The sequence below is a fragment of the Methylobacterium sp. AC832 genome, assembly GCF_979256025.1.
Map to the genome: position 1 here is coordinate 57,672 of NZ_CEEDMV010000008.1, position 56,450 is coordinate 114,121.

General features: G+C 68.1%; 51 protein-coding genes (1 of these 51 only partly in view). 29 read left to right on the forward strand and 22 right to left on the reverse strand.

All coding sequences use genetic code 11. From position 1 onward, the window contains the following. The first annotated feature begins 117 nt into the window (after positions 1-117). Positions 118-399, forward strand: a complete 282-nt coding sequence (locus AC0IXR_RS21280) for a hypothetical protein (protein WP_056426078.1) — start codon at positions 118-120, stop codon at positions 397-399. A gap of 40 nt (positions 400-439) precedes the next feature. Here AC0IXR_RS21280 and glgX read toward each other — a convergent pair whose 3' ends face one another. Continuing rightward, positions 440-2,539: a glycogen debranching protein GlgX gene (gene glgX / locus AC0IXR_RS21285; RefSeq protein ID WP_471762067.1), complete on the reverse strand. Its 2,100-nt coding sequence runs from the start codon at positions 2,537-2,539 to the stop codon at positions 440-442. 145 nt (positions 2,540-2,684) lie between these two features. After that, on the reverse strand, positions 2,685-4,106 hold the full coding sequence (locus AC0IXR_RS21290; RefSeq protein ID WP_056426081.1) for an alpha,alpha-trehalose-phosphate synthase (UDP-forming): 1,422 nt from the start codon (positions 4,104-4,106) through the stop codon (positions 2,685-2,687). Positions 4,107-4,511: 405 nt separating this feature from the next. Between AC0IXR_RS21290 and AC0IXR_RS21295 the strand changes: the two genes are divergently transcribed. From AC0IXR_RS21295 to AC0IXR_RS21325, 7 genes are all read left to right on the forward strand, one after another. Continuing rightward, positions 4,512-5,021 carry a hypothetical protein gene (locus tag AC0IXR_RS21295; protein ID WP_156467727.1) on the forward strand — a complete coding sequence of 170 codons (510 nt, stop codon included), beginning with the start codon at positions 4,512-4,514 and terminating at the stop codon, positions 5,019-5,021. A 9-nt stretch (positions 5,022-5,030) separates the two neighbouring features. Then, positions 5,031-5,426: a phage holin family protein gene (locus tag AC0IXR_RS21300; RefSeq protein WP_056426085.1), complete on the forward strand. Its 396-nt coding sequence runs from the start codon at positions 5,031-5,033 to the stop codon at positions 5,424-5,426. Further along, on the forward strand, positions 5,423-5,812 hold the full coding sequence (locus AC0IXR_RS21305) for a DUF3618 domain-containing protein (RefSeq protein WP_207411692.1): 390 nt from the start codon (positions 5,423-5,425) through the stop codon (positions 5,810-5,812). Before AC0IXR_RS21300 ends, AC0IXR_RS21305 begins: the two co-directional genes overlap by 4 nt. Before the next feature lie 79 nt (positions 5,813-5,891). Beyond that, positions 5,892-6,581: a hypothetical protein gene (locus AC0IXR_RS21310; RefSeq protein WP_471762070.1), complete on the forward strand. Its 690-nt coding sequence runs from the start codon at positions 5,892-5,894 to the stop codon at positions 6,579-6,581. A 146-nt stretch (positions 6,582-6,727) separates the two neighbouring features. Further along, positions 6,728-7,456: a 5-oxoprolinase subunit PxpB gene (gene pxpB, locus AC0IXR_RS21315; protein ID WP_471762071.1), complete on the forward strand. Its 729-nt coding sequence runs from the start codon at positions 6,728-6,730 to the stop codon at positions 7,454-7,456. Continuing rightward, a complete protein-coding gene (locus AC0IXR_RS21320) occupies positions 7,453-8,478 on the forward strand; it encodes a 5-oxoprolinase subunit C family protein (protein WP_471762073.1) in 1,026 nt (341 codons plus the stop codon). The genes pxpB and AC0IXR_RS21320 overlap by 4 nt, the downstream gene beginning before the upstream one ends. 95 nt (positions 8,479-8,573) lie before the next feature. After that, complete coding sequence (locus tag AC0IXR_RS21325) at positions 8,574-8,780, forward strand: hypothetical protein (protein WP_419951134.1); 207 nt, start codon at positions 8,574-8,576, stop codon at positions 8,778-8,780. A 73-nt stretch (positions 8,781-8,853) separates the two neighbouring features. Here the strand turns inward: AC0IXR_RS21325 and AC0IXR_RS21330 are convergent, their stop codons facing one another. Beyond that, positions 8,854-9,081, reverse strand: coding sequence for a hypothetical protein (locus tag AC0IXR_RS21330; RefSeq protein ID WP_056426098.1), 228 nt, complete (start codon positions 9,079-9,081; stop codon positions 8,854-8,856). Positions 9,082-9,271: 190 nt separating this feature from the next. On the opposite strand from AC0IXR_RS21330, the gene AC0IXR_RS21335 reads away from it, so the two are divergent. Beyond that, the gene (locus AC0IXR_RS21335) at positions 9,272-9,823 is read left to right on the forward strand and encodes an RBBP9/YdeN family alpha/beta hydrolase (protein WP_056426103.1); all 552 of its coding nucleotides are present in this window, start codon (positions 9,272-9,274) and stop codon (positions 9,821-9,823) included. 1 nt (position 9,824) lies between these two features. Here AC0IXR_RS21335 and AC0IXR_RS21340 read toward each other — a convergent pair whose 3' ends face one another. From AC0IXR_RS21340 to AC0IXR_RS21375, 8 genes are all read right to left on the reverse strand, one after another. Further along, entirely contained in the window at positions 9,825-10,856 is a 1,032-nt protein-coding gene (locus tag AC0IXR_RS21340) for a YcjF family protein (protein ID WP_471762076.1), read from the reverse strand. A gap of 208 nt (positions 10,857-11,064) precedes the next feature. Continuing rightward, the gene (locus AC0IXR_RS21345; protein ID WP_471762078.1) at positions 11,065-12,504 is read right to left on the reverse strand and encodes a YcjX family GTP-binding protein; all 1,440 of its coding nucleotides are present in this window, start codon (positions 12,502-12,504) and stop codon (positions 11,065-11,067) included. Between the two features lie 95 nt (positions 12,505-12,599). Continuing rightward, positions 12,600-13,721 carry a hypothetical protein gene (locus AC0IXR_RS21350; protein WP_471762080.1) on the reverse strand — a complete coding sequence of 374 codons (1,122 nt, stop codon included), beginning with the start codon at positions 13,719-13,721 and terminating at the stop codon, positions 12,600-12,602. Positions 13,722-13,794: 73 nt separating this feature from the next. Then, the gene (locus AC0IXR_RS21355; RefSeq protein WP_471762082.1) at positions 13,795-14,319 is read right to left on the reverse strand and encodes a SixA phosphatase family protein; all 525 of its coding nucleotides are present in this window, start codon (positions 14,317-14,319) and stop codon (positions 13,795-13,797) included. 29 nt (positions 14,320-14,348) lie between these two features. Further along, on the reverse strand, positions 14,349-15,329 hold the full coding sequence (locus tag AC0IXR_RS21360) for an aldo/keto reductase (protein WP_471762084.1): 981 nt from the start codon (positions 15,327-15,329) through the stop codon (positions 14,349-14,351). A gap of 232 nt (positions 15,330-15,561) precedes the next feature. Continuing rightward, on the reverse strand, positions 15,562-16,413 hold the full coding sequence (locus AC0IXR_RS21365) for an AAA family ATPase (RefSeq protein WP_056162789.1): 852 nt from the start codon (positions 16,411-16,413) through the stop codon (positions 15,562-15,564). Positions 16,414-16,549: 136 nt separating this feature from the next. Continuing rightward, positions 16,550-17,194 (reverse strand): hypothetical protein, encoded by a 645-nt coding sequence (locus AC0IXR_RS21370; RefSeq protein ID WP_056149950.1) that lies wholly within the window; start codon positions 17,192-17,194, stop codon positions 16,550-16,552. Next, entirely contained in the window at positions 17,191-18,393 is a 1,203-nt protein-coding gene (locus AC0IXR_RS21375; RefSeq protein WP_207411680.1) for an ATPase, read from the reverse strand. Before AC0IXR_RS21375 ends, AC0IXR_RS21370 begins: the two co-directional genes overlap by 4 nt. A 362-nt stretch (positions 18,394-18,755) precedes the next feature. On the opposite strand from AC0IXR_RS21375, the gene AC0IXR_RS21380 reads away from it, so the two are divergent. Next, positions 18,756-20,609: a cation:proton antiporter domain-containing protein gene (locus AC0IXR_RS21380; protein WP_311276313.1), complete on the forward strand. Its 1,854-nt coding sequence runs from the start codon at positions 18,756-18,758 to the stop codon at positions 20,607-20,609. A 232-nt stretch (positions 20,610-20,841) separates the two neighbouring features. On the opposite strand, the gene AC0IXR_RS21385 is transcribed toward AC0IXR_RS21380, so the two are convergent. Then, the gene (locus tag AC0IXR_RS21385) at positions 20,842-21,300 is read right to left on the reverse strand and encodes a hypothetical protein (protein WP_471762086.1); all 459 of its coding nucleotides are present in this window, start codon (positions 21,298-21,300) and stop codon (positions 20,842-20,844) included. Between the two features lie 311 nt (positions 21,301-21,611). Between AC0IXR_RS21385 and AC0IXR_RS21390 the strand changes: the two genes are divergently transcribed. Both AC0IXR_RS21390 and AC0IXR_RS21395 read left to right on the forward strand, forming a co-directional pair. Further along, positions 21,612-22,787 (forward strand): vWA domain-containing protein, encoded by a 1,176-nt coding sequence (locus AC0IXR_RS21390; RefSeq protein WP_311276312.1) that lies wholly within the window; start codon positions 21,612-21,614, stop codon positions 22,785-22,787. Beyond that, on the forward strand, positions 22,784-23,236 hold the full coding sequence (locus AC0IXR_RS21395; protein WP_471762088.1) for a bleomycin resistance protein: 453 nt from the start codon (positions 22,784-22,786) through the stop codon (positions 23,234-23,236). Before AC0IXR_RS21390 ends, AC0IXR_RS21395 begins: the two co-directional genes overlap by 4 nt. Here the strand turns inward: AC0IXR_RS21395 and AC0IXR_RS21400 are convergent. After that, positions 23,214-23,534, reverse strand: a complete 321-nt coding sequence (locus AC0IXR_RS21400; RefSeq protein ID WP_056426135.1) for a 2Fe-2S iron-sulfur cluster-binding protein — start codon at positions 23,532-23,534, stop codon at positions 23,214-23,216. The genes AC0IXR_RS21395 and AC0IXR_RS21400 overlap by 23 nt on opposite strands. 158 nt (positions 23,535-23,692) lie before the next feature. Beyond that, positions 23,693-24,019 (reverse strand): Hpt domain-containing protein, encoded by a 327-nt coding sequence (locus AC0IXR_RS21405; protein WP_471762090.1) that lies wholly within the window; start codon positions 24,017-24,019, stop codon positions 23,693-23,695. A 292-nt stretch (positions 24,020-24,311) separates the two neighbouring features. Here AC0IXR_RS21405 and AC0IXR_RS21410 point away from each other — a divergent pair, with 292 nt between their 5' ends. Then, positions 24,312-32,501: an apolipoprotein A-IV repeat region-like domain-containing protein gene (locus AC0IXR_RS21410; protein WP_471762092.1), complete on the forward strand. Its 8,190-nt coding sequence runs from the start codon at positions 24,312-24,314 to the stop codon at positions 32,499-32,501. A gap of 64 nt (positions 32,502-32,565) precedes the next feature. On the opposite strand, the gene AC0IXR_RS21415 is transcribed toward AC0IXR_RS21410, so the two are convergent. Beyond that, positions 32,566-33,006, reverse strand: coding sequence for a DUF1489 family protein (locus tag AC0IXR_RS21415; RefSeq protein ID WP_471762094.1), 441 nt, complete (start codon positions 33,004-33,006; stop codon positions 32,566-32,568). Between the two features lie 52 nt (positions 33,007-33,058). After that, positions 33,059-34,138: a hypothetical protein gene (locus tag AC0IXR_RS21420; RefSeq protein WP_471762095.1), complete on the reverse strand. Its 1,080-nt coding sequence runs from the start codon at positions 34,136-34,138 to the stop codon at positions 33,059-33,061. Between the two features lie 168 nt (positions 34,139-34,306). Here AC0IXR_RS21420 and AC0IXR_RS21425 point away from each other — a divergent pair, with 168 nt between their 5' ends. The 5 genes from AC0IXR_RS21425 to AC0IXR_RS21445 all read left to right on the forward strand — a co-directional run bounded on the left by AC0IXR_RS21425 (position 34,307) and on the right by AC0IXR_RS21445 (position 39,421). Further along, the gene (locus AC0IXR_RS21425) at positions 34,307-35,500 is read left to right on the forward strand and encodes an MFS transporter (RefSeq protein WP_207411672.1); all 1,194 of its coding nucleotides are present in this window, start codon (positions 34,307-34,309) and stop codon (positions 35,498-35,500) included. 67 nt (positions 35,501-35,567) lie between these two features. Further along, entirely contained in the window at positions 35,568-36,737 is a 1,170-nt protein-coding gene (locus tag AC0IXR_RS21430) for an ABC transporter permease (protein ID WP_471762097.1), read from the forward strand. 14 nt (positions 36,738-36,751) lie between these two features. Beyond that, positions 36,752-37,567 carry an ABC transporter ATP-binding protein gene (locus tag AC0IXR_RS21435; RefSeq protein WP_461235779.1) on the forward strand — a complete coding sequence of 272 codons (816 nt, stop codon included), beginning with the start codon at positions 36,752-36,754 and terminating at the stop codon, positions 37,565-37,567. Positions 37,568-37,650: 83 nt separating this feature from the next. Further along, on the forward strand, positions 37,651-38,733 hold the full coding sequence (locus tag AC0IXR_RS21440; protein ID WP_471762099.1) for an MlaD family protein: 1,083 nt from the start codon (positions 37,651-37,653) through the stop codon (positions 38,731-38,733). 109 nt (positions 38,734-38,842) lie between these two features. Further along, positions 38,843-39,421, forward strand: a complete 579-nt coding sequence (locus tag AC0IXR_RS21445; RefSeq protein ID WP_056426259.1) for an ABC-type transport auxiliary lipoprotein family protein — start codon at positions 38,843-38,845, stop codon at positions 39,419-39,421. Positions 39,422-39,486: 65 nt separating this feature from the next. Here AC0IXR_RS21445 and AC0IXR_RS21450 read toward each other — a convergent pair whose 3' ends face one another. The 3 genes from AC0IXR_RS21450 to thiE form a co-directional block, all read right to left on the reverse strand. Next, a complete protein-coding gene (locus AC0IXR_RS21450) occupies positions 39,487-40,116 on the reverse strand; it encodes a helix-turn-helix domain-containing protein (protein WP_056426161.1) in 630 nt (209 codons plus the stop codon). A gap of 106 nt (positions 40,117-40,222) precedes the next feature. Beyond that, complete coding sequence (thiD, locus tag AC0IXR_RS21455) at positions 40,223-41,029, reverse strand: bifunctional hydroxymethylpyrimidine kinase/phosphomethylpyrimidine kinase (RefSeq protein WP_471762101.1); 807 nt, start codon at positions 41,027-41,029, stop codon at positions 40,223-40,225. Between the two features lie 231 nt (positions 41,030-41,260). After that, positions 41,261-41,968: a thiamine phosphate synthase gene (thiE, locus tag AC0IXR_RS21460; RefSeq protein WP_471762151.1), complete on the reverse strand. Its 708-nt coding sequence runs from the start codon at positions 41,966-41,968 to the stop codon at positions 41,261-41,263. Positions 41,969-42,120: 152 nt separating this feature from the next. Between thiE and AC0IXR_RS21465 the strand changes: the two genes are divergently transcribed. Together AC0IXR_RS21465 and AC0IXR_RS21470 are read left to right on the forward strand one after the other, a co-directional pair. Further along, complete coding sequence (locus tag AC0IXR_RS21465; RefSeq protein WP_207411667.1) at positions 42,121-42,693, forward strand: sugar O-acetyltransferase; 573 nt, start codon at positions 42,121-42,123, stop codon at positions 42,691-42,693. 48 nt (positions 42,694-42,741) lie between these two features. Further along, complete coding sequence (locus AC0IXR_RS21470; RefSeq protein WP_471762102.1) at positions 42,742-43,776, forward strand: NUDIX hydrolase; 1,035 nt, start codon at positions 42,742-42,744, stop codon at positions 43,774-43,776. Between the two features lie 45 nt (positions 43,777-43,821). On the opposite strand, the gene AC0IXR_RS21475 is transcribed toward AC0IXR_RS21470, so the two are convergent. After that, positions 43,822-44,166, reverse strand: coding sequence for a MerR family transcriptional regulator (locus tag AC0IXR_RS21475; protein WP_471762103.1), 345 nt, complete (start codon positions 44,164-44,166; stop codon positions 43,822-43,824). 76 nt (positions 44,167-44,242) lie between these two features. On the opposite strand from AC0IXR_RS21475, the gene AC0IXR_RS21480 reads away from it, so the two are divergent. From AC0IXR_RS21480 to AC0IXR_RS21500, 5 genes are all read left to right on the forward strand, one after another. Beyond that, entirely contained in the window at positions 44,243-45,055 is an 813-nt protein-coding gene (locus AC0IXR_RS21480; protein ID WP_471762104.1) for an aminotransferase class IV family protein, read from the forward strand. A gap of 199 nt (positions 45,056-45,254) precedes the next feature. Further along, positions 45,255-46,265, forward strand: coding sequence for a quinolinate synthase NadA (nadA, locus tag AC0IXR_RS21485; RefSeq protein ID WP_420604705.1), 1,011 nt, complete (start codon positions 45,255-45,257; stop codon positions 46,263-46,265). After that, the gene (locus AC0IXR_RS21490) at positions 46,262-47,803 is read left to right on the forward strand and encodes an L-aspartate oxidase (RefSeq protein WP_471762105.1); all 1,542 of its coding nucleotides are present in this window, start codon (positions 46,262-46,264) and stop codon (positions 47,801-47,803) included. The genes nadA and AC0IXR_RS21490 overlap by 4 nt, the downstream gene beginning before the upstream one ends. 207 nt (positions 47,804-48,010) lie before the next feature. Next, positions 48,011-48,871: a carboxylating nicotinate-nucleotide diphosphorylase gene (gene nadC, locus AC0IXR_RS21495; protein ID WP_471762106.1), complete on the forward strand. Its 861-nt coding sequence runs from the start codon at positions 48,011-48,013 to the stop codon at positions 48,869-48,871. A gap of 274 nt (positions 48,872-49,145) precedes the next feature. After that, the gene (locus AC0IXR_RS21500) at positions 49,146-49,817 is read left to right on the forward strand and encodes a L,D-transpeptidase (RefSeq protein ID WP_471762107.1); all 672 of its coding nucleotides are present in this window, start codon (positions 49,146-49,148) and stop codon (positions 49,815-49,817) included. Positions 49,818-49,904: 87 nt separating this feature from the next. Here the strand turns inward: AC0IXR_RS21500 and AC0IXR_RS21505 are convergent, their stop codons facing one another. After that, on the reverse strand, positions 49,905-50,252 hold the full coding sequence (locus tag AC0IXR_RS21505; RefSeq protein WP_056452303.1) for a DUF6460 domain-containing protein: 348 nt from the start codon (positions 50,250-50,252) through the stop codon (positions 49,905-49,907). A 252-nt stretch (positions 50,253-50,504) separates the two neighbouring features. Here AC0IXR_RS21505 and AC0IXR_RS21510 point away from each other — a divergent pair, with 252 nt between their 5' ends. Genes AC0IXR_RS21510 through pdeM form a run of 3 tightly spaced genes read left to right on the forward strand, consistent with a single transcriptional unit; the run spans position 50,505 to position 54,855 of the window. Next, positions 50,505-51,467, forward strand: coding sequence for an alpha/beta hydrolase (locus tag AC0IXR_RS21510; RefSeq protein WP_311276295.1), 963 nt, complete (start codon positions 50,505-50,507; stop codon positions 51,465-51,467). A gap of 6 nt (positions 51,468-51,473) precedes the next feature. Beyond that, the gene (locus tag AC0IXR_RS21515; protein ID WP_471762108.1) at positions 51,474-54,098 is read left to right on the forward strand and encodes a ligase-associated DNA damage response DEXH box helicase; all 2,625 of its coding nucleotides are present in this window, start codon (positions 51,474-51,476) and stop codon (positions 54,096-54,098) included. 43 nt (positions 54,099-54,141) lie between these two features. After that, positions 54,142-54,855, forward strand: a complete 714-nt coding sequence (pdeM, locus tag AC0IXR_RS21520) for a ligase-associated DNA damage response endonuclease PdeM (protein WP_461235781.1) — start codon at positions 54,142-54,144, stop codon at positions 54,853-54,855. 26 nt (positions 54,856-54,881) lie between these two features. Here pdeM and AC0IXR_RS21525 read toward each other — a convergent pair whose 3' ends face one another. After that, complete coding sequence (locus AC0IXR_RS21525; RefSeq protein ID WP_056426204.1) at positions 54,882-55,181, reverse strand: hypothetical protein; 300 nt, start codon at positions 55,179-55,181, stop codon at positions 54,882-54,884. Between the two features lie 544 nt (positions 55,182-55,725). Between AC0IXR_RS21525 and AC0IXR_RS21530 the strand changes: the two genes are divergently transcribed. Next, positions 55,726-56,450, forward strand: partial view of an FAD-dependent monooxygenase gene (locus AC0IXR_RS21530; RefSeq protein ID WP_471762109.1) — the beginning only. It continues 742 nt past the right edge of the window; only the first 725 of its 1,467 coding nucleotides appear in the window; the start codon lies at positions 55,726-55,728; its stop codon lies off the right edge, out of view.

A 56,450-nucleotide genomic window follows, 5' to 3' on the forward strand; every position in this document is an offset into this window, starting at 1 on the left:
CCATGTTCACCATGGTTCTGGAATTCAGGGCGCCTGTGATGGGGGCTTTACGTTCTGCGCGGAGGCTCGGTCGCACGGGCCCGCTCACGGCCGACACCGAACCAGTCCGGGAAGCCCATGTCGTTCCTCATCCGCGTCTGCCTCGCCATCGGCGCCCTCTCCTACCTCGCCGCCCACCGCGACGATCCCGACCTCGCCGCGCGCATTGCGGCGCCGTCGCTGGAGAAATCCGTCTCCGTCGCCTGGGGAGCGTTGCCGGCCGATACGCGTGAGAAGGCCCTGAGCCAAGCCACCGACGGCTTGGTCCGGCAGGTGGCGGGATCTCTCGCAGGCTCGTCGCGCGACACCCTGGCCGAGACGGATCGCCGTCCGGCCTGGCGCGGCGTCGACGACCGCTGAACAGGACGGGAGCGGCCGGACCGGACCGCCTCCCTTTCCCTCAGATCTCGTAGGACGCGGCCTGTCTTCCGCGCAGGACGTAGAGCGAACGGGGATCGAGGCGCAGGCGCGCATTGGGGGGAAACAAGGCCTGGCCGGCCGGGACCGCGCCCGTCGGCCGGGTCGTGTCGAACACGACCATCCACGGCCCGCCGATCACCGGGGCCAGGGTGAAATCGATCGCGTCCTCGGCAGCGTTGATGAGGATCAGCAGGCGGTCCGCGCTCGGTAGATCGTTGCCGATCTGCATGCCGAAGGCCTGCCGGTGTCCGTCGGCCCAGGCCTCGTCGTCCATCTCGGCACCGCAGGGCGAGAGCCAGTGAACGTCGCGGAGAGGTCCTTCCCCGATCACGGCACCGGTCAGGAAGGTCAGGCGGCGCAGGGCCGGTTGCTCGCGGCGCAAGGCCGTGAGGTTGGCGACGAAGGCCGTGAGACCGGGATCCGGATCGTTCTCCCAATCGACCCAGTTGATCGCGTTGTCCTGGGCATAGGCGTTGTTGTTGCCGTTTTGGCTCCGCGAGCGCTCGTCCCCTGCCAGAAGCATCGGGACGCCCTGGGCCAGAAAGGTCGTCGCGAGCAGGTTGCGCTTCTGCCGCGCGCGCAGGCTCAGGATCGCAGGATCGTCGGTGGGACCCTCGACGCCGTAATTGCGCGAGAGGTTGTGGCCGTGGCCGTCGCGATTGTCCTCGCCGTTGGCGTGGTTGTGCTTTTCCTCAAAGGCGACGACGTCGGCCAGGGTGTAGCCGTCATGGCTCGCCACGTAGTTGATGCTGGCGAGAGGCGAACGGCCGGAGCCGGAGAAGATCTCCCGCGAGCCGGACAGGGCCTGCGTGAGCTTCGGCAGGATGCCGTGGTCTCCGCGCCAGAAGGCGCGGACACCGTCGCGGAACTGATCGTTCCACTCGGCCCAGCCGCGCGGATAGGCGCCGAGCTGGTAGCCGCCCATGCCGATATCCCACGGCTCCGCGATCATCTTCGCCCGCGACAGGATCGGATCCTGCGCGATGGCCTGGAAGAACGCCGCCCTTGGGGTGAAATCGTGCGGCGTGCGTCCGAGGCTGGTGGCGAGATCGAAGCGGAACCCCGCCACACCATAGGCGGTCACCCAGTGCCGCAGGGAGTCGAGGACGAGCTGCATCACCCGCGGGTGGTCGAGGTCGAGGGTGTTGCCGCAACCGGTGCAGTCGATCTCCTGCCGACGGTTCTCCGGATTGAGCTTGTAATAGCTGGCATTGTCGATGCCCCGGAACGACAGGGTCGGCCCGGTATGATCGGCCTCGCAGGTATGGTTGTAGACGACGTCGAGGATGACCTCGATCCCGGCGGCGGCGAGTTCGCGGATCGCCGCCTTGAGACCGCCGGCCCCGGCCGCCCCGAGATAGCGCGGCTCCGGCGCGAAATAGCCGAGCGGCGAGTAGCCCCAGAAATTCACCAGCCCCTTCTCCACCAGGAACCGGTCGTCGGCGAAGGCCTGAATCGGGAGAAGCTCGATCGCCGTCACACCCAGCTTCAGCAGGTGCTCGATGATCGCCGGATGGGCCAGGGCGGCGTAGGTACCGCGCTCCGCCTCGGGAATCGCCGGGTGAAGCTGCGTCAGCGCCTTCACATGGGCTTCGTAGATCACGGTCTGCCCGAGGGGACGACGGATCGGCGTGATCGCGAGTTCGGTCAGGTCGGGGGCCGTCACCACGCCGCGCGGCATGAGGGCCGCGCTGTCGCGCCGGTCGATCTGGTCCTCGCGCTGGAGGCCGCGACGGTGCCCGTAGAGGGAATCGTGCCAACGGATCCGGCCATGGATCTCGCGCGCATAGGGGTCGAGAACGAGCTTCGCCGGATTGAAACGATGACCGTTGGCCGGGTCCCAGGGGCCGTGCACCCGGTAGCCGTAGAGCTGGCCCGGAAACACGCCGCGCAGATAGCCGTGCCAGACGTCGTCCGTGCGGCAGGGGAGCGGGATGACGCGATGTTCGTGGCGTTCGCCCGGCTCGAACAGGCACAGGTCCACACCGGTGGCGTTCTCGGAAAACAGCGCGAAATTGACACCGCGACCATCGAAATGCGCCCCGAGAGGTCCGGGTACGCCTTCGTCGATGCCGATCATGGAGGCCTTTCGCAGGTACAGAGGCCCAACGAATGCGGGCCGGTCGTCGGCGCGGGTCACGCAAGAACGGTACCCCGGAGCCCTGTCCAGCAACCGGCCTGATTGGCCGGTACCGCTCGCCCCGCCGTTAGCAGAAACACGGGGGCTACTCTGCGGCAGCAGCGGCGCGGGGTGGCTCGCGCTCGACGGTGCGGAAGTTCTCCAGGTCCGTCAAGAAATTCCGTGCCCACCAATCCACATCTTCGCGCGTCATTCGCTCGACCATGGGCTTCCAGCGCTCGATCCGCTCGCCGCGCGGCATGTAGAGCGCCGTGCGGATCGCCTCCGCCACTTCGAACCGGTCATAGGGATTGACCAGCAGGGCCTCGGGCAGCTGCCGGCACGCGCCGGCGAATTTCGACAGCACGAGCACGCCCGGATCGTCCGCCGTCTGGGCGACGATGTATTCCTTGGCGACCAGATTCATCCCGTCGCGCATGGGCGTGACGAGGCCGACGCGGGCGGCGCGATAGAGACCCGCGAGGACAGGACGCGGATAGGCCTTCGTCACGTACTGGATCGGAGTCCAGTTCGGCTCGCCGAGAGCGCCGTTGATCTCGCCGACGGTCTCGTTCACCTCGCGGCTGAGTTCCTCGTATTCCGGCACTTCGGTGCGGGATTTCGGCGTGATCTGGAGGTAGACGACGTTGCCGCGCTGGTCCGGGTTCGAGGCGAAGAATCGGTCCACCGCCTCCATCCGCTCGGGCACGCCCTTGGAATAATCGAGCCGGTCGACGCCGATGAGAAGCTTGCGGGTGCGCAAGCCCGCCATGGTCTCGCGGACGGTCTTGTTCGCCCCGGCATTCTCCGCCGCCTCCTTGAACCCCGCCACATCGATGCCGATCGGGAAGCTGCGGATGCGGGTCCGGCGCCCATCGACCATGAGCGAGCCGCCGCCGAGCGGAATGGCCCGCAATTCGTCGATGAGATTGCGCGACAGGTTGTGGACGTCCGGATCGGTCTGGAGGCCGATCAGGTCGTAATCGGCGATGCCGCGCAGGAGGTCACCGCTGGCGGGCAGCGTGTTGAACACGTCCGCGGCCGGCCACGGAATGTGGTGGAAATAGCCGATAGGGTTGGCGATCCCGAGGCCGCGCAGCTCCGAGGCGAGCGGCAGCAGATGGTAATCGTGGACCCAGATGATGTCGTCGGGCTCGATCAGCTTGGCGAGAGCCCGCGCAAAGGTTCGATTCACACGCTGGTAACCGGCGTAATCCGAACGGGAAAACGCCCCCAGGCCAAGCCGGTAGTGCATGATCGGCCAAAGCGCACGGTTGGCGAACCCGCTGTAATATTCCCGGTGATCCTGAGGCGACAGGTCGACCACGGCGTATTGAACGCGACCGCGATCGATCAGTTCGGGTTCTTCGGACGGATCCTCGACGACTTTGCCGCTCCAGCCGAACCACAGTCCCTCATAGGACGTGAAGGCCTCCTTGACGGCGACCGCCAAGCCTCCCGCGGCAACGGATTTCCCGCTGTCTTCAGGGATGGCCACACGGTTCGATACGATGACAAGGCGTGCCACTCAGCGGGCTCCGGTCCTCAGCGTGCGGCGCACCATGGGCGCACCGGACAAAATGATTCCGACAGTCAACGCGCGTAACCCGGCGGTGATCCGTCGGATACGGCTACGTATGTTGATAATCCGCCGACCAACCTAGCCGACCGCGCCGCCCGCGGCCAGAGTTCAGCACCATGAATGTCGGTTCGGCGGTGGATCGCCGGTCGGTTCGGCGGCTGTCGAGCGCCAGGATGAGCCGGGTCCGGCACCCAACGTAAGCTTAGGTGAATCCAGTTGGGCCGGCGGTTCCGACCGTTGGCAGCGCCACCGTCCGAGCATTGCATACGCAGCGCATTCCCTTCGGAACCGCGTCTGTTTCCGTGATGTTGAAGAGCCACAGGTGACACAGACCACAAGTGATCGAGGAGTATGCGCGTGAACGCAAATCAACCCACTGGCCCGGCATCCGCGGCGAACGCCCCCGGGATCGGCTCCGGCGAGGCTGCTACTCCGACCGGCGATTGGCGGACGCTTAAGGGCGATGTCGAGGGCATCGCCGACGTGGCCGTCGAGCGTGGACGGGGATTCGTCGCCGCCGCACGCGCCCATGCCACCGACTATGCCGATCGCCGCAAAGGCGACGCGGCCCAGTCCGTGAACGACTTGGCGCAGGGCCTGCGGGATTCGAGCAAGTCCTTCGAGGAGCAGCCCAACATCAAGGCGTTCTTCGACAGCGCCGCCGAGGGACTCGAACAGCTCGGTTCCTCCATCGAGAACCGCAGCTTCGCCGAGTTCTACGACGAGGCGGAAGCCTTCGCCCGCCGCGCGCCGGTGGCCGTCGCCGTCGCCACCTTCGTGACCGGCTTCGTCGTCTCGCGCTTCATCAAGTCGTCGAGCATCGCGCATGACCGCGATGCCCGCGATTCCTTCCGAAGCTAGGCGGGCGCCATGTCGAACGCCCCTCAATCCAGCATTCAAAGCCTCGTCGGCGATGCCCTGCGCGAGACCAGCGAACTCGCGCGCAAGGAGATGGCGCTCTTTCGCAACGAGATGACGAGCAACGTCCGCACGCTGTTCATCGGACTCGCGCTGATGGTCGGCGCCGGCGTCTTTGGGGTCGTCGCCCTGTTCGTCCTCGTGGACGCCCTGGTGAAATGGCTCGCGACGGTGGTGCATTCGGAAGCCTTGTCCGCTCTCATCGTCGGCGGCGTGCTTCTGGTCATCGCCATCGTCTTCGCCCTGATCGGGCGGAGCACCATGTCACTCTCCACCCTGGCGCCGACCCGCACGACACGGCAGATGCGCCAGGACGCGCGTGCGTTGTCGGAAAGGGTTTCGGGATGAGTGAATCGTTGAACGATCTCGAGAAGGACATCGAGGCGAGCCGTGCCCGCCTCGATCAGACCATCGATCGCATTCAGGACCGGCTCTCTGTCCCGAGCATCGTCGATGACATGCTGGGCAATGTCCGCCGGACCCCGCTGAGCGGTGCCTATGACGGCGCTCTCGATGCGATACGGCGCAACCCGGTCCCCGTCCTGCTCATCGCGGCCGGCATCGGCTGGCTTCTGCATCGCACCGGCAAGGATCGGCAGACGCTGACGAAGCGTCCGGTCATCGATCCCAACGGTGCCCTGCCGGTGACGCCGGGCGTGGCCGCGAAGGCCTACGACCCCGACCAGCCGACCCGCCAGCCCGTGAAGGACCTGGCCGAAGCAAACCAGATCTGAGCCATCACGGGCCGATCGACACCCGACTGATCCGGCAGCGGCATCGCCGCCCCATCCCCATTCGACAGGAGTCGCATCCATGAGTTCCAGCAGCATTCCGGGCGGGCCGAAGAGCTCCCTCCCCGACGATATCGCCGTCTCCGCCGGCCTCCCCCATGGCGACGAGACCGCCCGTTCGCTCCACGACATCTCCGACCGCGCGCGCAGCGAAACTCGGACCACGGCCGGCGACCTCCGCCACCAGGCCGGCCACCTCGCCGACGATACCCAGTCGAAGGCCGAGGGCTATGCGGACCGCGCCAAGGCCGCGGCCCTCGATGCGCGCGACACCGTCAAGGACAAGGCGGAGTCGTTGCTCGACCGCGCGTCCGGGACCTATGACGACGCGCGTGAATGGGCGTCGGACGCCCACCGCTCCGGCCGTCGCAGCATCAACGAGTTCGCCGAGCGTGGAAGCCAGCGCCTCGACCGCGGCAAGACCAATGTCGAGCAGTTCGTCACCGAGAACCCGCTTCTCGTCGGCGTGGTCGGCCTTGCGGCGGGAATGCTCCTCGGCGCCCTGCTTCCCAGGACGCGCCGCGAGGACGAGACGGTGGGACATTGGTCCGACGAGGTGAAGGACCAGGGCATCCGCTACGCCCGCGACTTCGCCGACCGTGGCCGCGAGTTCGTGGAGAGCGCGCTCGCCCCAGAGAATCTCAACACCACGACCCAGGGCGGTTCCGAGCCGTTCCGCAAGCCGGATGTGCCGCCGGTGCGCCAGCACTGAGGGCAGGTTTCCGAGCCAAATTTCGCGACGGAAGAGGGGCGGCGCTCGACAGCGCCGCCCCTTTTGTGTTCGGACTGGAGCGAGTGTCGGAATCGGGGTTGCCCCCGGGGCCGACGGAGATTGCGTCGAGCGAGGCCCCGCGACCCGTGTCAGCCCCTCAGCCCCGCCTGCTTTGGTGCGGCGACACTGCGGTCACCGTGGAGTTCGGTGAGACCATCGACCCCGAGGCCAACGCGATGGTCCTGGCCCTCGATCGTGCCGTGCGGGATGCTGACATTTCAGGGCTCGTAGAGACCGTCCCCACCTATCGCTCGCTGACCGTCCATCTCGATCCCTGCGCGGCCGAGCCGAACCGGATCGAAGCCTCGCTCCTCGCCCTGGTCGGTGCGGTCCCCGCCGAGAGGACGCCACGCCGGTTATGGCGCATCCCGGTGGTGTATGGCGGGTCCTTCGGCATCGATCTCGCCGATGTCGCCGCCCATCACGGGTTGAGCGCCGACGAGGTCGTGTCCCGGCATGCAGCAGCCGATTACCGGGTGGCCATGAACGGCTTCCTGCCGGGCTACGCTTATCTCTCCGGTCTCGACCCGAGCCTCGCTCTCTCGCGCCGGGAAAGCCCGAGGCCGGTGACGCCGGCCGGTACGATCTCCATCGGCGGCGTGCAGGCTCTGGTGGCGAGCATCGCCGCCCCGAGCGGATGGCATCTCCTCGGGCGGACCCCCGTGCGCGCCTTCCTGCCGGGCCGCGACCCGGTCTTCCTGTTCGAGCCCGGCGACGCCATCCGCTTCCTGCCCATCGAGCCCGACCAATGGGACGAACTCGACCGGGCCGCGCGCGCCGGTGAGTGCATCGTCGAGTGCGAGACAACGCCGTGACCGGGCGTCTCGTCATCCGCCGATGCCATGGCGCGCTCAGCCTCCAGGATGGCGGACGGCAGGGCTACCAGCGCTACGGCCTTTCCGGCTCCGGTGCGATGGACCGCCTCGCCATGGCGACCGCCAACGCGCTGGTGGGCAATGCCCCTGACGCACCGGTCCTCGAATTCGGCCTCGGCGGCGGCAGCTTCGTGATGGAGGCCGGACAGGGATGGTTCGCCTGCGCTGGCGCGCCCTGCACGCTCCGTATCGACGGCGCCCCCCTTGCCGCTCACCGCACCGCGACCCTGGCGGAAGGCGCCGAACTCATCGTGGACCCGCCGCGTGAGGGAGCGTTCGTCTACTTGGCCGTGGCCGGCGGGTTCGAAGCGCGCGCTGTGCTCGGCAGCATCTCACTCCATCTCCGCGCCCGCATCGGGGGCGTCGAGGGCCGGCTCTTCCAATCCGGCGACCATCTGACCTTCGCCGCGATGGAGAGCACCGCACTGGGTGACCGGACCATCGATGCCGTTCCCCTCGACCGGGATGCACCGATCCGCGTCCTGCTCGGCCCACAGGCCGAACGCTTCACCCAAGCCGGGATCGACGCGCTGCTGGGCTCGACCTTCCCCGTGTCGCATCGCGCCGACCGAATGGGATACCAGCTCGACGGCCCGGCCATCGCCCATGGCGCGGGCGGGTACAACATCGTCTCGGACGCCACCGTCATGGGATCGATCCAGGTGCCGGGCAACGGCCTGCCCATCGTGCTGATGGCGGACCGGCAGACCACCGGCGGCTATCCGAAGATCGCCACGGTGATCTCGGCCGATCTGCGCCGCCTCGCCCAAAGCCGGCCGGGCGATCCGATCCGGTTCGAGGCCGTCACCCTGGCAACAGCGCGGGAGGCCGCCCTCCGGCGGCAGCGCGATATCGCCGACCTGCCCGGCCGCCTTCAGCCGCTGGGCGGCTTCGACGCAGAGCGGCTCCTGGGGGCTAACCTCGCCGGTCATGCCGTCGATGCCCTGCGGGAGGGCCCATAAGTCGTGACGGCATCCGGTCTTACCGAGATCGAGTCGTTCGGCAGTGCGCGACACCCCGATACCGAAGGGCGTCTGTGTGCGGGAGGAGGGCCAGGATGCGAATCGCCGCGTTGATCTTCGGCCTGGCGCTGCTCGTGGCGACGGCCTTCTGGTTCTTCTACCTCGTCCCCCTGGGATGCGCGATGAACACCACCGGCTGCAACGAGCGGTTCACGGTGTGGAGCGGCCTTGGCCTGGTCCATTTCTGGACGCCCTTCCTCATCGCCGTGTCGGCGCTGGCCTATGGTCTGGGACGGCCGTGATCTTACGTGCCTGGCCGACGAAAGCCGCGCCGGCAGCGAGGGGAAGCCGTCGCCCCCTCGTCTCGTTGAGGCTTTATGGGGCCTGCCATTCGACGCCGGCATGCTCGCGGATATCGCCGGGCGCGGACCCGGTATCGGCATCGCTGACCCAGTCGCTCGGCTCGACCACATCGACGATCTCGTCGTCGGGATAGGCCGCGGCGAGGAAGACCTTGGCCTCCCCCTCGGCGGCAGCCCGGACCGTGACCAGCGGGCGAAAACCCTTGGCGGCGCGGATATTGGCGATGAAGAGCTTCGTCATGTGCATTCTCCTGGGCACGCCTGAGCGCGACACTCGGCTAACGCGGGAAACCTCGATCCGCGCGGGCGCTCACTGAAAATGATGGGCCGCCACCTCTCGCAGCCCGGCGGCACTTCACCCAAGCTGCAATGCCTGCCGAATTCCCCTCATCCGTCTCGACGCCGCGCGAGCGAGCCGCTATCGGGGCAGAATGAAGCTCGCCGATTGCGACATCCTCATCCTCCCCGGCTATGCAGGCTCGGAAGACGGCCATTGGCAGGCCGGCTGGGCCGCTCGCATGGCCAATGCCCGCATCGTCGAGCAGGAGGACTGGCACCATCCCGAAGCCGGCTCCTGGCGCGCGCGTATCGTCGAGGCGGTGGAGGCGGCGACGCGTCCGGTGATCCTCATCGCCCACAGCCTCGGCGTGGTCGCCTCCGTGCAGGCCGCGCCCGCCTTCCCCGAGGGCAAGGTGCGGGGGGCCCTATTGGTGGCGTTCCCGGATGTGGAGCAGACGCCGAACCTGCCATCCAGCGTCACGGATTTCGCGCCGGTGCCGCGCGATCCCCTGCCCTTCCCGTCCTTGCTGGTGGCGAGCCGCAACGACCCCTATTGCGCTTATGACCGGGCCGAGGACTTCGCCTATTCCTGGGGTTCCGCCCTGGTGGATGCGGGCGAATCCGGCCACATCAACGTGGCGAGCGGGCATGGTCCCTGGCCCGAAGGGCTGATGCGCTTGGCGGGCTTCCTCAAGGGGCTCTGATTCACGCCTTCTCGGCACCGCCCATCGGCTTCAGCAACTCCCCGGCCACGTCCGACAGGCGCGGTGGCTCCTCCCTGACGAAGGGAAGCGGGCGGCAGACGGCCAGGGCGGCGAGGCCGAACCGGGCGGTCATCAGGCCGTTGAGCACGCCCTCGCCGAGCTTCGCCGAGACCCGCGCGGCGATGCCGAGGCCGAGCACCTGCTGGATCATGCTCTCGCCCACCGCCATCCCGCCCGTGACGGTGAGATGCGCGAAGGCGGCGCGGGCAAGACGCAGGAATCCGAGAAAGCCCGGACGCCCGCCATAGATCGTCGCGATCTGGCGCAGGAGGCGCACGGCGGCAAAGACCACGAAGGCCACGTCGACGATGGCGCGCGGGCTGAGCGCCGTCACCGCCGAGACTTGCTTGGCGGCCGAGGCGATGGCGTTGCGGGCCTGCCGGTCGAGCGGTTCCAACAGTTCGTGCTCGGCGAGCCCGATCCGGTCGTCAACGTCGAGAATCGTATCGCCCAGAGCTTTTAGGCGCTGGCGGCCGGCCGCGAGTCCGGTCCTCGTGGCGTAGAGGTCGCAAAGTTCGGCGACCACCGCCTGCGCGCCGGTGTGATCCCGCGTTGCGATGGCCTCGATGGCCTTCGCCCGCAGCTTCTCGATCCGGCGCTCGCGCCAGATGCCCGCGAGCTCGCGCATCACCAGGGCGAGGAAGGCAATGGCCGCGAGGACGAGCAGGGCCAGGGCGACGCCGCCGAGCCAGGGCGCGGCAGAGAACAGGTCCGCGATCATCCGCTCCAGCGACAGGCCGATGCCGAGGGAGACGAGGCCGCCCAAAGCCAGCATCAGCACCGACAGCCACGGCGCCCGCGATTTCGGAGCCACCGGCACGGCGGTGCCGTCCGCCGCCTCGACGATCTCGAACGGCTCTTCGACGATCCGGACCGCGTTCGGCGGCACCGGCGGCGGAACGATGCCCTCCAGGCCCTCGGCCGGCTCGGCGGCGGGGATGCGGAAGGCGCGGGGACGGTTCGGAGAGGTCATGGGCGGACCTTGTCTGAGGCGTAATCGGCAAACTGCGAGACCAGCCTTCCCCCATCCACCCACCTCATCCTGAGGTGCCGGAGCGGAGCGGAGGCCTCGAAGGAGCACTCCAGTTCGCATAGCGAAGCCTGGAACCCTCCTTCGAGGCCGCTGGCGCGGCGCCTTGGGATGAGGTCGGCGGACGGGATGGGATGATGGGCGGCGGCGCTCACGTGAGCTTGTCGCCGATGAGGAACTGCATCGCCCGGTCGAGGCGGATCTGCGGCAGGTGGCCGGGGCGGCCATGGGCGTCGGGCCGGATCAGCGGGGGGCGGAAGCGGGGAAAGCGGAGCGATCCGGGCGGGACCGCGCCGTCGAGGACGGATTCGGGTCGCGAGGGCAACTCACCGGGGAACACCGCCGCCTCGCTCCGCCCGTCGAAAATCTCGTCGCCCACATGCTCGCCCGCCTCGGGCGTTCCCGAGACCGCACGCAGGGTCATGCCGTCATCGTGGACAGTGGTCTCCCGCGTGGCCCGCACGGAGGCGAGTGCCACGGTGCCGACGCGGGCACCGGCCGCTTCGGTCCGGCGCATGGCGCGGGAGACGAGGAGCCGCAGCAAAGCCTCCAGGCGGTCATGGCTGGTCTGGTGCAGGTGATCCGCCTTGGTGGCCGCGAACATGATGCGGTCCGCCCTCGGCGCGAACAGGCGCGACAGGATGGTGTTGCGGCCGATCCGGAAGCTGAGGAGCACGGTGTCGAGCGCCTCTTCCAACTCGGCGAGGGCGGCCGGCCCGGCATCGACGGCGGCGAGCACGTCCACGAGGACGATCTGCCGATCCACCCGCTGGAAGTGGTTGCGGAAGAACGGCTCCACGACCTTGGCTTTGTAGGCCTCGAACCGCCGCTCCATGAGCCCGGCGAGGCTGTTCGGGACGATGGTCTCCAGCAGGCCGTCGAGGGGCGCGAAGGTCAGAGCCGGCGATCCGGCGAGGTCGCCGGGCATGAGGAAGCGGCCCGGCGGCGTGGTCGCCACCGATTCCGGGCCGGCGCGCAAAGCGGTGAGATAGGCGGTGAAGGCGATGCTCGCCCGCTCGGCCACGACCTCGTCGAGGGGGCCGGACGGGTCGAGGTCCTTCAGCACCGCCAGCCAGGGCGCCGCGATGGCGGCGCGCCCGGTGCGCCGGGTGCCCGCGATGGTGGCGGCGGACCATTCCGCGTAGCTCTGGTCGATCAGGGCGAGGTCGAGGAGCCATTCGCCGGGATAATCCACCACGTCGAGCATCAGCGTGCCCGGCCCGGAGCGCCAGCCGCCCTTGCGCTCGTACTCGATGGCGAGGCGGAACTGGCTGATCCGGTCGGTGGAGCGCGGCCACAGGCGCTGCTCCGTCAGGGCCGCGAAATGATCCTCGTAGGGAAAGCGCGGAACGTCGTCGTCGGGTTGCGGCACGAGGCGGGCCCGGCGCAGCCGTCCCTCATGCGCCGGGGCGAAGGCCGGCAGCGCATGGGTTTCCACCAGATGATGGATCAGCGCGGTGGTGAACACCGTCTTGCCCGACCGCGCGAGACCGGTGACGCCGAGCCTCAGGGTCGGCTGGATCAGGAGATCGCTCGATGCCTCCGCGAAGGCCTGGATCGCGGAGCCCGCGCGCGAGGCAAAGCTGATCATGAAGCGAGGGTCTCGTTTGGCCGGAGGGGGAGGATGGGTGGCAAATGCAGGGGTGAGGTGGCGCGCGCGTCAAGCGAACGCAAGAACCGGACGCGTCATCGGTCCACCGCGCCGGGATCGACTTGACCAGGATCGACCTGGGCGGCGGCGAGCCGTCCGATGGCGGCCTCGACCAGATCCGGCCCTGCCCGCAGCACGCCGAGTTCCACCGCCGACATGGCGAGCATCACCGGAGCGAGACGGGGCGAGGGCCGGCCATCCGCATCGAACAACGCCAGATCGTCCTCGATCTTGAGACCCACGCTGGCGGCGATCCGGGTGGCGTAATTGCGGATACGGACCTCGTCGTTCCCGCAGAGCGGTGCCGGTGCCGCCAGATCCTGCAGCCGTAGACCCGGTAGTCCAGCCGCGAGGGCGGGCAAAGCCGCGGATTCCGCCGCGAACCGGTCTGCCAGCCGGGAGGACGGCGATGTCGCCCCGGTTTCGGACGGACTCGCGATGATCGGGGTGATTGCCGGACGGCCGATCGTCTCGGCCGCCCCCGCGACACGGACGGGCCTCGGCTTTTGCGCGCCCGCCATCCTCGCCAGCGGCGACCAGGGCTGGACCCGCAGCGGCCCGCCCCGCGCGACCATGCGGGGCTTGCGCATTCCTCCGCGCGCATGGCGGGCGAGGTAGCGGGCCCGGAGTGTCTTGCCGAGACCGAGCGGCGCGAGACCGGTGGAGACCTTTCCGCCCGAAACCACGGCGCTCGAAATAGCGCATTCCGCCGGCGCCCATCGGCGGACGATAGACAGGGCATTGCGGCGGCCGAACTCGCGATAATAGCGCCGCAGCAGGAGGGCCGCGGCGTCGGCGCCGGCGCCGGCGGTGGCAAACCCGGTATGCCCCTCCGCATCGCTGCCGATCTCGCCCCGCCACCGGGCGCTCTTGATGCACCAGTAATTGTTGAGCTTGACGCAGCGCGCCACGAAAGCGGGCGGGACCGGCGCGTAGCGGGCGACCACGGCGAGGGACGCCGGACGCAGGGCCGCCCCCGCTTCCGCCCGCCAGTTCGACACTGCCCGCTCGCTGGCGAGAAAACTCGGGGCGTCGGATGGAGGGGCTACCATCGCCACGGCAGATTCCGCGCTCGCGACGCCGGACTTCACGGCGTCGAGGCCGATGCCCATGCGCGGCACCAGGGATGTCAGGACGAGAAGCGTGGTGACGAACACGGGATCAGCGGTGGCGAGCCATTGCACTGAGCAACGGCCCAGCCGGTGATCCGTTCAATCTCGCCACATAGGCTCAGGCGGCGTCATCGCGGTCGAGGCCCTTGGGCGTGACGAACCGTTCGAGCCGGCCCGCGCCGGGGCGGAACCCGGTCCAGGCATCGCCCTCGATATCGATGATGGCGAGCGCCGCGGTCGGGAATTCCACCGAGAGCCGCGCCCTCGCCTCGCGGGAGCCGTCGCCCACGAGATCGAGGGAGAGATCCTGCAGCCCGGGATTGTGCCCGATCATGAGCAGGGTCCGGATTTCAGCGGGCGTCGACCGGATGACCTTGAGCAGCGCACTTTCCGGCGCTTCGTAGATCGCGTCGACGATCTCGACCTCGGGATTGCCGAGGGCGGCGGATATGCCCTCCCAAGTCTGTCGCGTCCGCAAGGACGGAGAGACGACGACCTTCTGGGGGATCAGATTCTGCGCCGCCAGATAGGCCCCCATCTGCGGCGCGGCCTTGAATCCGCGTGGGTTCAGCGGACGGTCGATATCGCGCACGCCCGGCGAACGGTCGGACTTGGCGTGGCGCAGGAGCATCAGGCGGCGCATGGACGGAGAACCTTCCTAGTCTAAAGGCCTTACTGGAAGCCGACGACGGGGTGCGGCGTGTAGAGCGATTCGAGGGCGGAGATTTCGTCGGCATCGAGCGCGAGGTCGAGCGCCGCCACGGCATCGGTCAGGTGGCTGGGTTTCGACGCCCCGATGATCGGCGCGTTGACGATCGGTTTCTGGATCACCCAGGCCAAAGCCACCTGCGCCCGCGACACGCCCCGCGCTTGCGCGATCTCAGCCACCTTGCCGACGATGGCCCGGTCGGCCTCCTCTGCGGAGGCATAGAGCCGCTTGCCGACCTCGTCGGAATCCTGGCGCGCGCTGCGCTCGTCCCAGTCGCGGGTCAGGCGCCCGCGCGCCAGCGGGCTCCAGGGCAGGACACCGATGCCCTGGTCGGCGCAGAGCGGCAGCATCTCGCGCTCCTCCTCGCGGTGGAGGAGGTTGTAATGGTCCTGCATCGTCGAGAACCGGGTCCAGCCATGGAGATCGGCGGTGAACAGGGCCTTGGCGAATTGCCAGGCGTACATGGAGGATGCTCCGATATAGCGGGCCTTGCCGGCCTTCACCACGTCATGGAGCGCCTCCATCGTCACCTCGATGGGCGTGCCGTAATCCCAGCGATGGATCTGGAAGAGATCGACATGGTCGGTGCCGAGCCGCTTCAGGCTGGCATCGATGGAGGCGAAGATCGCCTTGCGGGAGAGGCCGCCGGCATTGGGCTGGTCCTTCAGCGGATAATAGCACTTCGTCGCGAGCACGACGCTGTCACGGTCGGCGAAGTCCTTGAGGGCGCGCCCGACGATCTCCTCGCTGGTCCCGTCGGAATAGTAATTCGCCGTGTCGAAGAAGTTGATGCCGAGTTCGATCGCCTGCCGGATGAGCGGGCGGCTCTCCTCCTCGCGTAGGGTCCAGGGATGGGGGCCGCGCTCGGGAATGCCATAGGTCATGCAGCCGAGGCAGAGCGGCGACACGTCGAGGCCGGTCCGGCCGAGTTTCTTCAGTTTCATGGACAATCCTCCGATGACATGTCGGCCCTATCCGGGCCTGCCTTCGCTCACCCCAAGGCCCGGCCTCGATGGCGACGCCCTGTTTCATGTCCCCGCGTCATCCTGGGGCCGCGTAGCGGAGCCCAGGATCCAGAAACGCAGGTCCGGCCCATTCCTGGCATCGTCACGGCTCTGGATCCCGGGCTCGCCTCCGGCGCTCCGGGATGAGGGCGCGGCTCGATACCCGCCCGCTTCAGCCCCCTCTTCCCTCGCGACGCATCATGAAGGCCAGCTTCTCGAACAGGCCGACATCCTGCTCGTTCTTCAGGAGCGCGCCGTGGAGCGGCGGGATCAGCTTGCGGCCATCGCGCTCGCGCAGGGTCTCTGGCGAGACATCCTCCGACACGAGGAGCTTGAGCCAATCCAGCAATTCCGAGGTGGAGGGCTTCTTCTTCAGACCCGGCACCTCCCGCGTCTCGAGGAAGACCCGCAGGGCCTCCTCCACGAGGCGGTGCTTGATGCCGGGGAAATGCACCTCGACGATGGCCTTCAGCGTCTCGGCATCGGGGAACTTGATGTAGTGGAAGAAGCAGCGGCGCAGGAACGCGTCCGGCAGTTCCTTCTCGTTGTTCGAGGTGATGATGACGATGGGGCGGCGCTCGGCGCGGATCGTCTCGCCGGTCTCGTAGACATGGAACTCCATCCGGTCGAGTTCGGTCAGGAGGTCGTTGGGGAACTCGATATCGGCCTTGTCGATCTCGTCGATGAGGAGAACCGGGCGCTCGGGATGCGTGAACGCCTCCCACAGCTTGCCGCGCCGGATGTAGTTGCCGATCTCCGACACGCGCGGATCGCCGAGCTGGCTGTCGCGCAGGCGCGAGACCGCGTCGTATTCGTAGAGGCCCTGCTGCGCCTTGGTGGTGGATTTGACGTTCCAGGTGAGGAGCGGCGCGCCGAGCCCCTTGGCGATCTCCTCCGCCAGCACGGTCTTGCCGGTGCCGGGCTCGCCCTTCACCAGAAGCGGCCGCTCCAGCACGATGGCCGCGTTGACGGCGGTGGTGAGGTCCGAGGTGGCGACGTAATCGGCGGTACCGGTAAAGCGCATGAGGCGTCGGCTTTCTGTTGCGGCTTCATCCATTGGGAAGCTTCAGCCTCTGCGGAGCAGCCGATGCGCGTTTCCCCGAAGCGGGATGGCGACGGGTGCCCTCCCACTACCGAAATTCGGCTGAAGCGTAGAGCCCTCAGAGCGACTTCCCGTCGCTCCATACGCAGTTCGAGGCCAGGATCGCGAGGTTAACGTCGGATTTCTGCGGTTGCGGCAGAACCTTGCCGTCCATGGCGAGATCGATCTTCATCTCGACCTGGCCCTTGGCCTCGTTGGTCCGGCGGGAGAAGTAGCAATATTGCTGGAACGGCACCTCTTCATTGGCGCGGAAGTTCCAGCCGGTGACGATCTGCCCGTCCATGTAGGGGACCTGTTTGAACACTGTGAAGGTGGTGTTCACCGTAGCCTTTGAAGCAGGAGCGGCGTCCTTGCCGAGCTGGGCCTGGGTCGGCGACGGCGAGGAGCGGACGGGGCCGCCTTCCAGTTTCAGGACGTTGTCGGTGAGCGTCACCTCACCCTTGGTCTTCAGCGTCACGTCGGACAGCGCGGCCTGCATGGCGGCGGCGATCTTCTCCGCCGCCGAGTCGAACTGGTTCATGTAGGCGTAGCCATAGGACGCCGCGCCGATGCCGATGCCGGCGAGCGCCGCGAAAGCACCCGCCCCGATGGCCCGGAACAGGAAGGCGCGCGCGGCGGTGATCCTCGTCTCGGCCCGGAGCCGGCCGTTGACGCTCTGGGCCAGGACGACGTTTTCCGGCGTCCCCGATGCATGGATGCTCATGCGCCGGCTCCCGCATTAGCCGCGGGCGGGATGTGGATATTGGGCGCGGTGCGGCGGTCCAGCGGGATCACCTCACCCGTTGGCGTCACGTCGCGCACGGGCTTGGGCGGCGCTAGGCCCATCTCCTGGCGAATGGAATCGGTGATCGAGTCGAGCATGTAGGGCGTCGCCTCGAGGTTCACGGCCGCGCCGAGATCGTCCTCGTCCATGAAGGTCTTGCGCACCGAGACCGCGCAGAGCGCCAGGATCGTCGAGGCGAAGGCGGCGCAGAGGGCCGGCACGAACACGAAGATACGCAGGAACGCGTGGACCTGCGCATCCGTCACGTCGATCGGATCGACGCCGTAGACCATGGCGGTGAAGGAGTGGAGCTGCGAGCGGTTTACCGAATTGCGATAGGCCTGCTCGGCATCGGCGACCTTGCGCTCGGCCACGCCACGGTCGAGTTCGGCCCGCGCCTTGCGGGCTTCCTCGAGAGACTTCGTCACCACCGCCCGGTCGGCGCCGGCCTTGCCGACACTGGCATTGAGGGTGGCGGTGCGTGGATCGGTGACGCATTTCAGGTTGGAATAGCGCTGGCCCTTGCTGTTGGTGCCCGAGACGCGCTCACAGCGCTGGGCGGGCAAGGCCGAAAGCTGGCTCGCATTCTCGGCGGCGCGCTTCTCGATCTGGTCGAGTTCCGTCGTGTACTGGGCCACACGGGCATCGGCGGCGGCGATGCGGTTGTCGATGGTCGAGCGGTCGGCCTGCGCGTCCTTGAGGGCGGTCTTGGCCTTGGCGGCATCCATGAGGCGCGGGTGGAACATCATCTCGCCGAGCTGCGACACCGACTTGGTGGTGACGCCTGCGGCGAAGATGATGCCGACGATGGCCAGCGCCCGGATGAAGTAGGAGCGCTGCGTGCGGGCCAGGATGCCCAGCGGCACGCGGCAGAGCTCCACCGCCGCGTAGACCAGCGGCGCGAGGAGCATGAAGTAGAAGGCCTTGTCGTCCCCGTCGCTGTAGACCCCGGCGAACAGCCAGGCGCCCCAGAGGGACGCGCCGATGACCATGAACTCGACGAGATACGCGATCCCGACATAGCCCCACTTGATCCGGTAGCCCTTCTCGAGATGGCGCTCGTGCGTCCAGCGCTCGGACTCACGGATCCAGTCACGTCGTTCGCGCTGAACATCCCGGTTGGGCGGCGACTTTCGCATGAGGCACTCGTGTCTTCAAAAAACGCGACGAACGACGCAACAAACCGTGAGGTAAGCTGGGGCTTAACCGATCGTTAAGTTCCGCCCTATGTGGCCATTGTGCCGTTTTTGCGCCATTCCGTATCGCAGCGCAAAACCCCTTCCGCGCCAGCGCGTCCCGCATGCATGGCTGAGTGCGGAGAGGGATGAAATCCGCATGGGCCGGCAAAAAGCAGGTTGCCCAGGCGGTACATGGGCTTGCATGCTCTCCTCGCTGCCGGCGACCCGATGGATTCCCGCGGCCGGAGTTCCCTGTGCAGAACTTCGGCTGCCCCGTCTCGGCCAGCGTCGCGCGCACCACTCTCGGGAGATTGCCCAGCTCGATGACGGACGTTCACGCCGGATCCTACAAGGAAGCGATCATCTTTCTCGTCACCGCAGGCGTGGTGGTGCCGCTGTTCCACCGGCTGCGCATCAGTCCGGTGCTGGGCTTCATCGGAGCGGGCGCGATCCTCGGGCCGTTCGGCCTGGGGCGACTGGCCGACACGGTGCCATGGGTCTCGATCTTCACCATCGGCAATCGGTCCGAGATCGCGCATCTGGCCGAATTCGGCGTGATCTTCCTGATGTTCATGATCGGCGTCGAGCTGTCATGGGAGCGGCTCCGCACCCTGCGCCGCCTCGTCTTCGGGCTCGGATCGGCCCAGGTGCTGGCCTCCTCCCTCGTCATCGGCATCATCCTGTTCGCCCTCGAAGTGCCGTTGGCCGCCTCCGTCATCGTCGGCCTGGCGCTCGCCTTGTCCTCCACCGCCGTGGTCCTGCCGGTCCTGGCCGAACAGAAGCGCCTGAACACGCCCGCGGGCCGCGCCAGCTTCGCCGTGCTGCTGTTCCAGGATCTCGCCGTGGCGCCGATGCTGTTCGCCATCGCCGTACTCGGCCGCAGCGACGGGGCGGATGTCGGCGGCGCTCTCGCCCTCGCGCTCGGACAGGCGGCCATCGCCCTCGTCCTCATCGTGGTCGCCGGCCGCCTCGCGCTACGGCCCCTGTTCCAGCTCGTGGCCCGGACCCGCTCGCCGGAACTGTTCATGGCCGCCTGCCTCCTCGTCATCGTGGCGACCGCCCTGACGGCGGCGGCGAGCGGCCTCTCGATGACGCTCGGCGCCTTCGTCGCGGGCCTGCTCCTGGCGGAGACGGAGTATCGCCGGGCGATCGAGGCGACGATCGACCCGTTCAAGGGGCTGCTGCTCGGGGTCTTCTTCGTGTCGGTGGGCATGAACCTCGACCCGGCCCAGCTGATGGCGGCGCCGAAAACCATCCTCGGCCTGTCCATCGGGCTGATCCTCATCAAGGGCGCGGTGATCCTCGTGGCGGCCCGGTTCCTCCGCATCCAGCGCGGTGTCGCGCTCGAAGCGGCGCTCCTCCTCGGCCCCGGCGGCGAATTCGCCTTCGTCCTCATCGGCGGCGCCATCGCGGGCGGGCTCGTGCCGGATGGCCTCGGCCAGGCGGCGCTGATCGTCACGACGGTGACGATGATCGCGATTCCAGGGTTGGCGAGCCTCGCGCGCCGTCTCGGCAAGCGGATGTCCCGCTCCAATCTCGGTCGCGCCCGCGCCGAGCCGGTGCCGGACAAGCAGCAGAACCGCGTCATCATCGCCGGCTACGGCCGCGTCGGACGGCAGGTCGGCGAGATGCTGGCCCGCCACAAGATCCCGTATCTCGCCCTCGATGCGGACGCGGCACGTGTCTCCGAGCACCGCCGCCTCGGCAACCCGGTCTATTTCGGCGATTCCTCCAACCCGGAACTGCTGCGGCGCTGCGACATCGCCAATGCCCGCGCCCTCGTCGTCACCCTGGACAATCCCCGGGCCGTGGAGGCCGTGGTGGAAGCGGCGCGCGCGGAGCGCCGCGACATCACCATCGTCGCCCGCGCCCGCGACGCCCGCCACGCCACGGCGCTCTACGAACTGGGCGTCGACGACGCCGTGCCCGAGACCATCGAAGCGTCCCTGCAGCTTTCGGAAGCCGTGCTGGTGGATGTGGGCGTCCCCATGGGCCTCGTCATCGCCTCGATCCACGAGCGGCGCGACGAGTACCGCGCCATGCTCAAGCGCAAGGAGACCGAGGTCAGGCCGGCTTTCCGCGCGCGGCGCACCGTAGGCAAGAACCTCGAGGCAGGAAAGGTGATGGAAGCTCGGGAAGCACCGTCGAAAGAAGAGCAGCCCGCAAAGAGCGCCTGATCGATCTGGCGAAGCGTATCGTTCCATACGAACCGCCGCGCCACTTACGTCGAAGTAGTGGATAATTCTAACGCGCGTCTGAAATCCGGCGGATCGACCAACGAATGCTCTTGCGATGGCCTGAAAGCGAAGTAGCCTCAGCTATCGACTTCGGTCGGAGACATGGTGCTGACTGGGCGATGCGGGCCGGTCGGTCAGGAATCGTGCTTGGGGCGAGCGGCACGGCAAGGGATCAGAACAAGCGGCCCTGTCCGCGCTCGGGCATGGTAGGCTTCGGCTGATCCGTCGGCGCCGCCGACGCCGGATCGCTGGATTTGGCGCGGGGACGAGCGGGAGCGCGAGCCTTCGGCTCCGATCCCGGTGAGAAGCTACAGCGATAGATGATTTCGTCGGGCGGGCCGACGCCGGTATTGAGCGGGACCGCCAGGGTGTCGCCGGAATAGCGCCAGTTGCGCGTGCCCTTGTCCCAATAGAGCCAAACCGTCGAGGGATGGCCCTTGATGGCGAAGACCGCCGCCTTCTTCGAGATAGCCTGGACGGTGCGCGGTTCGTACATGCCCTTCTGGCGATAGGCTTCTTGGAACGAGGCTGGCTGGCGCTCGATGAAGGTGTTCCTCACGATCTGAATCGTCGCGCCCGGTTTCGCCAGAAACCGCTTGAAATCACTCAAGGAGCGCAAGACGAGCGCCATAACGTCCACCCTTACTCTGCCAAATACCCCGGCCCTGACTTGACGTTCACTCTGCCTCTCAGCTGTTTGATTCCAATGACAGTGTTGAAGGTGCAACGAACACAGTTTGCGGCGATATCAACAGAATTCCCGACTTATACCCAGCTTCGTCGGTGCCGAACGACGAAAGCGCACCGCATATCCTACTGAATTCAAGATTATTTCCGTTATCCGGCTCACGACATCGGCCCGCGAACCGTGGCACCGGGACGCGCTCCCACCGATGTGGATGTGGCCTTGACCCGAGCGCCGGGATCGCGCGTTCTCCGCCCATGCTGCTGCATTTCTTCACGGCCCTGCGCGATGCCAAGGTTCCCGTCACGTTGCGGGAGCATCTCATGCTGCTCGACGCCCTGGACCGCGACCTCGCGGACAAGCGCGTGGAAGAGTTCTATCTTCTCGCCCGCGCGGCCCTGGTGAAGGACGAGCGCCATCTCGACCGGTTCGACCGGGTCTTCGGCACCGTGTTCAAGGGCATCGAGACCCTGGGCGAGGCCACGGAATCGACGGCGATCCCAGAGGAATGGCTCCGCAAGCTGGCGGAGAAGTATCTCACCGATGCCGAGAAAGCGGAGCTCAAGTCGCTCGGATGGGACAAGCTGTTCGAGACGCTGAAACAGCGGCTCGCCGAGCAGAAGGAACGCCATCAGGGCGGCAACAAGTGGATCGGTACCGGGGGAACCTCACCGTTCGGCGCCTATGGCTACAACCCCGAAGGCATCCGCATCGGCCAGGACGGCAACCGGAATTTTCGCGCGGTGAAGGTGTGGGACAAGCGCGAATTCAGGGATCTCGATGACAGCGTCGAGCTCGGCACGCGCAACATGCGGGTCGCCCTGCGCCGCCTGCGGCGCTTCGCCCGCACCGGCGCGGCCGAGGAGTTCGATCTCGACGGCACCATTCGCGAGACCGCCAATAAGGGCTATCTCGATGTTCGCCACCGGCCGGAGCGGCGCAATGCCGTGAAGCTGCTGCTCTTCCTCGATGTCGGCGGCTCGATGGACTGGCACATCGCCCTGGCGGAGGAACTGTTCTCCGCCGCCCGCGCCGAGTTCAAGCATGTGGAGCATTTCTACTTCCACAATTGCCCCTACGAGCGCGTGTGGAAGGAGAACCGCCGGCGCCACGACGAGGCGATCCCGCTTTTAGACGTCCTGCGTACCTATCCGGCCGATTACCGTGTCGTCTTCGTCGGCGACGCCTCCATGAGCCCCTACGAGATCGTCATGCAGGGTGGCTCCGTGGAGCATTGGAACGAGGAGACGGGCCAGGTCTGGCTGGAGCGGGTGCTGGAACGGTTTCCGAAATCGGTCTGGCTCAACCCGGTTCCCACCGAACACTGGGCCTATACCCAGTCGATCGGCATGATCCGTGGCATCGTGGCGAACAGGATGTTCCCACTGAACCTCGAAGGGATCGATGGCGCCATGCGGTCCCTGGTGAGATGACGGACGACCGGATGCCCCAGGGCGGGTTCGGCCCGCTCGTTCCGGAACTCGACATCGGCGACCTTCCCGCCTCGCTCGCCTTCTGGTGCGGGGCGCTCGGGTTCGCAGTGGCCTATGCCCGGCCGGAGAACGGCTTCGCCTATATCGAGCGGGGCGGAGCACAGGTGATGCTCAACCTCGTCAACGGGAACTGGCAGACGGGCCCCCTGGAACCGCCGCTCGGTCGCGGGATCAACCTCCAGATCGCGGTGGATGCACTCGATCCGATCCTGACGGCCCTGGACGCCGTGCCCTGGCCTCTGTTCCGGCCAGCCCACGAGGCCTGGTACCGGGTCGGTGAGACGGAAGTCGGCGTCAGGCAATTCCTGGTTCAGGATCCCGACGGGTATCTGCTGCGCTTCAGCGAAAGCCTCGGTCGTCGTCCGCTCAGCCTTGGCGAGCCGGCGTGATGACCTTCAGCCCGTCGAGTTCGGGCTTGATCCGAATCTGGCAGCACAGGCGGGACGTCGCACGCACGTCGGAAGCGAAATCGAGCATGTCCTGCTCCATCGGCTCGGCCGGCCCGACCGCATCGACCCAATCGGCATCGACATAGACGTGACAGGTGGCGCAGGCGCAGGCGCCGCCGCATTCGGCATCGATGCCCGGCACATTGTTGCGGATCGCCGCTTCCATGACGGTCGATCCTACGTCGGCTTCCACGGTCCTGGCCGTACCAGCATGGTCGACGTAGGTGATCTTGGGCATCAAAGACTCCAGGCTCGGACAACACGTCTGTGGCCGGTTGTGCAGCGCGACTGCCTTGAAGGCGCGGCCCATCGAATGCAAGCGTCACCGGACCTATCGCCCCACATTCCTGCGCTTACGTCGCAGATGCCGTCCCGTTCCCTCCAAGCGTGGCAAGATCAGCCAAGTGCGTCGATTTCCGCCAGGGTGGCCGTCACCGCCTCGTCGAGGCGGGCGACCGTCTCCACCGGAACCTCCCTCCCCTCGCGCAGGCGATCCTCGATGGACGCGGCGAGGTCGGCGATTGGCGCAGCGCCGATGCCCAGGGCCGAGCCCTTGAGCGTATGGGCGAGGTCGGCCCGCCGGTCCGGATCGAGATCCGCGTCGGCGATTCCGGGCATCAGCCGGCGGCACTGGCCGGCGAAGAGCCCGAGCAATTCGCGGGCGAGGTCGACGTCGCCGAATGTCTGTTCGGAGAGGTAGGCATGATCAATCAGAGGGGTCACGGGTCTCCTCGCCTTAACCGAACCGGGCGATCGGGCCCGACTCGACCAGTCTATCCACAGGAGCGGCCGAGATCGTTCGCTTCCGTTTAAGCCTTGGGGCATCATGCAGAATGCCGACGGAATGAAACCGGCGCCAAGCTTGGTAACCATTCCGTTAAGGTTTTTTGGACGGTTCGATCCACTCGGGTATCCGGGTCTCGCGCCGAGGTCTAAACTTCCTTGGTAAATTGGTAAAAATGTCGTCGATCACCGGGTGCGGCCGGCTTCGACGATCTGCGTAACGAGGCGTTGAATGGCCACGGAAAAGAAGCTCAAGGACCCGGCCGAGGCGGCTCTTTCCGCCATCGAGCAGGCCCTCAACCTGGACTTCCCCTCGACGCAGGCGGCGGAGCCCCGGGTCGAGCCGCGGCTTCCCGATGTGGGCGACAACGATCTGCTGAGCGAGCAGGGTGGCCGCCTCGCGCCCCCTCGCCTCGATCTCGACCAGCCCCTCGCTTCAGACCTGCCGCCGCCGGACCGCAACCGGCCGCGCCGCGAAGGAGGTTTGCTGCCGCCCGACCGCTCCATGGTGGCCAATGACGACCGCCAGAACATCGGCATCCTGCAGCAGACCCTGCGCGTGCGGCCGTCCGGCACGCCCTACATCGTCGCCTCGATCGTCTCCGCTGTCTGGTTCGCCGCCCTGCTCGCCCTTGCCTGGAACCAGTCGGGGGGTGAGCTGAAGGGCTTCTTCGCCGGAATGACGGCGCTTCAGGCCGCCGTCGGCGCCACCGCCATCGTCGGCCCCATCGTCCTGTTCGCGATCATGGCGATGCTCGCCGTCCGTGCGCAGGAGATGCGCCTCGTGGCCCGCGCCGTCGGCGAAGTCGCGATCCGCCTCGCCGAACCCGAGAACTTCTCCACCGATGCCGTCCTCACCATGTCGCAGACGGTCCGCCGCGAGGTCGCGGCCGTGGGCGACGGCGTCGAGCGGGCGCTCGCCCGTGCCGGCGAGCTGGAAACCCTGGTCCGCGGCGAGATCGCCACCCTGGAACGGGCCTATTCCGACAACGAGATCCGCATCCGCTCCCTGGTCGACGAGCTCGTCGCACAGCGCGAATCCATCGTCGCCAATGCGGAGCGCGTTCGCGGCGCGATCACCGGGTCGCACCAGAACCTGACCCAGGAGCTCGATGGCGCGGCCGAACGCATCGTCGCGGCGGTGACCGGCGCCGGTGAACGGGTGACCGGTGCCCTCGACGCGCGCGGCGACGCCATCACTTCGGCGCTCGGCAACCGTGGCGACGCCATCACGGCGGCCCTCGGAGAAGCCGGCGACCGCGTGGTCGGCCTCGTCACCGATCGTGGCGACGATCTGGTGCAGCGCCTTGCCAGCACCAGCGAAGGTGTGCGCAGCAGCCTGACCGAAGTCGGCAACACCCTGACGCAATCCCTGGAAAGCCGCGCGGCGGACGTTACCCTCGCCTTTGAGCGGACCGGCGGCATGCTCACCGCGACGCTGGCCGACAATGCCGGCCAGGTCGCCCGCACCCTCGCCCAGACCGGGATGGAGGTGATCGAGAGCCTGAACCGCCAGGGCAGCGAAGTTCGCCAGACCTTCGAGGAATCCGCGCGCGGCCTCGAGAACACGTTCCTCGCACGCGGCACCGAACTGACCACGACCTTCTCCAATACCGGCGGCCAGATCACCGCCCGGTTCGCCGAGACCGGCACGGCGCTCCGCGAGCATTTCGCCGCCACGGGCGCCACCATCACCGACGACATCGCCGCTCGGGGCGCGGCCCTTCGCGCTGAGATCGAAGCTGCCGGCAGCGGCGTATCCGAGACCATCGAAACCCGTACCCGCGAGGCGCAGGCGGGTCTGGCCCAGGCATCCGAGGGAATCGTCGAAACGTTCGCGGCCCGGACCACGGCCCTGCGCGACGACCTCATCCGGTCTATCGAGACCGCCGGCAGCGGGATCGACGATCGCGCCGGTCTTCTGGCCGAGCGCATCGATACGGTGGCCAACCGCCTGCACGAAACCCTCACCGTCCAGGGCGGCTCGCTCCAGAGCAACCTGACCTCCGCCGGAGAGCGCGTGGGGGATCTCGTCACCCAGCGCGCCGAGGAGGCCGCGCGGGCGATGGATGCGGCCCTGGCGGCCCTCGGCACCCATTTCGAGACCCGGGCCATGGGCACGGTGGAGAACCTCCGGGGCACCGTGGCGGGCCTCAACGGCGAGATCGACACCCGGTCGGCCGAGGCAGCGGCCGCGCTCCGCAGCAGCGGCGAGGATACGGCCTCCGTCGTCAATGCCAGCATCCGCCGCCTGACCAAGGCCGGCGAGCAGGTGGGCGGTCTCGTCACCCAGCGTGTCGAGGACGCGACCCTCACCCTGACCGGAGCCTTCGGGGTTCTCGGCAGCACCTTCGATTCCCAGTCCGGCACCGCGATCGAGAGCCTGCGCGCCGTCCTCGACACCCTGGCCAGCGAGATCGGCTCGCGGACCAGCGAGGCCGCCGACATCTTCCGCCGCAGCGCGGAGGAGACCACCGTGAGCCTCGGCGCCAGCACGGCGGAAGCCGCCCAGGCCCTGCGTCGTTCCTCGGCGAGCGCCACCGGCGAACTCGAAGCCCGCACGGTCGAGGCGGTGCAGATCTTCGAACAGCGGCTGTCCGCCACCTCTGCCGAGCTCGCCGCCCGCACACAGGAAGCCGCCGAGCTCCTCCAGCAGGCCGCCAGCGGCCTCAGCGGAGAGGTGGGTGGGCGCGCCCAGGACGCGATGGAAGCGCTGCGCCGCACCCTGTCCGAGATCGACCAGACCCTGGTCAGCCGCGCCACCGAGGCGACGGGCGCGATCGCCCGCGCGGCCGAGAATGTCGGCGGCGAACTCGCCGCCCGGATCAAGGATGTCGAGGCTTCCTTCGGCACGCATAGCCGTGGCCTCACCGACCTCATCACCACCCATGCCGAAGAGGCGCATGGCCAGCTCGCCAATACCGGCCGCGAGATCGTTCTGGCGGTGACCGCCCAGAGCGCCCGCGTCAGCGACGCCCTCGCGCAGAGCGGCGCCACCTTCGCCGACACGACGGAAAGCCGCGCGAAGGCCATCGACACCGTGCTCAACGACCGCCTCGCGGCGCTCCAGGAGACGATTGCGCGCGGCGATATCCTCGCCGACCGCATCGCCCGCGACACCTCCGCCCTCAGCGAGACCGTCACCGGCCAGCTGCAGGAGATGGACCGCGTCATCACGGTTCAGGGCAAGGCGGTGGCCGACACCATCGCCGAGCGAACCCGCGAAGCCCGCGAGACCGTGGAGAGCCAGCTCGGCGCCCTCGAGGAACGCTCCGTGAAGCGCTCCGCCGAGATCGGCGAGACCTTCACCCATCTGGTGAGCCAGATCGACGGTCAGCTCGGCTCCCGCGCCACCGCCCTCAACGAGGCCCTGATCCTGCGCACCGGCGAGATGGCGCGCATCATGGTCGAGGGTAGCCGCGACCTCGTCCAGACCCTCGATGCCCGCGCCGACGGCATGGCGCAGGACATCGCCAGCCGCAGCCTGGCCCTGGGCGATACCCTCGGTAGCCGCTCCACCGAGATCGCCGAGCGCTTCGAGCAGCAGGCGACCGACCTGTCCCGCCGCATCGAAGAGGGCGTCGGCCGCTTCGACACCAGCGTCGTCGGGCGTCTCGACACCATCGCCGCCGCGCTGGAAGAGCGCAGCCGCCTGATCGACGAGACCTTCGGCTCCCAGGCCTTCGAGGCGATCCGCCTCATCGAGAGCCGCACCCGCGCCGTGGACGAGGATCTCGCCAACCGGACCCGCGAGCTCGTCGAGATGATCGAGAGCCGGACGGGGCATGCCAACGAGGCTCTGGCCGGACAGGCGGAGGCGATCCGCTCGTCCTTCTCGCACCGCGCGGAAGCGTTGGCCGCCCTCATCGACGAGCGCACGGCCGCCATGGGCCAGGAGCTCGACGAGAAGGGACGCGTGGTCTTCGGCGCCCTCGGCACCCGTATCACCGAACTGGCGCAGCTGTTCGATCGCGGCGGCTCCTCCCTTGCGGAGCTTCTGGAACAGCGCGGCGACACCATCATCGCCCGCCTGCGCGACGTCGTCGCCGATGCGGACCGTCTGCTCAGCGAAGGCGAAGGCCGCCTCGGCTCCACCCTCCAGACGCGGACCACCGATATTGGCAGTCTGCTCGACGAGGGCGTGCGCACCGTCCACCAGCTCCTGGACAACCGGACCAACGAGATCCGGACCATGCTGGACGATCATTCCCAGGTGCTCGCCAGCAGCTTCGAAGACCGGCTGGCTCCGTTGCACGATTCGCTCGGCCAGCATGGCCGGACCTTCGTCGACACGATCGAAGCCAGCCTCGGCGGCGCGGCCGGCGCGGTGGAAGCCCGGACCCGCGACCTGGTCGCGCTGTTCGACCAGCGCATCGGCGCCCTGGACGAACTCGTGGACGGTCGCGGCGCGAGGATCGCGGAATCGGTGGAAGCCCGCACCCACGGGCTGCGGACCCTGTTCGACGACATCCTCACCGCCCTCGACGGCCTGGTGGACAGCCGCGCCGAAGCCCTCACCGACCGGGTCGATGCGCGCACCCACGCTCTGAGCGCCCTGTTCGACGAGCGCCTGCGGGCGATCGACGATCTGGTGGAGAACCGCGCGGCCGAACTCGTCCGCACCATCGACACCAAGGGCACGGCCCTCACGCAGACCGTCGACGACCGGACCCACGCGATGGGTGCCCTGTTCGACGACCGCATGCAGGCCCTCGACGCCCTCGTGGCGGAGCGTTCGGCCGATTTCGCCCGGACCATCGACACCAAGGGTACGGCCCTCACGCAGACCGTCGACGACCGGACCCACGCGATGGGCGCTCTGTTCGACGACCGCATGCAGGCCCTCGACACCCTCGTGGCGAACCGTTCGGCCGATTTCGTGCACACGCTGGACGCGAAGGGCTCCGTTCTGACCCGCTCGGTCGATGCCGGCACGGCCATGCTGAGCACGCTGTTCGACGAACGCCTGCGCGCCCTCGACGAGCTGATCGAGAACCACGCGACACAACTCATCCATACGGTGGACGAGCGCGGCGGCAGCCTCACCCGGTCCCTCGACGACCGCACCGGCTCCCTGCGCGCTCTCTTCGACGAGCGCCTGCGCGACCTCAACGCCCTCGTGGAGAACAGGACGGCGGACTTCGCCCAGACGGTGGACGACCGCGGCGGACACCTCACCCGGTCCCTCGACGACCGCACCGGCTCCCTGCGCGCCCTCTTTGACGAGCGCCTGGGCGAGCTCAACGCCCTCGTGGAGAACCGGACAGCGGAATTCGCCCGTACCATGGAGATGCAGGGCAGCTCCCTGTACCAGGCGGTGGACGATCGCACCCAGTCCATGGGGACGCTGTTCGACGAGCGCCTGCGCGCCCTCGACACCCTGGTGGACGACCGCGCGGCGGCGTTCGCCCGTACCATCGAGCATCAGGGCACGTCTCTGACCCAGGCCGTCGAGGCCGGCGCCCAGGCCATCGGCACCGTCTTCGATGAGCGCCTGCGCGCCCTCGACCATCTCGTGGACAACCGCGCCGCCGATCTGACGCAGACCATCGACAATCGCGGCATCTCCCTGAGCCAGGCGGTCGAGGCCACCGCCCAGTCCATCGCGACCGTCTTCGACGAGCGCCTGCGCGCCCTCGACCACCTCGTGGACAACCGCGCCGCCGATCTGACGCAGACCATCGACAATCGCGGCACGTCCCTCAGCCAGGCCGTCGAGGCCACCGCTCAGGCCATCGGGAATGTCTTCGATGCGCGGATGCGTGCCCTCACCGATCTCGTCGAAGACCGGACCGGCGCGTTCACCCGCACGGTGGACGATCAGGGCCAGTCACTGACCCAGTCGGTCGATGCTCGTACGCAGGCCATCGCAGCTTTGTTCGACGAGTGCCTGCGCGCCCTCGACCAGCTCGTGGACAGCCGTGCGACCGCTTTCGCTCATGCGATCGACAACCACGGCGCCGCCCTGACCCAGGCCGTGGATGCCCGCAGCGAGGCCTTCACGAACCGGATCGACAGCCGGATGAAGGTGTTCGCCTCCCTCGTCGCGTCACGCGGCGATGCTCTCGCCAATGCGTTCGACGACCGCCAGGACGCCTATGCGGCCCTGGTCGACGAGCGCAGCGCGACGATGCTCTCCGCCTTCGACGAGCGGGTGAACCGCCACGCCGCCCTCGCCCAGGCCCATGCCGATGCGCTCGCAACGGCTCTGGACCAGCGCAACGAGGCCGTGGCCGCCCTCATCGACGGGCGCAACCAGGACATGGTCGCCGGCTTCGATCGCCGCTCGACCGCCCTGGCCTCTCTGATCGAGGCGCGCGGGCAGTCCCTGGCCCGCCGGCTCGCCGAGAGCGCGGAGACTATTACCCGCGCGATCGAGGAGCGTGGGGGATCGATCGTGGAGACGATCGACACGCGCGGCACCCATATGGTCAAGGCGATGGCGACGCATTCCGAGCGCCTCCGCGAGATCGTCGAGGGGCCGGCCTCCCAGCTCGTCGCCTCCCTGGGCGAGCGCAATCAGGAGATCGCACGTATCCTCGACGAGAGCGCAAAGCCCCTCGCCGACACCTTGCGTGATCGTGTTCGGGACCTCGCCGAACAATCCGAGGCGTCCAGGAATGCCCTGCTCGCAGCGATCGACGGTGGCGCCTCCCGTGCGCTGGCGAGCCTCAACGAGGCGAGCGATCGTCTCCGCAGCGAACTCGCTGGCGTCTTGGACCGGGTCGAGGGGGCGAATTCGGCCCTGCGCGAACTCGTCACCGATGCCGGAGAGAATCTCGGCGCCATCGAGAACGGCCTGTCGGGCCGGGTCGAGCAGGTGCAGGCGACGCTCTCCGCCATCGGCACCGAGACGGAGCGCGCCAGCAGAAGCGTCGCCGAACAAGTCGACCAGCTGAAGGCCGTCGCCGAGGGCGCCCTGCGCGATGCGGCCGACCTCGCCGCCTCGCTCGATGCCCGCGGGACCTCGCTCACCGAGATCGCCCGCGCTCATTCCGGCACGCTCACCAACGCGGCCGGTTCGCTCGAAACCGTCGAGACGCGCCTCGTCGATCTTCTCGCCAGCCGCGACAAGGCGGTGGAAGAGGTGCTTACCCGCATCGAGGCGCGGTCGGGCGTCCTCGAGGAGCAGACCGCGCGGTTCGACACGCAGATGGCCGAGACCCTTCGCTCCGCCGAGGAGCGGGCACGCGGCATCGCCAGCAGCCTGTCCGATGCGGCGCAAAGCGCGGGCGCCAGTGTGACCGGAGCCTTCGAAGGCCTGCGCAAGGATGCGGGCAGCGAAGGCGAGCGGACGGCGACCGCTGTTCGCACGGCGATCTCCGGCGCATCCGAGCAGATGATGACGGTATTCGAGAGTGCGGCCGGCCGCTTCGGCGACTCGGTGGCGGGGATGCGCGAGATGGCGGCGGAGATCCGTCGCGAACTCGAAGCGACGCGGGCGGACCTGCAGCGCGGCGTTCTGGAAATCCCGCGGGAGACCCAGGAAGCCACCAGCGAGATGCGTCGGGTCGTCTCCGACCAGATCAAGGCGCTGAACGAGCTGTCCTCGCTCGTCTCCCGCTCCCGGCGCAGCGTCGACGTGACCGAGGTGGTGGCCCCTGCCCCGCGCAAGGCGGACGTCCAGCCCGTCAAGCAACAGGACGTGCAGGTCTCGGAGGTAGCTCCGGCCAAGCCGAAGCAGAATGGGGCCAACCCGGTCGCGCCACCGGTCGCCGCAAAGCCCTCCGAGCCGAAGGCCCGCGAGGACAAGTCGTCCGACGCTCGCCCGACCCAGCAGATGACGATCGTCTCCGCCCCGGCGGCCCGTGCCGGCAACCAGCCCGCCCTGCGTCCCAGCGAGACTGCGCGTGCGGGTGCCCCGTCGGGACGCGACAATCGCGGCTGGCTGTCGGACCTGCTGACGCGCGCCTCCCTCGACGACGACACGGATGGGGCCGATCCGGCGAACGCGGCCGCCGGTCCCAACGGTCAGGCCAAGCCGGACGCGACCAAGGCCGGCTCCAACAAGGCGGAGCCCGCCAAGGCCGGTTCCGCGAAACTGGAAGCGGGCAAGGGCGCTGCCGTCGACCGCAGCCGAACCGCCCTCGAGACGATCTCCAACGACATCGCCAAGATGATCGAACATCAGACGGCGGTGGAGTTGTGGGAGCGCTACCGTCGCGGTGAGCCGAACCTGTTCGATCGCCGTCTCTACACGGCGCAGGGTCGGCAGACCTTCGAGGAGATCCGCCGGCGCTACGCGGCCGATGCCGAGTTCCGCCGCACGGTGGACCGCTATGTCGGCGAGTTCGAGCGGCTCCTCGGCGAAGTCTCGAAGAACGACCGCGACTCGCGTCGTGCCGATGCCTACCTCACCTCGGAGACGGGCAAGGTCTACACGATGCTCGCCCATGCGAGCGGCCGCTTCGAAGGGGCCTGACATCCTTCGGCGACGGGGCGGCCGACGCCGCTCCGTCGTCTTGTCATGGTGAGATTGGATAAGGTCAGATCAGGCCGAGGACGGAGAGCTCGCGCCGCAGCGATTCGGGCATGTCGGCGAGGCCGTCGGCGCGACGCATGTCGAGATCGGCCGGCGCGGACCGCACCGTCAGGTAGCGCCAGCCCTGGAAGGGCCGGCATGGGCGCGGATTGACCGGGACCACGACCGAATCGAGGACGAGGCGACAGCGGCCGACGCCGTCCGTATCGGTGAAGGGCTCGATGGCCGTGATGGCCTGGCGGCAGCACAGCGTGCCCTTGATGACCCAGTAGATCGAGCCCTGCCCGGCAATAGCCGAGGCACGTTTGGGCACCATTCGGGTCACGTGGAACGTGGACGGGTCGCGCCCCGTCTGCAACGCGTCGTCCCGGTTGCGGGCGATGCGCTGTTCGAGGTCCTCGATCGTCGCGGGTCCGACGCAGAGCTTCAGGAGGTGAAGGGCCATGACGGCCCTCTTATCAGTGCCGTCGACGATGCGCGCGGGGCATTCGTCTCGCTCAGGAAAACAGGGCGAGTTTCTCTTTCTCGCTCAGTCCGTCGATATCGGCGAAGGCCGTGGCGATGTCGGTCTTCCCGGAAGCCGGCGACGTCGTCCGGTCCTCGGTGCTCTCGTCGTCGGAAACGACCTCGTCGGCCGCCTCGTCGTCGAAAGGCTCGCTCGTGTCCTCGGCGATAGCGTCCTCGGCGACGGGGTCCTCGGCGGCAACATTCTCGCCCGCCTCGGATGCGTGCGGCTCGGTGAACGGAGCCTCTTCGTCCGTCGTCGTCTCCGTGGCGGACGAAAGCGGCATGTCCGGGCTCACCGGCTCTTCCGCCTGCTCCTCGACGACGGCCTCCATCTCCCCCGTCACGTCGTCCTTCGCTTCCCGAACGCTCTCCGATCGCCCGGAATCCATGTCGATGAACCGGTCCACATCGCTCTGGTCGAGGTCCTGGGCGACAGTCGCCGCCGTCGAGCCCGGCGCCGGCGGGATCGCCTCGACCTCACCGCCCCAGATCGCGATCATCGCCGCGAGGCGCTCTTCGAGGTAGCGCAGGGTATGGATGATCCGGGCCGTGCGCTGCGCCGTCAGATCCTGGAACGAGCAGGCGGTGTAGATTTCCGTCGCCCGGCGGTCGAGCACGTCGCAAATCGTCGCATCCGCGCCGGTTTCGCGCATCGTCCAGGCGGTCTCCTGGACTTCCTCCGCAGCGCCGAGGATGTCCGACGTCGCGCGCTCGGTGGCCCGGACGATGGCGTCGAGGGCGACGGAGGCGATGCCCAGGCGACTATGGTCCTGATCCACGGTGCTGATCGCCGCGATCTCGGCCTTGGTACGGGCGATGGCATGGGCCATGTCCATCAGGTCGCCGCGCATGCGTCCGACCCGCTCGGTTTCCCGGTCGGAGGGGCGATCCGCCGTCACCGCGCTTTCCAGGCGTGAGATGGCGCCGAGCAGCATGTCCGTATCGGCACTGCGGTTGCGCCTGATATATTCGGCGAGGAACCAGCGGCCGCGTTCGCTCTCGCTCATCGCCGCTTCGATACGGTCGTATTCCGACTCATCGACCGGGGTGAGCGAACGCATGACAGACATAGAACTCGTGTCCTCGATGGTGCCTCGCGCCGTTGCGCGAAGTCGCGGGTACCAGCACCAGTAGATTGACACGATGGTTTTAACGCCCCCTTTACGGGTCGAATCATCGTCAGCGGCCGGCAACGCTTCGGCTTGAGGTCGCTTCGCCCCTCGATCGAGCGGTCCCCCTTGTCTCAATCCTCTCCGACGGAGCCGAACGCGACGCGTCTGTCGCTGCTCTATGCCGTCGTCTTCGTCGAAATCGGCATCGCCATGCCGTTCATGCCGGTCTGGCTGAAGGCGCTCGGCCTCGATGCACGGATCATCGGCGCCCTCCTGGCGCTGCCCATCGCCATGAAGATCATCGCCACGGCTCCCCTCGTGGGGCTGATCGACCGGGGCGTGGCCGCGCGCCGTCTCCTGCTGGTCGGCAGCGTGGCGGTGGCGGCGACCTATGCGCTGATGCCCGCCGGTGCCGCCATCGGCTGGCCCATCCTCGCTGTGCTCGTCGCCGTGAACGCGGCGGCCGGAGCGCCGCTGGTGCCGACCATCGACTACCTCACCCTGGCCGCCGTACGGCACAGCAAGCGGCTCGACTACGCCCGCATCCGCATGGCGGGATCCATCGGCTTCCTCATCGCCAGCCTGCTCGGGGGGGCGGCCCTCAGCGCCATGGGGGAACGCCTCGCCGTGCCGGTCCTCCTCACCGGCCTCGCCCTCGTCGCCGCGGCCACCATCTTCGCCAGCCCGGTGGAAGCTCATGTGGCGCAGCCGCGCATCGCGCCCGGCACACGCCCGAAGCTGCCCCGCGTGCTCTGGCTCTGCATCGGCGCGCAGGCGACGATCCAGGCGAGCCACGCGGCGACCTACGCCTTCGGCAGCATCCACTGGCAGGCCAGCGGGATCTCGTCCTCGTGGATCGGCGTCCTCTGGGCGACGGGTGTCGCCGCCGAGATCGTCTTCTTCGCCACCGTGGGGCGCTGGCCCGCCCATTGGCGTACGCCGTTCCGGCTCATCGGCCTCGGCGCCGCCGCGTCCCTCATCCGTGTCGTCGGCCTGTCCCTGATCGGCGGCGAGCTCGTCCCGGCCCTGTTCCTGCAGACCCTCCACGCATTCAGCTTCGGGGCGACTCAGCTCGGCGCCATGACGGCGATCTCGGCCTTCGCGCCCGATGGGGCGCGGGGGCGCGCGCAGGGCATGTCGAGCGCCGTCAATGCCTGCGCCTCGGCGAGCGCGACGATTCTCTGCGGTGTCGCCTACCAGGCCGGCGGCGGCTCGCTCGCTTTCGCCCTGATGGCGCCGCTCGCCCTGTCCGGCCTGTGCCTCGTGTCACTTTCCGCGAGAGCAGCGACACTTGCCCCCTTCACACCGCCCCGTTTGTAGGTCAGCACTCCGCCGCTTGCCGTGGGTCTTGACCAATCCGTAACCTTGATCTGCGTTTTAGTTGCGCATGAACCGGGAGTCGCGCTTCGTGCGCCACGCTGCTGCCAAGCCGAACCCTGACGCCGCCGAAGCCGAGTTTCTCGGCGAGGGCGGACGCGTGGTCCTGAGCGGTCGCTGGACGGCGGATCAGGGTGCTTCCGTGGAGAGGGCCGCCGCGCGCATCGCCAGCGACGCAAAGGGCGCTCCCATCCTCGTCGACCTGTCGAAGGTGGCGCGGCTCGACACGCTCGGCGCCTGGGTCCTGGAGCGGACCCGTGGCGAGATCGAAGCCGCGGGCGGTCGCCTCGCCTATGCGGGGGCCACGGCCGAGCACCGTATTCTGCTCGGCGAAATGATTCTGCCGGACGAGGATTATGCCGGTCCGCCCAAACGCGGCCGCTTCATGGGCTTCCTGCACGATCTCGGGGTCCGGGTCGTGGGCGCGAAATCCGACATGGTCAGCGGCCTCGCCTTCCTCGGGGAGGTGGTGACCGCCTGTATCCGCGTCGCCTCGCGGCCGAGCACCTTCCGCGGCACGGCCCTGGTCAACCAGCTCGAACAGGTCGCCTTTCGGGGCGTACCGATCATCATGCTGATCTCGTTCCTGGTCGGCGGCATCGTCGCGCAGCAGGGCATCTTCCAGCTTCAGCGCTTCGGGGCGCAGAGCTTCGTCGTCAACCTGATCGGCCTGCTCATCCTGCGCGAACTCGGCGTGCTCCTCACCTCGATCATGGTGGCGGGGCGTTCCGGCTCGGCCTTCACCGCCGAAATCGGCTCGATGCGGATGCGCGAGGAGGTGGATGCCCTGCGGGTGATGGGCCTCGATCCCATCGAGATCCTCATCGTCCCGCGCATCCTGGCGCTGGTGATCGGCCTGCCGATCCTCGCCTTCCTCGCCTCGCTGGCGGCCCTGGCCGGGGGCGGCCTCACCGCCTCGCTCTACGGCGGCATGACGATCGACGCGTTCCTGGCGCGGCTCCAGGCCGCCGTGTCCTTCCACCACGTGGCGGTCGGCCTCATCAAGGCGCCGTTCATGGCCCTCATCATCGGCATCATCGCCACGATCGAAGGTTTCGCCGTCGAAGGATCGGCGGAATCGCTCGGACGTCACGTCACGGCCTCAGTCGTGAAGTCTATCTTCATGGTCATCGTACTGGATGGACTTTTCGCCGTGTTCTTCGCGACCATCGATTTTTGATCGCCGTGAACCAGATGTCCCCGCCCCCCGCGCCGTTCGACCGCGCCCCACCTCGCGACGTCATCATCGGCGTGCGCGACCTCGTGGTCGGCTTCGGCAGCAAGATCGTGATGAAAGGGCTCGACCTCGACATCTATCGCGGCGAGATCCTCGGCTTCGTCGGCCCGTCCGGGCAGGGCAAGTCGGTCCTGACCCGGACGATCCTCGGCCTGGTGCCGAAGCGCTCCGGCACGATCGAGGTGTTCGGCGAGGACGTCGACACCATGACCATGGCCCGCCGCCGGCAGATCGAGCAGCGCTGGGGCGTGCTGTTCCAGCAGGGCGCCTTGTTCTCGGCGCTCACGGTGAAGCAGAACATCCAGATGCCGATGCGCGAGCACCTGAACCTGTCCGAGCGCCTGCTCGACGAGTTCGCGCGCCTCAAGATCGAGATGGTGGGCTTGAAGCCCGATGCGGCCGACAAGCTCCCCTCCGAATTGTCGGGCGGCATGATCAAGCGCGCGGCGTTGGCCCGGTCTCTCGCCCTCGACCCCGAAATCCTGTTCCTCGACGAGCCGACTTCGGGCCTCGACCCGATCGGCGCCGGGGAGTTCGACGAACTCGTCGCTACCCTGAAACAGACGCTGGGGCTCACCGTCTTCATGGTGACGCACGATCTCGACAGTCTCTACACGGCCTGCGACCGCATCGCGGCGCTCGGCGACGGCCAGATCATCGCGCAGGGGCCGATCGACGCCATGCTGGCGAGCGACCACCCCTGGCTGCGCTCGTATTTCCACGGCAAGCGCGCCCGCGCGATCGTCACCGGCGGGGCAAACGCCCATGTTTGAACGAATTCACACGCTGACGGCCCGCCGATTGCGTGCCGTGGCGCACCGCACGGGCGCTGCCCATCCGGAGTACGACTGATCCGATGGAGACTCGTGCGAACTACGCCCTCGTCGGGGCTTTCACACTCGCGGTCGTCGTGGCGGCCTTCGGTTTCGTGTTCTGGCTCCAGGGCGGATCGCGCAGTCAGGTGCGCGAGAGCGTGCGCATCGTCTTCTCGGGCAGCGTCGGCGGCCTCGCCAAGGGTTCGACCGTGGCCTTCAACGGCATCAAGGTCGGTGAGGTGATGGATGTCCGCCTGCTGCCGCAGGACCCTCGCCGGGTCGTCGCGATGGTGGAGGTCGAACGGACCACGCCCCTGCGCGCCGACACCCGGGCCCGCCTCGATTCCGCGATGCTGACCGGCGTCTCCACCATCTCGCTCTCCGGCGGCAACGCCGATTCGCCGCCCCTGACGCCGGGTTCGGGCGACCAGACACCCACGATCTTCGCCGACAGTTCCGACATCCAGGACATGATGGCGGCGGCCAAGCAGATCGCGCAGCGTGCAGACGACGTGTTGCAGCGCCTCGACAAGCTGGTGGCCGGCAACGAGGGCGCCATCACCCGCACCCTCGCCAACGTCGAATCCTTTTCCAAGACCCTGAACGATGCCGCGCCTGCGGTGAGTTCGCTGGTGAAGGCCATCGACGGGCAGAAGCTCAACCGCGTCATCGACAATGCCGAGCGCTTCTCCGCCGCGCTCAGCACCGCGAGCCCCGACATCGAGGGTGCGGTGAAGGACGCGCGCTCGCTTGCCGGCAAGCTCAACGCCTCGGCCGACCGGGTCGACAACGTGCTGAAGGGGGCCGAAAGCTTCCTCGGCTCTGCCTCGGGCCAAGCCGGGAGCAGCACCTTCGCCGAAGTCCGCGAGGCGGCGATCTCCGTGCGCGATGCCGGCAAGGCCTTCCGCACCCTGTCGGAGAATCTGGACAAGCGCACCTCCACCATCGCGTCGAGCTTCAGCCGCCTCAGCGGGACCGGACGGCGCGAGGTCGAAGCCCTCTCCTCGGATGGCCAGCGCACCCTCAACACTCTCAACCGGACGGTGAAAAGCTTGGAGCGCGACCCGTCGCAGGTCATCTTCGGCGGCAAGCCATCGTTGCCAGAATACAACGGTGGCCGCTGAACCCGGCAAAGCCTAGCCGCATGTGTCCGGCGTCACGGCACGGAAACCGCTATGGCGTAGTTTACGGTTGCGCTTCTTGCAGCGCTGCACAGGTTTCCAGGCCCTTCGGATGACGTTTCGCTCGCATGCCCTGGCGCTCGCCTGCCTCTCCGCCCTGCTCGGCGGTTGTGGCGGCGGCGCGCCCATGACCTTCGACCTCGCCGCCCTGCCGAGTTCCGGCCGGCCGAGCGTGGCGGCGCGGTCGATCTCGGTGGCCGAGCCCGTCGGCCTCCAGCCCTTCGAGCAGGATCGCATCATCGTTCGTCAGGCCGGCGGCGCCCTGTCGTTCCTCGGCGGCGGACAATGGGCCGACCGCCTGCCGCGCCTCGTCCAGACACGGCTGATCCAGAGCCTCGAAAATTCCGGACGCCTGAAATCAGTGAGCCGCCCCGGCGACAAGATCGTGGCCGATTACGCGCTCATCAGCGAGATCCGCGCGTTCGACATCGCGTCAGGCTCGGGCGAAGCGGTGGTGGATATCTCGGCCAAGCTCATCACCGACGGAACCGGCAAGGTCGTCGCCGCCCGCATCTTCACCGCGCGCGTGCCGGTGGCCAAGGTCGAGGCGGGCAACGCCGCCATCGGTCTCGATGCCGCTCTCAGCGTCGTGCTCGCCGACATCGTCCGCTGGGTCAATTCCGGGCATTGACCGTCGTGTCGCGGTACTCCCCGTGGAGTACCGCAGGTCGAGACGGGTAAAGACGCTCGGCGTCCCTACTCCATCACCGCCGCTTTCATGATCACGACCATGATCGCCTTGGCGGGTTCCGTACCGACGCAGCGCACCGTGTGCGGCCTGTCGCAGCGATAGCGCAGCGTCTCGCCCACCCGCGCCCGCTGGAAGGTACCGGCGACCTCGACTTCGAGCGAACCCTCGGTGACGGTGAGGGATTCCACCGAGCCGCGCTGGTGCGGATCGGAATCGAGGACGCCGCCCGGATCGGCCGTGACCTCGTACCATTGCAGCCATTCCACCGTCTTGATCCAGCCGACGATCGCCAGACGGATCTTGCCGTCGTCGGAGAGCAGAATCGGCGTGTCGGCGCGCGACGTCTTCTCGATGAACGGCTCTTCGTCGCTGGTCGCGAGAACGCGTTCGATGGAGACGTCGAGGGCCTGGCTCAGGCGCCAGATGGTCGCCAGGGTCGGGTTGGTCTCGTTGCGCTCGATCTGGCTGATGATCGATTTCGCCACGCCGGACTGCTCGGCGAGCTCGGAGAGTGAAAGGTTGTAGGCCTTGCGCAGCCGCTGGATGGTCTTGCCGAGCTGGCCCGAGAGAACCTGTGCTCCGTTCAGGATATCCCGCTGCCGTCCCCGTTCGGGCGTCGTCGCCTGATCTTGCATTGTCCCAGAACCTATCGCGTCGTTCCGTACATCGAACGATCGTGCGGTACTTCAAACGCAATCAGGCATCCGATGCAAGGCGAAGGAGGCCAACTTCTCCCTCGTGTCAGTGCCAAAGGGCGTGGAAATGATGGACCGGTCCGTGCCCTCGTCCCACCGTCACGGAATTGGACGCGGCGATGGCGGCGGTGACGTAGCGTTTGGCCTGGGTGACGGCCTCCGTCAGGGAGAGGCCACGGGCCAAGCCCGCCGCCACGGCCGAGGACAGGGTGCAGCCGGTGCCGTGCGTGTTGCGGGTGTCGAGGCGCGCCGATGCGAAGCGCCGCAGCGTCCCGTCGGCGCTCATGAGATGGTCGACGCTCTCGGTGCCCTCCGCATGGCCGCCCTTGATGAGAACGGCGCGGGCCCCCATCGCCAGCAGCTTGCGTCCCTGCACGACCGCCTCGTTCTCGCTCTGCGCCACGGAGGCTCCGATTAGGGTCGCGGCCTCGGGCAGATTCGGCGTCACCAGATCGGCGAGGGGTAGGAGGTGCCGGCGCATGGCGTCCACCGCCTCGTCCGAGATGAGACGATCACCGCTCGTCGCCACCATGACGGGATCGAGGATGATCGGGATGCCGGACGCATGACGGGTAAGTCCGGCGGCCACGGCCTCGATCACCGCGGGCTTCGACAGCATGCCGATCTTCACCGCCTTGACGGTGAGATCGGAGAAGACGCTATCGATCTGGGCGGCGATGAAATCGGCCGGCACGTCGTGGATGGCCTGGACGCCGAGGGTGTTCTGCGCCGTGAGCGCGGTGATGATGCTGGCGCCATAGACCTTGAGTGCCGCGAAGGTCTTGAGATCGGCCTGTATACCGGCGCCGCCGCTGGAATCGGAGCCCGCTATGGTCACGGCGATGGGTGTCATGGCGTGTCTCGTCCCTTGCGTTGCGGCAACCCTAAACCATCGTCCGGAACGAGGGAATCCGGCTCGATTGAAAATGATTTTAAAACAGAGACTTAGAGAATTTTACCGCTCATTCGCCCGGCTCGCTGCCTAGAGCGCTCTCCGCCAAAGCGGATGCCGGTTCGGCAAAAAAGAGCGCGGCGAAACAAAGGTCTCGAGATGTGCCCTGACCCAACGTGATCGGGCGCAGCTCTAGACGGCCGCGCCCCTCGCCGCGAGGGCCGAATCCACCCGGAAGCGCAGGTCCCTGGCGCGCGCCTCCACCTCCTCGGCGGAAAACAGTGCGGAGATCAGGGCGATGCCGTCGGCGCCCGCCGCGATGATGGCGGCGGCGTTACTGCCGTCGATCCCGGCGATGGCCCCCACCGGAAAACCTGTGCCCCGGGCGAGGCGCGCCCGGAAGGCGATGCGGGAGAAACCGTCGAGCCCGACGGGCGGGTCGGGATTGTCCTTGCTCGTCGTGGCGAAGACGCCGCCGATGCAGGCATAATCCACGGGGAGGCGATAGAGCTCGTCGGCCTGAGCCGCCGATTTGAGAGTCAGTCCGATGATGGAGCGCGGGCCGAGAATGCGGCGCGCATCCGCCGGGTGCAGGTCCGACTGGCCGAGATGCACGCCCTCGGCCTCGGCAGCCAGAGCGAGATCGCAGCGATCGTTGACGAGGAGCGGCACCCCGGTGCCCGCGATGGCCGCGCGGATGGCGCGGATGCGCGCCAGCGAATCGCGCGCGTTCTCGATGGACTTCTCCCGGTATTGAAGAAGGGTACATCCGCCCGAGACGGCCTCGGCAGCCATATCGGCGAGGTCGTCGCCGTCATCGCCACAGACGTCCACGTCGAGGATACCGTAGAGCCTCACGTCGACCGGCACGGTCGAGCCCAAGGCGGTGTCGCGTCCGATCACGTCGTTCCTCCGGTAAGCCCGAGCGCCCAGGTTCGAGCGGCGGCAATCTAAACGGGTGGCCGTGCCACGCAAAGCCGATCCGCACCGCTTCGCTTGCCGGCCCCGGCCCATCGGCCTACTCCCCGCCTCGACGAAGCACGGAGATTGGCATGACCACCGAAGCCGGGCGCACGCCGAAGCAGAAGATGATCGCGGGGGAACTCTACCACCCCGACGACGCGGAACTCGGTGCCGACCTGCGCGCCTGCCAGGTCTGGCTCGCGCGCTACAACGCCATGCTCGGCCGCCCCGCCGACGAGCGCCGGGTTCTGCTGCGCGAGACGTTGGCCAATGTCGGCGACGGGGCGGTGATCCGGCCGCCGTTCCATTGCGATTACGGCTTCAACATCAGCATCGGCGCCCACGTCTTCCTGAACTTCAACTGCGTCATCCTCGATTGCACCACGGTGACGATCGGCGACCGCACGCAAATCGGGCCGGGCGTCCAACTCCTCACGGCGGACCATCCCCGCGAGGCGGAGGCGCGCGAGGCCGGGCTGGAATTCGCGCGTCCCATCGCCATCGGCCGCAACGTCTGGATCGGCGGCGGCGCACTGATCCTGCCCGGCGTCACGGTGGGCGACCATGCGATCATCGGGGCCGGCGCCGTCGTCACCCGCGACGTGGCGCCCGGCGCGACAGTCGTCGGCAACCCGGCGCGACCGGTACCCGCCAAGGTGTGAGGCGACGCGCGCATCCTTTCGCGCGTTGATTCCGGCAGGCAATCTGCCATGAGACCCATTCACGGACCGGGGGGCGGACAGGTGACGAGGGGGCAGGACGGATTTGCAGCGGAGGCGGCCGATGCGCTTCCCAATCCGTCGGCGGTCGGGCTCGTCGCCGTCATCGTCGCGGCGACGGATGGCGAGCCGCGCGCCCTCACCGTGAAGGTGCCGGGCCAGGCCGCGAGCCGCGAGACCGGATTGCCGTCAGGTCCCCTCGTGCCGGAGCACCCTACGCTGGAACGCGGTCTGCGCGCCTGGGTGGAGCGCCAGACCCAGCAGCGCCTCGGCTATGTGGAGCAGCTCTACACGTTCGGAGACCGCGACCGGCAGGGCGACGATTCGGGCGGCCTTCACTCTTTGTCCGTGGCCTATCTCGCTCTGGTCCGCGAGATGCGGTCGGCGGCGCTCGCCGAGGCGTCGTGGCACAATTGGTACGCCTTCCTTCCCTGGGAGGATTGGCGCGCGGGCCGGCCCGGGACCCTGGACGAGATCGAGGCCAAGCTCCTGGCCTGGGCGACCGGGACGTCCGATGCCAAGGTCAGGCGGCGGCGTGAGGACAGGCTCGGCCTCACCTTCGGCATCGGCGGCGGGGCCTGGAACGAGGAGCGCGTGCTCGAACGCTACGAACTCCTGTTCGAGGCCGGTCTGATCCCCGAAGCGCGGGGACAGGCCGGGGAAGCGAATGCCACCGAATTCGCCACGACGGGCCGGCCCATGACGTTCGATCACCGCCGGGTGCTCGCCACGGCGATCGGACGCTTGCGTGGCAAGATCAAGTATCGCCCCGTGGTGTTCGAGCTGATGCCGCCGACCTTCACCCTGTTCCAGCTGCAGCGCACCGTGGAGGCGCTGTCGGGCGCCAATCTCCACAAGCAGAATTTCCGTCGACTCGTCGCCCAGCAGGGACTGGTGGAGGAGACCGACGAAGTCACCAGCGGCGCCGCAGGGCGGCCTGCCCGCCTCGTCCGCTTCCGCCGTGAAGTGCTGTTGGAGCGCCCCGCGCCGGGGTTCCGGCTGACCCCTTCGCGACGGTCGCCCTGAGGCATCGCGTGTCGGCCCTGGCAATGCGGCAATCGCTGGCGGGCCCTACATCGCCGCCAGGATCGATTTCAGCATGGCGCGACTCGTCTCGAGCGCCGTGATGCGCTCGTCCACCTCGCCGATGTGCCGGCGTAACGTTTGCCGAAGCTCGTCGCAGGGTTCGAATGCGCCGCGCCCGGCGAGCGCGCAGGGCAGGAACACGCGGATGACCGGCAAGGTCATTCCGGCCGCGCCGAGCGTCCTGATCCGCCGGACGGTTTCCTCGTCCAGCGGCGTGTAATCGCGATACCCGGAGGCGGTGCGCTCCGGCGCGAGCAGCCCCTCTCCTTCGTAATAGCGCAGCATGCGCACGCTGACGCCCGTGCGCTTCGATAGCGTCCCAATCCGCATTGGCCGTTGACCCTGACAGTGCTGTCACGGATTAAGGCTGGCGCTCTTCGATGGAAACCAATCGAGAGCGTGATTCATGACAGACGTCTTCGGTAGCCACGCCTGGATCGACGGGCGGCCCGCCACCGCCTCCGACCTCGCCCCCCTCGCCTTCGCCGGGTTCGCGCATTTTACCGCCATGCAGGTCCGTGACCGGCGCGTGAGAGGGTTGGACCTTCATCTGGAGCGCCTTCGCGACGGGTCGCAGGCACTGTTCGGCTGCACCATTCCTGAGGAGCGCATACGAGACGCACTTCGGACCGCCATCGCGGGCGCCCCCGGCGACCTGTCGCTCACCGCGACAGTGTTCTCGCGCAACGGCGAGTTCCGCCTCGACTGCGCAACGGAAATATTCTCGATTCTGGTTCGAACCTTTCCGCCGAGTGACGGCCCCGCCGGCCCGCTGAAACTGGCCCTCACGCCGCATGAGCGCTGGCGCCCGGAGGTCAAGCATGTGGGCGAATCGGCAAAGACCCATCTCCTGCGCGAGGCTGCCCGGATGGGCTTCGACGATGCCGCGTTCGTCGATCGTCAGGGGAGGATCGGCGAAGCGACGATCTGGAACCTGGCATTCTGGGACGGAGTGTCAGTGACATGGCCGAAGGCCGACATCCTGGCCGGGGTCACGATGGGAATTCTCCGCCGTCGATTGACCGAGCTCGGTGTCCCCCAGCGAGAGGCGGTCGTAGCGGCGGACGGGCTCCACGAGTTTGCCGGAGCCGTCGCGATGAATTCCTGGACGCCGGCCGTCGCCATCTCGTCCATCGGCACCGTCACCCTGCCGCGATCCGACGAACTCACCGCCCTGCTGCATCGTGCCTATCGGACCGAACCGGCACTCGACCTCTGAACGTCCTTGTTCCTGCATGCGATCTGGAACTATCGCGCTCGACCACGAGGGAAGGGACGGCGATGGCAGAGGATGACGTTTGCACAATATCGCAATGCAAAATGAATATGCTCAGGCTCAGCATATCTAGACAAGCGTATCTCACACGCCTACGTTAGTCGGCACAATGCTCATATTGAGCATAATTGAGGACGCGACCATGGCGGCCACGAGTTTCCCGATCGACAGGGTTTCGACCCTGCCTCTGCCCGATATCTACGCCCGCGTGAGCCGGCATGTTCCGGCCATCGAATGGCCGGCCCTGGCCGATGACGTCGCGGCGATCCTGGAGCTGAAGAAGACCCGCAACGCGGTGATCCTCGCTCACAACTACCAGGCGCCCGAGATCTTCCACACCGTGTCGGACATCGTCGGCGACAGCCTGGCGCTGGCCCGCGAGGCGATCAACGTGGATGCCGACGTGATCGTGCTGGCCGGCGTCCATTTCATGGCGGAGACGGCCAAGCTGCTCAATCCGGGCAAGACCGTCCTGATCCCCGACATGCGGGCCGGGTGCTCGCTCGCCGATTCGATCACCGCCGCCGACGTGCGGGGCTTGCGCGAAAAGTATCCCGGCGTGCCGATCGTGACCTACGTCAACACCTCGGCCGCCGTGAAGGCGGAATCGGACGTGTGCTGCACCTCCGGCAACGCGGTGGACGTGGTGCGCTCGCTCAATGCGCCGCGCGTCCTGATGATTCCCGACGAGTTCCTGGCGCAGAACGTCCAGGTGCTGGTGCCCGAGGTCGAGATCCTCACCTGGGCCGGCCATTGCGAGGTCCACGAGCAGTTCACACCCGCCGATATCGACGAGGTGCGCGAGAGCTATCCCGGCGTCACTGTCATCGCCCATCCCGAATGCCCGCCCGACGTGGTGGCGGCATCGGACTTCTCGGGTTCGACGGCGATGATGATGAACTTCGTCACGGAGAAGCGGCCGCGTCAGGTGGTGCTCGTGACCGAGTGCTCCATGGGCGACAACATCGCCGCCGCGAACCCGGACATCGAGTTCATCAAGCCCTGCAACCTGTGCCCGCACATGAAGCGGATGTCGCTGCGGAACATCCGCCACGCCCTGGAGACCCTCACCCATGAGGTGACGGTGGAGCCGGAACTCGCTGAGCGCGCTCGCGCGGCGGTGGAGCGCATGCTGGCGGTGCGTCCGCGATGAACGCGCACTCCCCCTTCTCCTTCACCCTCCCCGGCTCGGACCGTGTGATCGTCGTGGGAGCCGGCGTCGCCGGTCTCGCCACGGCTTTGCGGCTCAGCCCCCGCCCGGTCACCCTCGTCACCGCTTCTCCCTTGGGAAGTGGCACGGCGACGGGCTGGGCGCAGGGCGGCATTGCCGCCGCCATGGCCGAGGACGATGCCGCCGCACTGCATGCGGCGGACACGGAAGCCGCCGGCGCCGGCCTCACCGATCCGGCCGTCGCTCTGCGGGTGGCGCAAGCCGGCCCCGGCCTGATCGACTGGCTCGTCGGCCTCGGCGCGCCCTTCGACCGGGATGCCGCCGGCGCCCTGGCGCTCGGCCTCGAAGCGGCGCATTCGCGCCGCCGCATCGTCCGGGCGGGCGGCGATTCCACCGGGAGGATGGTGCTCGACACGCTGCTGAAGGCCGTCGCGCTGACGCCCTCCATCGAGATCCTGGTCGCCAATGTCCGCGGCCTGCTGCAGGACGAGAGCGGCGCCGTCGCCGGCCTGATCTGCGAGCGCGACGGTGCCTCGGTGCGGCTCGAAGCGCGGTCGGTCGTGCTCGCCACCGGCGGGCTCGGCTCCCTCTACGCCTCCACCACCAACCCGCGCGGCGCCACCGGCCGAGGGCTGGCGCTGGCGGCGCGCGCCGGGGCGACCTTGCGCGACATGGAGTTCGTGCAGTTCCACCCCACCGCCATCTCGGTGGGACTGGACCCGATGCCGCTCGCCACCGAAGCCCTGCGCGGCGAAGGCGCGCGGTTGATCGACAGCGAGGGCGAACCGGTGATGGCCGGTATCGCCGGGGGCGATCTCGCTCCACGCGACGTAGTCGCCCGGGCGATCTTCCAGGCCAGGCGGCGCGGCACCGAGGTGTTTCTCGATTGCCGTGGTGCCCTCGGCGCCCGCATGGCGACGCGGTTCCCCACCGTGGCCGGCCTCTGCGCCGCCTCCGGCATCGACCCGCAGCGCCAGCCGATCCCCGTACGGCCGGCCGCGCATTACCATATGGGCGGCATCAAGGTGGACGGCACCGGCGCCAGTACCGTGCCCGGCCTGTTCGCCTGCGGCGAGGTCGCCTCCACCGGACTGCACGGCGCGAACCGCCTCGCCAGCAACTCCCTCCTAGAGGCGATGGCCTTCGCCCCCTGGATCGCCGAGGCCGTCGCCTTCGTTGCCGCCCCGGGTCCGGCTTCGATCGCCGAGCCGTGCCGGCGCGACGACGCCGATCACGACGCGATCCGCCGGATCATGGAAGCCGATGTCGGGGTGGTGCGCGACGCCAAAGGCCTGACCGACGCTGTGCGCCACCTGGCGCCGGCGGCGAGGCAGGGCTCCGACTCTGCCCTCACCGGGTTGATGGTCGCGACCTCCGCCCTGTCCCGCCTGGAGAGCCGAGGCGCCCATTGGCGCAGCGACCACCCGGACCAGGCACCCGCCCGGCACAGCGAAGTGACCCTCGCCGAGGTCTGGCGGATGGCGGAGACCGTCTCGGCCGATGCGGTCGCTCCGGTTTAGATCGGACGACCGGAATCGTCTTGGGATGATCCCACCCATCGACCTCATCCTGAGGTGCCCGCGCGAGCGGGCCTCGAAGGAGAGTTCCAGCTACCCCATGCGAGATGGAGGCCTCCTTCGAGGGCTCCGCTTCGCTCCGCCACCTCAGGACGAGGTCAGTGGGCGGATCGTCGGCCCCCTACCAGCGACCATCATACGAGCGAACCCATGAGCGATGCCCGTCTCGTCCCCCTCCCCCGTCTCCTCGTGGAGCCGATCGTCCGCGCGGCTTTGCTGGAAGATCTCGGCCGCGCCGGCGACATCACGACCGACGCGATCGTGCCCGTCGATGCCCGCCTTTCCGGCGTCATCGCCGCCCGGCAGAATGGGGTGATCTCCGGCGTCGATGCGGCCATCATCGCCTTCGCGCTGATCGATCCGGCTGTGTCGGCCATCGTCGAACGCGGCGACGGCGCGCGGGTCTCCCCCGGTGATGTGGTGATCCGGCTCGACGGTCCGGCGCGCGCCATCCTCACCGCCGAGCGCGTGGCGCTGAACCTCCTGTGCCGGATGTCCGGCGTGGCCACCGCCACGGCAGGACTCGTGGAGGCCGCACGGCCGCACGGCAAGGCTCGGATCGTCTGCACTCGCAAGACCACGCCGGGCCTGCGCTCCCTGGAGAAACACGCGGTCCGGGCCGGGGGAGGCTCCAACCATCGCTACGGCCTCGACGATGCCGTGCTCATCAAGGACAACCACGTCGCCGTGGCCGGCGGGATCGTTCCCGCCATCGAACGGGCACGGGCCTATTCCGGGCATCTCGTGAAGATCGAGATCGAGGTCGACACCCTGGACCAGCTGGCCGAGGCCCTGTCGGTCCGCGCCGATGCGGTGCTCCTCGACAACATGTCACCGGACCAGCTGCGCGAGGCCGTGCGGATGATCGACGGGCGCGCCATTGCGGAGGCCTCGGGCCGCATCAACCGTGAGACGGTGGGCGCCATCGCCGCCTCCGGCGTCGACCTAATCTCCAGCGGCTGGATCACGCATAGCGCACCGATCATCGATCTCGGCCTCGACGCGGTCTGATCTGGCGTATTCGAACGTCCGACGCGGGTCCGGTTCCGCCGCGTCGGATATTGTTCCCGGCTGACAGGGTCCCCTAATAATAATCCCTGCGAATACGGCTAAGCCGCCACACTGTGGCCACGGAGTCACGACCCCGCCACAACCATCGCTTCATCGCGAATTCAGCTTGGCTTTGGGGCGGCAGCGTTTACGTCTTGGCGATCGGAAAACGGTATCCTGCGTTGCGTTACCGACCGTGTTTCCCCAACGTTTCGCCTGCCTTCGAGAGGCTTTGATGCGCCGTATCGCCCCCGCCCTGTCCGGGCTCGTCTGCATGGTTGGTGTCTGGGCCTCGCCCGCCGCCGCCTATGAGATCGACCCGCTTACCCGTCAGCCCCTGGACAACGCGCTGGTGCTGCGCGTGCGTCCGCAGGCGGAGCCTGCCCCGGCCGTCGTGGCGGTGCCCACCGCCAACGCCTCGCTCAACCCGGCCGACCCGATGGCCTCGGCCATGCCGCAGATGTCGGCGATCCAGCGCGAGCAGGTCGCCTTCGGCGGCAATTACGCTCCCGGCACCATCGTGGTCTCCACGGCCGAGCGCCGCTTGTACTACGTGCTCGGCGGCGGTCAGGCCCTGCGCTACGGCGTCGGCGTCGGTCGTCCCGGCTTCACCTGGGGCGGCACCCAGACCATCACGATGAAGCGGGAATGGCCCGATTGGCGTCCCCCGGCCGAGATGCTGCGCCGTCGTCCCGACCTGCCGCGCTTCATGAAGGGCGGCATCGAGAACCCGCTCGGCGCCCGCGCCATGTATCTCGGCGGCTCGATCTACCGCATCCACGGCTCCAACGAGCCGGAGACGATCGGCACCGCCGTCTCGTCTGGCTGCATCCGCATGACCAACGACGACGTGGCCGATCTCTACACCCGCGCCAAGGTCGGCGCGAAGGTCATCGTCCAGCGCTGATCGTCTTCGACAGGCTTCGAACTAAAAAAGGCCGGCGGAAACGCCGGCCTTTTTCCATGTTCCTCGGTAGAATGCGTTCCGGCCTGGCTATTTCGACACCGACAGGAACCGCGACAGCAGCCAAAGCGGCACCACCACCACGGCACCGGCGAGGATCCAGCGGCCGAAATCATGGAAGGTCTCGAATCCGAGATCGATGAGCGCGCGGCCCGCATCGTAGATGTGCCAGAACAGCAGGCCGGGCGTGACACCCAGCATCGCCATGATGGCGCCGACGAGAATGGACAGGAACAGCAGCTTCACCAGCACGGCCATGGGCGAGCCGCCGAGGAAGCGGCGCAGGGCCGAACGCGGTTCTCCATCGGAATAGCCACTGCCGACCGGGGGACGGCCCTGGTACGGTCCCTGTCGGCGGGGGTCGTTGTCGACGATCATGCTGTCATCCTCTGGCCGTGGTCCGACGGCCGAACTCTCTCGGACATATGGGGCCTCATCGGCTTCTCTGAAGCCGGCGAACCCGGCGGAAGCGTGACCGATGCGACACACCCGAACGAAACCGTCTGTCCATTGGGGCGTTAGGCCGTCTCGTGCCGGCAAGGCGACTGGCATCGGTGCGGGCTTCGCCCACATTCGACCCTCCCGCCCGAACGCTGCTTCGGCCCCACACTGGATGAGACGAACCGTTCCATGATCGACCACGCCCTCTTCGACCCGGCGACGATCGATCCGGAGACCCATCGCCTGAACGCCGAGATCATCGCGGCCCATGCGGCCCAGGCCGATCCCTGGTCGATTCCCCTTTCCGAAGTGCGCGCGCGCCGCCGGCAGGGAACCCAGGCCTCTCCGGCGATGCCGCGCAGCGCGCGCGCCGAGACGGTGATCATCGACGGCCCGGGTGGTCCGCTCTCTCTGAGGGTCATCCGCCCCGACGCGAAGAAGTGGCAGAAGCTCCGCGGAGCCTACCTCCACATCCACCGGGGTGGCTGGGTCTGGGGCGCCGCCGACGAGCAGGATCCGTGGTTGGAGCGGATCGCCGATACCTGCGGCTTCGTCTGCCTGTCGGTGGAATACCGCCTTGCCCCGGAACATCCCTATCCGGCGGCTTTGGAGGATTGCGAGGCGGCGGCCCTCTGGCTCGCAGGCCCCGGCAAGGCCGAGTTCGGCATCTCGGCGCTCACCATCGGCGGTGAATCGGCCGGCGCGCATCTGGCGGTCATGACCCTGCTGCGCCTGCGTGACCGGCACAACCTGCCCCGCGCCTTCCGCGGCGCCAACCTCAATGCCGGCTTCTTCGACCTCGGTTTGACCCCCAGCGTCCGCAACTGGGGCGACACCCGCCTCGTGGTGAACACCAAGGACCTCACCACCTTCGCCAACGATTACGTCCGCGACGGCATCGACCGGCGCCGGCCCGACGTGTCGCCGCTCTATGCCGATCTGAAGGGCCTGCCGCCCGCCCTGTTCTCGGTGGGCACGCACGATCCGCTGCTCGACGACACGCTCTACATGTCGTCCCGCTGGGCGGCGGCGGGCAATGGCGGCCATACCGCGATCTATCCCGGCGGCTGCCACATCTTCGTGCGCTATCCCGGTGCGATGACCGGACGCGCCCTCGAACTGATCGACCGGTTCCTGATGGCTCTGGCTTGACGATCCTTGCCTGAGGGCCGGCTTCCCGCGCCGTTCGAGGCCTGGTTCGCCTCGCGCGGCTGGGCGCCCCGTCCGCATCAGCTTGAGCTCCTCGGCATCGTCGGCGACGGGCGCTCGGCCCTGCTGGTGGCGCCGACAGGGGCCGGCAAGACGCTGGCTGGCTTCCTGCCGAGCCTCGTCGCCCTGTCCGAGCGCGCGCCATCGCGAAAAGCGCGGGGGCTCCACACCCTCTACATCTCGCCGTTGAAAGCCCTTGCGGTGGACATCGCCCGGAATCTCGAAGCGCCCATCGCCGAGATGGGCCTGCCGATCCGGGTCGAGACCCGCACCGGCGACACGCCCTCCCACAAGCGCACGCGCCAGATCGAGCGCCCGCCCGACATCCTGCTGACGACGCCGGAGCAGCTCGCTTTGCTCATCGCCCATCGCGAGGCGGCCGAGCTGTTCGCCACCCTCTCCTGTGTGGTGCTCGACGAGTTGCACGCCCTCGTCACCTCGAAGCGGGGCGACCTGCTGTCGCTCGGGTTGGCGCGGCTCCACCGCCTCAGCCCGAACCTCACCGCCATCGGCCTTTCCGCCACCGTGCGCGAGCCGGACGATCTGCGGCGGTATCTGGTGCCGCAGGGCTCGATGACCCTCCCCCCTCTGCGGGGGAGGGTGCCTGCGGAGCAGGCGGGAGAGGGGGCGACCTCTCCGGAACCGGCGCTCCCCTCTCCCGACCCGCTTCGCGGGCCACCCTCCCCCGCAGAGGGGGGAGGGTTCGGTGATGCCATGGCCGACCTCGTCGTCGTGAAGGGCGGGGCAGCACCCGACCTCCACCTGCTCGATACCGGCCTGACCCTGCCGCTGGCCGGCCACACCGCCTCACAGGCGATGCCGGCCATCTACGACCTGATCCAGGCGCACCGGACGGTGCTGGTCTTCGTCAACACCCGGCTCCAGGCCGAGTATACCTTCCAGGAACTCTGGCGGATCAACGAGGCGTCGCTGCCGATCGCGCTCCATCATGGCTCCCTCGATGCCAGCCAGCGGCGGCGGGTGGAGGCGGCCATGGCAGCGGGGCAATTGCGGGCCATCGTCTGCACCGCGACCCTCGATCTCGGCATCGATTGGGGGGATGTCGACCTCGTGGTGAATATCGGCGCACCGAAAGGCGCGAGCCGGATCATGCAGCGGATCGGGCGCGCCAACCACCGCATGGACGAGCCGTCGAAGGCTTATCTCGTCCCCGGCAACCGCTTCGAGATCCTCGAATGCCAGGCCGCCCTCGACGCGGTGGAGGAAGCCGCACAGGACACGCCGGATGCCCGGCTCGGCGCGCCGGACGTTCTCGCCCAGCATGTCCTCGGCATGGCCTGCGCCGATGCGTTCGATCCTCTGCAGCTCTACGAGGAGATCGTCTCGGCCGCGCCCTTCGCGACGTTGTCCTGGGAGGATTTCGAGGCCGTCGTCGATTACGTGGCGACGGGGGGCTACGCGCTGCGGGCCTATGAGCGGTTCGCCAAGATCCTGCGCGGGCCGGACGGGCTATGGCGGGTGCGCGATGCGCGGATCGCCCAGCAATACCGCATGAATGTCGGCACCATCGTCGAATCCGCCAAGGTGAAGGTGCGCCTCGCGCGTGGCGTCCGCGGCAAGCCGGGCGCCATCCTGCCCAAGGGCGGGCGCGTGCTCGGCGAGATCGAGGAGGATTTCGCCGATACCCTGACGCCGGGCGACACCTTCCTCTTCGCCGGGGAAGTGCTGCGCTTCGAGGGCCTGTCCGAGGACGAGGCCCTGGCGAGCAAGGCCGGGCCGGGCACCGACCCGGCGATCCCGTCCTATGCGGGAGCGAAGTTTCCGCTCTCGACCTTCCTCGCCGCTCGCGTGCGCGCCCTCATCGCCGATCCGTTCGAATGGGACCGGCTGCCGAAACAGGTAGCGGACTACCTCGTCCAGCAGCGCAGCCGCTCGATCCTGCCGGGGCCCGACGGCCTCCTGGTGGAGACGTTCCCACGGGCCAAGCGCCACTACCTCACCGCCTTCCCCTTCGAAGGACGGCTGGCTCACCAGACCCTCGGCATGCTGCTCACCCGCCGCATGGAACGGGCGGGCCTGCGTCCCCTCGGCTTCGCCGCCAACGATTACGGCATCGCCATCTGGATGACCCACGACGTGAGCGAGGCCATCGCCCGTGAGCCCGGCTTCCTCGGTGCCCTGTTCGCCGAGGACATGCTCGGCGACGATCTCGAAGCCTGGCTCGACGAATCCTCGATGATGAAGCGCACGTTTCGCCAATGCGCCGTCATCGCCGGGCTGATCGAGCGGCGCTATCCGGGCCAGAAAAAGACCGGGCGGCAGGTCACCATGTCCACCGACCTCGTCTACGATGTGCTGCGCAAGCACCAGCCCGACCACCTGCTCCTGCGCGCCGCCCGGCAGGATGCGGCAACCGGACTCCTCGACGTGGCCCGCCTCGGCATGATGTTGAGGCGCATCCAGGGGCGAATCACCCACAAGGCGCTGGACCGCGTCTCGCCGCTCTCCGTGTCCGTCATGCTCGAAATCGGGCGCGAGAAGGTCTACGGCGAAGGCGCGGACGAGATCCTGGCGGAGGCCGAGGCGCAGCTTCTCGAAGAAGCGCTCGGGTGACGATTCGGTGACGCGCCCCTTCCCCGGATTAGAGGATGCGATCTTGGCGCTCGGCCAGAAACTCGAACGGACCATCAAGACCCCCGGCCTGACGCTGGCCGGCGAAGCCCTCACCCTCGACCTCTGCGGCGGGTTGTGGCTCGCCGCGCACCGGACCCTGATCGTCTCCGACCTGCATCTGGAGAAGGGCTCGGCCTATGCCGCGCGCTCGGGCCAGTTCCTGCCGCCCTACGATACCCGCGAGACCCTGGCCTGCCTGCACGAGGCGGTGGCCCGCTTCGACCCGGCCTGCGTCGTGGCTTTGGGCGATTCCTTCCACGATGCGCGCGGCCCCGAGCGGATGGAGCCCGGTGACCGGGCCATGATCGCCGCCCTCCAGGAAGGCCGGGACTGGGTCTGGATCGCCGGCAACCACGACCATGCCGTCTCCGAGGGCGTCGGCGGGCGCTATGCCGAAACGATGGCGCTCGGTGGACTGACCCTGCGGCACGAGCCGCTGGCGGATGCGCCGGAGGGCGAGATCGCCGGGCATCTGCATCCCTGCGGCAAGGTCGCCATGCGCGGCCGCGCGGTTCGGCGCCGCTGCTTCGTCACCGACGGGAAGCGCCTGGTGATGCCGGCTTTCGGTGCCTATGCGGGCGGCCTCAACGTGCGCAACCCGGCCTTCGATCCGCTGTTTCCGGCTGGTTTCACCGCGCATCTCCTAGGAGACGGCCGGGTCTTCGCCATCGGCAAGGCGATGCTGGCCCGGGACTGAGCGCCACCCGGCCGCGTGCCGTCTCTTCAGGCCTTGATGTCGGCGAAGGCTCCGACGACTTTCTCCCGGCCTTGCTTCACCAGTTCCTCGATCTTTTCCTTGATCGCCTGGTTGATCTTTTCGAGCTCCTTCTGCGGCATCCCGGCCAACGCTTCCTCCGTGAGGCCCATCTTCTTGAGGATCTCTTCGCGGATTTTCTCGGCGGGCGTCATCTTGGCATATTTCAGGAAGTCGTCCTTCGCCGACGCTTCCGTCGATCCTGACGGTGTCGTGCGGACGGGGTAGCTCGCTCCCGGGGCGGATATTCCGTTGAGACCGATGGACATGGCGGCACGACTTTCCCAGCGATACACGCCTGCATTGCAAAAACGCCGCCGCCGGTAGTGGCGTGAAATCCTGTTTCATGTCAGATACTTAGAGAAACCCCATCGCCGCTGGGGCGTCCCGCGCGGCAAATCCTGCCCGGCCATCGCTGCCGAGCGACGATGGCGGCATGGGGGCACTCTCCGATTTAAGGGCATCGTCGATCGGGTTCATGGGTCGACGACCCGGTGAGTATGGACCATCCTAACCAATCCCCTCATCCTGAGGCGCCGCAGCGCAGCGGAGGCCTCGAAGGATGAGGTCGCGTTTCGGTCAAGTGAGGAGGCGGCCGAGGGCGAACGAGACGATCAGGCCCGCGCGCAGGGAGACCAGTCCGCAACCGATCGGAGGCCATCACGCGGTCGTCTTGGACTCCATCGCTACCCCCGGCCCGGAATGGTGGTCGCCCCATACCCTCCTGGCAGGGAGGTCTGTCTCTACCGAGGGTGATCGAATCTCCGATACAATGGCGTCGAATGCGAATCGCAGCGGAGCCAGGGCACGGTCATGCTTCAAGCGCTCATCGTCGGGGCCGGCCCGGTCGGCCTCACCCTCGCTGCCGAACTCGCCCGATACGGCATCGGCATCCGCCTGATCGACAAGAGCCCGCAGCCGACGCAGACCTCGAAGGCGCTCGTGGTCTGGCCGCGCACCCTTGAACTCATGGACCGGATGGGCTGCAGGCAAGCCTTCCTCGATGCCGGTCTGCGCGTCCATGGAGCGGCCCTGCGCAGCGCCGGCAGCATCCTCGGCCATATCCGGTTCGACGCCGTCGCCAGCACCTACAACTTCGCCCTCATGATCCCGCAGCGGGAGACCGAGCGCCTGCTGATCGAGCATCTCGCCACGTTCGGCGTCGCGGTGGAGCGCGAGGTGGAACTCGTGAGCTTCGTGACGGGTGACGAGCATGTCGAGGCGACGCTGCGCCACGCGGACGGTGCCGAGGAGACCATTTCGGCATCCTGGCTCATCGGCTGCGACGGCGCGCACAGCACCGTGCGGCACGGGCTCGATCTCGCCTTCGCGGGCGAGGCGCAGGGGGACGACTGGCTCCTCGCCGATATCCGCGTGGAGGGCGACGACGCACCGCCCGGCGATGAGATCGCGACCTATCTCCACCGGGACGGGCCGCTCGTGGTCTTCCCGATCCCCGGCGGCCGCGCGCGGGTGATCGCGCAGGTCGGCAAGACCGATCCGGCGCATCCGCGCCCGGACCCGACCCTCGGCGACGT

Bases quoted from the DNA above. Each gene is read 5' to 3' on its own strand.
- AC0IXR_RS21370 (WP_056149950.1), bottom strand. From the start codon at position 17,194: ATGAGCATCCATGCATCGGGGACGCCGGAAAACGTCGTCCTGGCCCAG.
- AC0IXR_RS21295 (WP_156467727.1), top strand. From the start codon at position 4,512: ATGCGCGTGAACGCAAATCAACCCACTGGCCCGGCATCCGCGGCGAAC.
- AC0IXR_RS21305 (WP_207411692.1), top strand. From the start codon at position 5,423: ATGAGTGAATCGTTGAACGATCTCGAGAAGGACATCGAGGCGAGCCGT.
- AC0IXR_RS21410 (WP_471762092.1), top strand. From the start codon at position 24,312: ATGGCCACGGAAAAGAAGCTCAAGGACCCGGCCGAGGCGGCTCTTTCC.
- AC0IXR_RS21525 (WP_056426204.1), bottom strand. From the start codon at position 55,181: ATGTCCATCGGTCTCAACGGAATATCCGCCCCGGGAGCGAGCTACCCC.
- AC0IXR_RS21445 (WP_056426259.1), top strand. From the start codon at position 38,843: ATGACGTTTCGCTCGCATGCCCTGGCGCTCGCCTGCCTCTCCGCCCTG.
- AC0IXR_RS21325 (WP_419951134.1), top strand. From the start codon at position 8,574: ATGCGAATCGCCGCGTTGATCTTCGGCCTGGCGCTGCTCGTGGCGACG.
- AC0IXR_RS21300 (WP_056426085.1), top strand. From the start codon at position 5,031: ATGTCGAACGCCCCTCAATCCAGCATTCAAAGCCTCGTCGGCGATGCC.
- nadA (WP_420604705.1), top strand. From the start codon at position 45,255: ATGGCGGCCACGAGTTTCCCGATCGACAGGGTTTCGACCCTGCCTCTG.
- AC0IXR_RS21280 (WP_056426078.1), top strand. From the start codon at position 118: ATGTCGTTCCTCATCCGCGTCTGCCTCGCCATCGGCGCCCTCTCCTAC.
- thiD (WP_471762101.1), bottom strand. From the start codon at position 41,029: ATGACACCCATCGCCGTGACCATAGCGGGCTCCGATTCCAGCGGCGGC.
- AC0IXR_RS21375 (WP_207411680.1), bottom strand. From the start codon at position 18,393: ATGCGAAAGTCGCCGCCCAACCGGGATGTTCAGCGCGAACGACGTGAC.
- AC0IXR_RS21430 (WP_471762097.1), top strand. From the start codon at position 35,568: ATGAACCGGGAGTCGCGCTTCGTGCGCCACGCTGCTGCCAAGCCGAAC.
- AC0IXR_RS21480 (WP_471762104.1), top strand. From the start codon at position 44,243: ATGACAGACGTCTTCGGTAGCCACGCCTGGATCGACGGGCGGCCCGCC.
- AC0IXR_RS21360 (WP_471762084.1), bottom strand. From the start codon at position 15,329: ATGAAACTGAAGAAACTCGGCCGGACCGGCCTCGACGTGTCGCCGCTC.
- AC0IXR_RS21340 (WP_471762076.1), bottom strand. From the start codon at position 10,856: ATGACCTCTCCGAACCGTCCCCGCGCCTTCCGCATCCCCGCCGCCGAG.
- AC0IXR_RS21420 (WP_471762095.1), bottom strand. From the start codon at position 34,138: ATGTCTGTCATGCGTTCGCTCACCCCGGTCGATGAGTCGGAATACGAC.
- AC0IXR_RS21365 (WP_056162789.1), bottom strand. From the start codon at position 16,413: ATGCGCTTTACCGGTACCGCCGATTACGTCGCCACCTCGGACCTCACC.
- AC0IXR_RS21500 (WP_471762107.1), top strand. From the start codon at position 49,146: ATGCGCCGTATCGCCCCCGCCCTGTCCGGGCTCGTCTGCATGGTTGGT.
- AC0IXR_RS21395 (WP_471762088.1), top strand. From the start codon at position 22,784: ATGACGGACGACCGGATGCCCCAGGGCGGGTTCGGCCCGCTCGTTCCG.
- AC0IXR_RS21310 (WP_471762070.1), top strand. From the start codon at position 5,892: ATGAGTTCCAGCAGCATTCCGGGCGGGCCGAAGAGCTCCCTCCCCGAC.
- glgX (WP_471762067.1), bottom strand. From the start codon at position 2,539: ATGATCGGCATCGACGAAGGCGTACCCGGACCTCTCGGGGCGCATTTC.
- AC0IXR_RS21465 (WP_207411667.1), top strand. From the start codon at position 42,121: ATGACCACCGAAGCCGGGCGCACGCCGAAGCAGAAGATGATCGCGGGG.
- AC0IXR_RS21435 (WP_461235779.1), top strand. From the start codon at position 36,752: ATGTCCCCGCCCCCCGCGCCGTTCGACCGCGCCCCACCTCGCGACGTC.
- AC0IXR_RS21510 (WP_311276295.1), top strand. From the start codon at position 50,505: ATGATCGACCACGCCCTCTTCGACCCGGCGACGATCGATCCGGAGACC.
- AC0IXR_RS21490 (WP_471762105.1), top strand. From the start codon at position 46,262: ATGAACGCGCACTCCCCCTTCTCCTTCACCCTCCCCGGCTCGGACCGT.
- AC0IXR_RS21380 (WP_311276313.1), top strand. From the start codon at position 18,756: ATGACGGACGTTCACGCCGGATCCTACAAGGAAGCGATCATCTTTCTC.
- nadC (WP_471762106.1), top strand. From the start codon at position 48,011: ATGAGCGATGCCCGTCTCGTCCCCCTCCCCCGTCTCCTCGTGGAGCCG.
- AC0IXR_RS21440 (WP_471762099.1), top strand. From the start codon at position 37,651: ATGGAGACTCGTGCGAACTACGCCCTCGTCGGGGCTTTCACACTCGCG.
- AC0IXR_RS21475 (WP_471762103.1), bottom strand. From the start codon at position 44,166: ATGCGGATTGGGACGCTATCGAAGCGCACGGGCGTCAGCGTGCGCATG.
- AC0IXR_RS21470 (WP_471762102.1), top strand. From the start codon at position 42,742: ATGAGACCCATTCACGGACCGGGGGGCGGACAGGTGACGAGGGGGCAG.
- AC0IXR_RS21400 (WP_056426135.1), bottom strand. From the start codon at position 23,534: ATGCCCAAGATCACCTACGTCGACCATGCTGGTACGGCCAGGACCGTG.
- AC0IXR_RS21355 (WP_471762082.1), bottom strand. From the start codon at position 14,319: ATGCGCCGCCTGATGCTCCTGCGCCACGCCAAGTCCGACCGTTCGCCG.
- AC0IXR_RS21390 (WP_311276312.1), top strand. From the start codon at position 21,612: ATGCTGCTGCATTTCTTCACGGCCCTGCGCGATGCCAAGGTTCCCGTC.
- AC0IXR_RS21450 (WP_056426161.1), bottom strand. From the start codon at position 40,116: ATGCAAGATCAGGCGACGACGCCCGAACGGGGACGGCAGCGGGATATC.
- AC0IXR_RS21415 (WP_471762094.1), bottom strand. From the start codon at position 33,006: ATGGCCCTTCACCTCCTGAAGCTCTGCGTCGGACCCGCGACGATCGAG.
- AC0IXR_RS21385 (WP_471762086.1), bottom strand. From the start codon at position 21,300: ATGGCGCTCGTCTTGCGCTCCTTGAGTGATTTCAAGCGGTTTCTGGCG.
- AC0IXR_RS21330 (WP_056426098.1), bottom strand. From the start codon at position 9,081: ATGACGAAGCTCTTCATCGCCAATATCCGCGCCGCCAAGGGTTTTCGC.
- AC0IXR_RS21505 (WP_056452303.1), bottom strand. From the start codon at position 50,252: ATGATCGTCGACAACGACCCCCGCCGACAGGGACCGTACCAGGGCCGT.
- AC0IXR_RS21335 (WP_056426103.1), top strand. From the start codon at position 9,272: ATGAAGCTCGCCGATTGCGACATCCTCATCCTCCCCGGCTATGCAGGC.
- AC0IXR_RS21345 (WP_471762078.1), bottom strand. From the start codon at position 12,504: ATGATCAGCTTTGCCTCGCGCGCGGGCTCCGCGATCCAGGCCTTCGCG.